Annotated in this window: 67 protein-coding genes and 2 riboswitches (2 of these 69 only partly in view); of the genes, 55 read left to right on the forward strand and 12 right to left on the reverse strand. The window is 65.7% G+C overall.

The features are described 5' to 3' along the window. The 12 genes from NL2_RS05675 to gcvPB all read left to right on the forward strand — a co-directional run. Positions 1-893, forward strand: the 3' portion of a protein-coding gene (locus tag NL2_RS05675) for an NAD(P) transhydrogenase subunit alpha (RefSeq protein WP_068073076.1). 226 nt of this gene lie to the left of the window's left edge; only the last 893 of its 1,119 coding nucleotides appear in the window; its start codon lies off the left edge, out of view; its stop codon occupies positions 891-893. A gap of 75 nt (positions 894-968) precedes the next feature. Then, positions 969-1,388 (forward strand): endonuclease domain-containing protein, encoded by a 420-nt coding sequence (locus tag NL2_RS05680; protein ID WP_068072835.1) that lies wholly within the window; start codon positions 969-971, stop codon positions 1,386-1,388. A 1-nt stretch (position 1,389) separates the two neighbouring features. Next, on the forward strand, positions 1,390-1,704 hold the full coding sequence (locus NL2_RS05685) for an NAD(P) transhydrogenase subunit alpha part 2 (RefSeq protein ID WP_068072837.1): 315 nt from the start codon (positions 1,390-1,392) through the stop codon (positions 1,702-1,704). Continuing rightward, positions 1,704-3,164, forward strand: coding sequence for an NAD(P)(+) transhydrogenase (Re/Si-specific) subunit beta (locus NL2_RS05690; RefSeq protein ID WP_068072839.1), 1,461 nt, complete (start codon positions 1,704-1,706; stop codon positions 3,162-3,164). Before NL2_RS05685 ends, NL2_RS05690 begins: the two co-directional genes overlap by 1 nt. 15 nt (positions 3,165-3,179) lie before the next feature. Next, a complete protein-coding gene (locus tag NL2_RS05695) occupies positions 3,180-3,512 on the forward strand; it encodes a hypothetical protein (RefSeq protein ID WP_068072840.1) in 333 nt (110 codons plus the stop codon). A 233-nt stretch (positions 3,513-3,745) separates the two neighbouring features. Further along, positions 3,746-4,435 carry an aspartate/glutamate racemase family protein gene (locus NL2_RS05700; protein WP_068072842.1) on the forward strand — a complete coding sequence of 230 codons (690 nt, stop codon included), beginning with the start codon at positions 3,746-3,748 and terminating at the stop codon, positions 4,433-4,435. A gap of 253 nt (positions 4,436-4,688) precedes the next feature. Continuing rightward, positions 4,689-5,855 carry a deoxyguanosinetriphosphate triphosphohydrolase gene (locus NL2_RS05705; RefSeq protein ID WP_068072844.1) on the forward strand — a complete coding sequence of 389 codons (1,167 nt, stop codon included), beginning with the start codon at positions 4,689-4,691 and terminating at the stop codon, positions 5,853-5,855. Continuing rightward, positions 5,848-6,549: an NAD(P)H-binding protein gene (locus NL2_RS05710; protein WP_068072846.1), complete on the forward strand. Its 702-nt coding sequence runs from the start codon at positions 5,848-5,850 to the stop codon at positions 6,547-6,549. Before NL2_RS05705 ends, NL2_RS05710 begins: the two co-directional genes overlap by 8 nt. A 287-nt stretch (positions 6,550-6,836) precedes the next feature. Further along, positions 6,837-6,944: riboswitch (glycine riboswitch) on the forward strand. Beyond that, positions 6,945-7,066: riboswitch (glycine riboswitch) on the forward strand. Between the two features lie 83 nt (positions 7,067-7,149). Next, on the forward strand, positions 7,150-8,316 hold the full coding sequence (gene gcvT, locus NL2_RS05715; RefSeq protein ID WP_157083062.1) for a glycine cleavage system aminomethyltransferase GcvT: 1,167 nt from the start codon (positions 7,150-7,152) through the stop codon (positions 8,314-8,316). After that, positions 8,313-8,684, forward strand: a complete 372-nt coding sequence (gene gcvH, locus NL2_RS05720; RefSeq protein ID WP_068072848.1) for a glycine cleavage system protein GcvH — start codon at positions 8,313-8,315, stop codon at positions 8,682-8,684. The genes gcvT and gcvH overlap by 4 nt, the downstream gene beginning before the upstream one ends. 4 nt (positions 8,685-8,688) lie before the next feature. Beyond that, positions 8,689-10,047 carry an aminomethyl-transferring glycine dehydrogenase subunit GcvPA gene (gene gcvPA, locus NL2_RS05725; protein WP_068072850.1) on the forward strand — a complete coding sequence of 453 codons (1,359 nt, stop codon included), beginning with the start codon at positions 8,689-8,691 and terminating at the stop codon, positions 10,045-10,047. Further along, positions 10,044-11,615 (forward strand): aminomethyl-transferring glycine dehydrogenase subunit GcvPB, encoded by a 1,572-nt coding sequence (gene gcvPB / locus NL2_RS05730; RefSeq protein ID WP_068072852.1) that lies wholly within the window; start codon positions 10,044-10,046, stop codon positions 11,613-11,615. The genes gcvPA and gcvPB overlap by 4 nt, the downstream gene beginning before the upstream one ends. Before the next feature lie 106 nt (positions 11,616-11,721). On the opposite strand, the gene NL2_RS05735 is transcribed toward gcvPB, so the two are convergent. Further along, complete coding sequence (locus NL2_RS05735) at positions 11,722-11,856, reverse strand: entericidin A/B family lipoprotein (protein WP_068072854.1); 135 nt, start codon at positions 11,854-11,856, stop codon at positions 11,722-11,724. A gap of 387 nt (positions 11,857-12,243) precedes the next feature. Next, positions 12,244-13,173 carry a DMT family transporter gene (locus NL2_RS05740; RefSeq protein ID WP_245647583.1) on the reverse strand — a complete coding sequence of 310 codons (930 nt, stop codon included), beginning with the start codon at positions 13,171-13,173 and terminating at the stop codon, positions 12,244-12,246. 103 nt (positions 13,174-13,276) lie between these two features. Here NL2_RS05740 and NL2_RS05745 point away from each other — a divergent pair, with 103 nt between their 5' ends. Beyond that, positions 13,277-13,471 (forward strand): hypothetical protein, encoded by a 195-nt coding sequence (locus tag NL2_RS05745; RefSeq protein ID WP_439646882.1) that lies wholly within the window; start codon positions 13,277-13,279, stop codon positions 13,469-13,471. A gap of 136 nt (positions 13,472-13,607) precedes the next feature. Continuing rightward, positions 13,608-14,018: a hypothetical protein gene (locus tag NL2_RS05750; RefSeq protein ID WP_157083050.1), complete on the forward strand. Its 411-nt coding sequence runs from the start codon at positions 13,608-13,610 to the stop codon at positions 14,016-14,018. Between the two features lie 125 nt (positions 14,019-14,143). On the opposite strand, the gene NL2_RS05755 is transcribed toward NL2_RS05750, so the two are convergent. After that, positions 14,144-15,667, reverse strand: coding sequence for a TadA family conjugal transfer-associated ATPase (locus tag NL2_RS05755; protein ID WP_068072857.1), 1,524 nt, complete (start codon positions 15,665-15,667; stop codon positions 14,144-14,146). Between the two features lie 302 nt (positions 15,668-15,969). Between NL2_RS05755 and NL2_RS05760 the strand changes: the two genes are divergently transcribed. Next, a complete protein-coding gene (locus NL2_RS05760; protein WP_068073082.1) occupies positions 15,970-16,998 on the forward strand; it encodes a quinone-dependent dihydroorotate dehydrogenase in 1,029 nt (342 codons plus the stop codon). A 13-nt stretch (positions 16,999-17,011) separates the two neighbouring features. Here the strand turns inward: NL2_RS05760 and NL2_RS05765 are convergent, their stop codons facing one another. The 3 genes from NL2_RS05765 to NL2_RS05775 form a co-directional block, all read right to left on the reverse strand. Then, positions 17,012-17,755, reverse strand: coding sequence for a DUF3142 domain-containing protein (locus NL2_RS05765; RefSeq protein WP_245647584.1), 744 nt, complete (start codon positions 17,753-17,755; stop codon positions 17,012-17,014). After that, complete coding sequence (locus NL2_RS05770) at positions 17,752-19,860, reverse strand: PA5441 family protein (RefSeq protein WP_068072858.1); 2,109 nt, start codon at positions 19,858-19,860, stop codon at positions 17,752-17,754. The genes NL2_RS05765 and NL2_RS05770 overlap by 4 nt, the downstream gene beginning before the upstream one ends. Positions 19,861-19,925: 65 nt before the next feature. Next, complete coding sequence (locus tag NL2_RS05775) at positions 19,926-20,384, reverse strand: hypothetical protein (RefSeq protein ID WP_068072859.1); 459 nt, start codon at positions 20,382-20,384, stop codon at positions 19,926-19,928. A 160-nt stretch (positions 20,385-20,544) separates the two neighbouring features. Here NL2_RS05775 and NL2_RS05780 point away from each other — a divergent pair, with 160 nt between their 5' ends. Both NL2_RS05780 and NL2_RS05785 read left to right on the forward strand, forming a co-directional pair. Continuing rightward, positions 20,545-22,056: a DUF4139 domain-containing protein gene (locus NL2_RS05780; RefSeq protein WP_068072861.1), complete on the forward strand. Its 1,512-nt coding sequence runs from the start codon at positions 20,545-20,547 to the stop codon at positions 22,054-22,056. A 38-nt stretch (positions 22,057-22,094) separates the two neighbouring features. Beyond that, positions 22,095-23,672, forward strand: coding sequence for a DUF4139 domain-containing protein (locus NL2_RS05785; protein WP_068072863.1), 1,578 nt, complete (start codon positions 22,095-22,097; stop codon positions 23,670-23,672). A 27-nt stretch (positions 23,673-23,699) separates the two neighbouring features. Here NL2_RS05785 and NL2_RS05790 read toward each other — a convergent pair whose 3' ends face one another. The 5 genes from NL2_RS05790 to NL2_RS05810 are packed head-to-tail and all read right to left on the reverse strand — an operon-like array spanning position 23,700 to position 27,293. Then, positions 23,700-24,197 carry a YbaK/EbsC family protein gene (locus NL2_RS05790; RefSeq protein ID WP_068072865.1) on the reverse strand — a complete coding sequence of 166 codons (498 nt, stop codon included), beginning with the start codon at positions 24,195-24,197 and terminating at the stop codon, positions 23,700-23,702. A gap of 4 nt (positions 24,198-24,201) precedes the next feature. Continuing rightward, positions 24,202-24,693, reverse strand: a complete 492-nt coding sequence (locus NL2_RS05795; protein WP_245647585.1) for a low molecular weight protein-tyrosine-phosphatase — start codon at positions 24,691-24,693, stop codon at positions 24,202-24,204. Beyond that, on the reverse strand, positions 24,686-24,949 hold the full coding sequence (locus tag NL2_RS05800; protein ID WP_068072867.1) for a hypothetical protein: 264 nt from the start codon (positions 24,947-24,949) through the stop codon (positions 24,686-24,688). The genes NL2_RS05795 and NL2_RS05800 overlap by 8 nt, the downstream gene beginning before the upstream one ends. Before the next feature lie 23 nt (positions 24,950-24,972). Next, entirely contained in the window at positions 24,973-25,599 is a 627-nt protein-coding gene (locus NL2_RS05805; RefSeq protein WP_068072869.1) for a response regulator, read from the reverse strand. Continuing rightward, positions 25,596-27,293, reverse strand: a complete 1,698-nt coding sequence (locus tag NL2_RS05810) for a sensor histidine kinase (protein WP_169799477.1) — start codon at positions 27,291-27,293, stop codon at positions 25,596-25,598. Before NL2_RS05810 ends, NL2_RS05805 begins: the two co-directional genes overlap by 4 nt. Positions 27,294-27,485: 192 nt before the next feature. Here NL2_RS05810 and NL2_RS05815 point away from each other — a divergent pair, with 192 nt between their 5' ends. From NL2_RS05815 to rimK, 35 genes are all read left to right on the forward strand, one after another. After that, complete coding sequence (locus tag NL2_RS05815) at positions 27,486-27,941, forward strand: helix-turn-helix transcriptional regulator (protein WP_245647586.1); 456 nt, start codon at positions 27,486-27,488, stop codon at positions 27,939-27,941. A gap of 79 nt (positions 27,942-28,020) precedes the next feature. After that, entirely contained in the window at positions 28,021-28,386 is a 366-nt protein-coding gene (locus tag NL2_RS05820) for a hypothetical protein (RefSeq protein WP_157083051.1), read from the forward strand. 40 nt (positions 28,387-28,426) lie between these two features. Beyond that, positions 28,427-28,900: a hypothetical protein gene (locus NL2_RS05825; RefSeq protein WP_068072875.1), complete on the forward strand. Its 474-nt coding sequence runs from the start codon at positions 28,427-28,429 to the stop codon at positions 28,898-28,900. 46 nt (positions 28,901-28,946) lie between these two features. Continuing rightward, the gene (locus tag NL2_RS05830) at positions 28,947-29,459 is read left to right on the forward strand and encodes a MarR family transcriptional regulator (protein ID WP_245647587.1); all 513 of its coding nucleotides are present in this window, start codon (positions 28,947-28,949) and stop codon (positions 29,457-29,459) included. A 237-nt stretch (positions 29,460-29,696) separates the two neighbouring features. Beyond that, positions 29,697-29,945, forward strand: a complete 249-nt coding sequence (locus NL2_RS05835; RefSeq protein WP_068072877.1) for a hypothetical protein — start codon at positions 29,697-29,699, stop codon at positions 29,943-29,945. A 456-nt stretch (positions 29,946-30,401) separates the two neighbouring features. Further along, positions 30,402-30,773 carry a 30S ribosomal protein S12 gene (gene rpsL / locus NL2_RS05840; protein ID WP_068072878.1) on the forward strand — a complete coding sequence of 124 codons (372 nt, stop codon included), beginning with the start codon at positions 30,402-30,404 and terminating at the stop codon, positions 30,771-30,773. A gap of 174 nt (positions 30,774-30,947) precedes the next feature. After that, on the forward strand, positions 30,948-31,418 hold the full coding sequence (gene rpsG / locus NL2_RS05845; protein ID WP_068072880.1) for a 30S ribosomal protein S7: 471 nt from the start codon (positions 30,948-30,950) through the stop codon (positions 31,416-31,418). A 126-nt stretch (positions 31,419-31,544) separates the two neighbouring features. Then, entirely contained in the window at positions 31,545-33,617 is a 2,073-nt protein-coding gene (gene fusA / locus NL2_RS05850) for an elongation factor G (RefSeq protein WP_068072882.1), read from the forward strand. Positions 33,618-33,735: 118 nt separating this feature from the next. Continuing rightward, a complete protein-coding gene (gene tuf / locus NL2_RS05855) occupies positions 33,736-34,926 on the forward strand; it encodes an elongation factor Tu (protein ID WP_068072884.1) in 1,191 nt (396 codons plus the stop codon). A 139-nt stretch (positions 34,927-35,065) separates the two neighbouring features. After that, positions 35,066-35,377 carry a 30S ribosomal protein S10 gene (rpsJ, locus tag NL2_RS05860; RefSeq protein WP_068072885.1) on the forward strand — a complete coding sequence of 104 codons (312 nt, stop codon included), beginning with the start codon at positions 35,066-35,068 and terminating at the stop codon, positions 35,375-35,377. Between the two features lie 271 nt (positions 35,378-35,648). Next, positions 35,649-36,527: a 50S ribosomal protein L3 gene (gene rplC, locus NL2_RS05865; protein ID WP_068073090.1), complete on the forward strand. Its 879-nt coding sequence runs from the start codon at positions 35,649-35,651 to the stop codon at positions 36,525-36,527. Positions 36,528-36,530: 3 nt separating this feature from the next. Continuing rightward, entirely contained in the window at positions 36,531-37,157 is a 627-nt protein-coding gene (gene rplD, locus NL2_RS05870) for a 50S ribosomal protein L4 (protein WP_068072887.1), read from the forward strand. Beyond that, positions 37,150-37,473 (forward strand): 50S ribosomal protein L23, encoded by a 324-nt coding sequence (locus NL2_RS05875; RefSeq protein WP_068072888.1) that lies wholly within the window; start codon positions 37,150-37,152, stop codon positions 37,471-37,473. Before rplD ends, NL2_RS05875 begins: the two co-directional genes overlap by 8 nt. Before the next feature lie 4 nt (positions 37,474-37,477). Beyond that, the gene (rplB, locus tag NL2_RS05880; protein WP_068072889.1) at positions 37,478-38,314 is read left to right on the forward strand and encodes a 50S ribosomal protein L2; all 837 of its coding nucleotides are present in this window, start codon (positions 37,478-37,480) and stop codon (positions 38,312-38,314) included. 5 nt (positions 38,315-38,319) lie between these two features. Continuing rightward, entirely contained in the window at positions 38,320-38,595 is a 276-nt protein-coding gene (gene rpsS / locus NL2_RS05885; RefSeq protein WP_068072890.1) for a 30S ribosomal protein S19, read from the forward strand. Further along, positions 38,595-38,975, forward strand: a complete 381-nt coding sequence (gene rplV / locus NL2_RS05890) for a 50S ribosomal protein L22 (protein ID WP_068072891.1) — start codon at positions 38,595-38,597, stop codon at positions 38,973-38,975. The genes rpsS and rplV overlap by 1 nt, the downstream gene beginning before the upstream one ends. Positions 38,976-38,978: 3 nt before the next feature. Continuing rightward, positions 38,979-39,674, forward strand: a complete 696-nt coding sequence (gene rpsC / locus NL2_RS05895) for a 30S ribosomal protein S3 (RefSeq protein WP_068072893.1) — start codon at positions 38,979-38,981, stop codon at positions 39,672-39,674. Positions 39,675-39,695: 21 nt separating this feature from the next. Further along, on the forward strand, positions 39,696-40,130 hold the full coding sequence (gene rplP, locus NL2_RS05900) for a 50S ribosomal protein L16 (RefSeq protein ID WP_068072895.1): 435 nt from the start codon (positions 39,696-39,698) through the stop codon (positions 40,128-40,130). Continuing rightward, a complete protein-coding gene (gene rpmC, locus NL2_RS05905; RefSeq protein ID WP_068072897.1) occupies positions 40,130-40,348 on the forward strand; it encodes a 50S ribosomal protein L29 in 219 nt (72 codons plus the stop codon). Before rplP ends, rpmC begins: the two co-directional genes overlap by 1 nt. A 10-nt stretch (positions 40,349-40,358) precedes the next feature. After that, positions 40,359-40,628: a 30S ribosomal protein S17 gene (gene rpsQ / locus NL2_RS05910; RefSeq protein ID WP_068072899.1), complete on the forward strand. Its 270-nt coding sequence runs from the start codon at positions 40,359-40,361 to the stop codon at positions 40,626-40,628. Positions 40,629-40,690: 62 nt separating this feature from the next. Continuing rightward, positions 40,691-41,059 carry a 50S ribosomal protein L14 gene (gene rplN, locus NL2_RS05915; protein ID WP_068072901.1) on the forward strand — a complete coding sequence of 123 codons (369 nt, stop codon included), beginning with the start codon at positions 40,691-40,693 and terminating at the stop codon, positions 41,057-41,059. Continuing rightward, positions 41,059-41,379 (forward strand): 50S ribosomal protein L24, encoded by a 321-nt coding sequence (rplX, locus tag NL2_RS05920; protein ID WP_068072903.1) that lies wholly within the window; start codon positions 41,059-41,061, stop codon positions 41,377-41,379. The genes rplN and rplX overlap by 1 nt, the downstream gene beginning before the upstream one ends. After that, on the forward strand, positions 41,372-41,965 hold the full coding sequence (rplE, locus tag NL2_RS05925) for a 50S ribosomal protein L5 (RefSeq protein ID WP_068072905.1): 594 nt from the start codon (positions 41,372-41,374) through the stop codon (positions 41,963-41,965). The genes rplX and rplE overlap by 8 nt, the downstream gene beginning before the upstream one ends. Positions 41,966-41,995: 30 nt before the next feature. After that, positions 41,996-42,301, forward strand: a complete 306-nt coding sequence (gene rpsN / locus NL2_RS05930) for a 30S ribosomal protein S14 (RefSeq protein WP_068072907.1) — start codon at positions 41,996-41,998, stop codon at positions 42,299-42,301. A 10-nt stretch (positions 42,302-42,311) separates the two neighbouring features. After that, positions 42,312-42,707, forward strand: a complete 396-nt coding sequence (gene rpsH / locus NL2_RS05935; RefSeq protein WP_068072909.1) for a 30S ribosomal protein S8 — start codon at positions 42,312-42,314, stop codon at positions 42,705-42,707. Then, entirely contained in the window at positions 42,707-43,240 is a 534-nt protein-coding gene (gene rplF / locus NL2_RS05940; RefSeq protein WP_068072911.1) for a 50S ribosomal protein L6, read from the forward strand. The genes rpsH and rplF overlap by 1 nt, the downstream gene beginning before the upstream one ends. A 1-nt stretch (position 43,241) precedes the next feature. Then, on the forward strand, positions 43,242-43,592 hold the full coding sequence (gene rplR, locus NL2_RS05945) for a 50S ribosomal protein L18 (RefSeq protein WP_068072913.1): 351 nt from the start codon (positions 43,242-43,244) through the stop codon (positions 43,590-43,592). A gap of 2 nt (positions 43,593-43,594) precedes the next feature. After that, positions 43,595-44,365 (forward strand): 30S ribosomal protein S5, encoded by a 771-nt coding sequence (gene rpsE / locus NL2_RS05950; protein ID WP_068073091.1) that lies wholly within the window; start codon positions 43,595-43,597, stop codon positions 44,363-44,365. A gap of 5 nt (positions 44,366-44,370) precedes the next feature. Continuing rightward, a complete protein-coding gene (rpmD, locus tag NL2_RS05955) occupies positions 44,371-44,562 on the forward strand; it encodes a 50S ribosomal protein L30 (RefSeq protein ID WP_068073093.1) in 192 nt (63 codons plus the stop codon). 199 nt (positions 44,563-44,761) lie between these two features. Then, on the forward strand, positions 44,762-45,298 hold the full coding sequence (rplO, locus tag NL2_RS05960; RefSeq protein ID WP_068072915.1) for a 50S ribosomal protein L15: 537 nt from the start codon (positions 44,762-44,764) through the stop codon (positions 45,296-45,298). 147 nt (positions 45,299-45,445) lie between these two features. Beyond that, a complete protein-coding gene (secY, locus tag NL2_RS05965; protein ID WP_068072917.1) occupies positions 45,446-46,813 on the forward strand; it encodes a preprotein translocase subunit SecY in 1,368 nt (455 codons plus the stop codon). A 29-nt stretch (positions 46,814-46,842) separates the two neighbouring features. Beyond that, positions 46,843-47,490 carry an adenylate kinase gene (locus tag NL2_RS05970; protein WP_068072918.1) on the forward strand — a complete coding sequence of 216 codons (648 nt, stop codon included), beginning with the start codon at positions 46,843-46,845 and terminating at the stop codon, positions 47,488-47,490. A gap of 89 nt (positions 47,491-47,579) precedes the next feature. Beyond that, entirely contained in the window at positions 47,580-48,389 is an 810-nt protein-coding gene (locus tag NL2_RS05975) for an SRPBCC family protein (protein WP_157083052.1), read from the forward strand. Between the two features lie 149 nt (positions 48,390-48,538). Beyond that, complete coding sequence (gdhA, locus tag NL2_RS05980) at positions 48,539-49,894, forward strand: NADP-specific glutamate dehydrogenase (protein ID WP_068073095.1); 1,356 nt, start codon at positions 48,539-48,541, stop codon at positions 49,892-49,894. A gap of 194 nt (positions 49,895-50,088) precedes the next feature. Continuing rightward, positions 50,089-50,985: a 30S ribosomal protein S6--L-glutamate ligase gene (gene rimK, locus NL2_RS05985; RefSeq protein ID WP_068072919.1), complete on the forward strand. Its 897-nt coding sequence runs from the start codon at positions 50,089-50,091 to the stop codon at positions 50,983-50,985. Between the two features lies 1 nt (position 50,986). On the opposite strand, the gene NL2_RS05990 is transcribed toward rimK, so the two are convergent. Next, a complete protein-coding gene (locus NL2_RS05990) occupies positions 50,987-52,135 on the reverse strand; it encodes a succinylglutamate desuccinylase/aspartoacylase family protein (RefSeq protein WP_084355917.1) in 1,149 nt (382 codons plus the stop codon). A gap of 302 nt (positions 52,136-52,437) precedes the next feature. On the opposite strand from NL2_RS05990, the gene rpsM reads away from it, so the two are divergent. From rpsM to NL2_RS06005, 3 genes are all read left to right on the forward strand, one after another. Beyond that, complete coding sequence (gene rpsM / locus NL2_RS05995) at positions 52,438-52,806, forward strand: 30S ribosomal protein S13 (RefSeq protein ID WP_068073097.1); 369 nt, start codon at positions 52,438-52,440, stop codon at positions 52,804-52,806. Between the two features lie 69 nt (positions 52,807-52,875). After that, positions 52,876-53,265, forward strand: coding sequence for a 30S ribosomal protein S11 (gene rpsK, locus NL2_RS06000; RefSeq protein WP_068072921.1), 390 nt, complete (start codon positions 52,876-52,878; stop codon positions 53,263-53,265). A 113-nt stretch (positions 53,266-53,378) separates the two neighbouring features. Next, a protein-coding gene (locus NL2_RS06005; RefSeq protein ID WP_068072923.1) for a DNA-directed RNA polymerase subunit alpha crosses the window boundary here: on the forward strand, positions 53,379-54,386 show its 5' portion. 54 nt of this gene lie beyond the right edge of the window; only the first 1,008 of its 1,062 coding nucleotides appear in the window; its start codon is at positions 53,379-53,381; the stop codon falls past the right edge of the window.

The raw sequence follows: 54,386 nt of genomic DNA on the forward strand, positions 1-54,386 counted from the left end.
ACGTGGCCACGCTGGCGGGTGCGAAACCCGGCGCGTGGATCGTCGCCGGGCTCGATCCGTTCGGCCAGCGCCCCCGGATCGACGGCTACGCGGCCGCCGGGTTCGAGGCGCTGGCGATGGAGTTCATGCCGCGCATCACCCGCGCGCAGTCGATGGACATCCTCTCGTCGCAATCGAACCTGGCCGGCTACAAGGCGGTGATCTCCGCCGCTGAAGCCTATGGCCGCGCCTTCCCGATGATGATGACCGCCGCCGGTACGATCACCGCAGCGCGCGCGTTCATCATGGGCGTGGGCGTGGCAGGGCTGCAGGCGATCGCCACCGCGCGTCGGCTGGGGGCGCAGGTTTCCGCCACCGACGTGCGTTCGGCCACCAAGGAACAGATCCAGTCGCTGGGCGCCAAGCCGATCTTCGTCGACAGCGTTGCGGGTATCGAGGGCGAGGGCGCGGGCGGCTATGCCACCGAAATGTCCGAGGAATACCAGAAGGCCCAGGCCGAGCTGGTGTCGGCGCACATCGCCAAGCAGGACATCGTCATCACGACGGCCTTGATCCCGGGCCGCGCTGCTCCCCGGCTGGTCACCGACGCGCAGATCGCCACGATGAAGCCGGGCAGCGTGATCTTCGATCTCGCGGTGGCGCAAGGCGGCAATGTCGAAGGCTCGGTCGCGGACGAGACGGTGGTGCGCCACGGCGTGAAGATCATCGGCTATGCCAACACGCCGACGCACCTCGCGGCGGATGCCTCGGCGCTGTTTTCGCGGAATTTGTACAACTTCCTGTCCGCGTTCTGGGACAAGGAACAGGGCCGCCCTGTGCTGGACGAGGAAATCGGCAACGCCGTGCGGCTGACGCTGGGCGGCAAAGTGGTCAGCGAGAGGCTGCTGGCGTGAGCGACCATGTCCTGACTGTGAGTCTCCCCCTGTGGGGGAGGTGGCAGCCCGAAGGGCTGTCGGAGGGGGTCTGTCATGCAAACCCACTCGCCTGAAGCCCTCACGGCTGCCCGAAAATTGCGACGCCAGATGTCATTGCCGGAAGGGCTGTTGTGGCAGCAGTTGCGCATGCGGCCGGCGGGATTGAAGTTCCGCAATCAGCACCCGGTCGCCGGGATGGTTGTGGATTTCTATTGCGCAAGCAGACAACTCGTCGTCGAAATCGATGGTATCTCGCACGACATGGGCGATAATCCAGTGCGCGATTTGCGACGGGACGCTTTCCTGCAATCGCTCGGATACCGTGTAGTTCGTATCTTGGCTGCCGATGTGTTGCGCGACCCGGCTGACGTTGCCGCGTCGATAGTTTCGCTCTGCAGCGACATTCCCCCTCCGTCAGCGCTTCGCGCTGCCACCTCCCCCAAGGGGGGAGACTCTTCTGGAGTCGCTTGCTGATATGGACTTCATCTCAATTCTCTCGATCTTCGTGATGGCCTGCTTTGTCGGCTATTACGTGGTGTGGTCGGTGACCCCGGCGCTGCACACGCCGCTGATGGCGGTGACCAACGCGATCTCCTCGGTGATCATCGTCGGGGCGCTGGTGGCGAGCGCGGCGACCGGGTCGATCGGGTCGAGCTGGCTTGGCCTTGGCGCGGTGGTGCTGGCCAGCGTCAACATTTTCGGCGGGTTCGCCGTCACCGCGCGGATGCTGGCGATGTACAAGAAGAAGGACAAGCCGGCCGTGAAGGCTGCTGTTGAGGGGGCCAAGTAATGGAGCATGCCACCGCTCCCGCCGCCTGGATCATGCTGGCCTACCTGATCGCGGGCGTGTGCTTCATCCTCGCGCTGCGCGGGCTGTCATCGCCCGCCACCTCGCAGAAGGGCAACCGCTATGGCATGGCCGGGATGGCCATCGCGGTCGGCACCACCATGCTGATCGAGGCGCCGGTGCCGCCGGGCGCGTTCCTGCCGCAGCCGACGCCGGCGGATCTCGCCACGCTGATCCGCATCCTGATCGCCATCGCGATCGGCGGCGGGATCGGCTTCGTCATCGCGCGGCGGATCAAGATGACCGACATGCCGCAGCTGGTCGCCGCGTTCCACAGCCTGGTCGGGCTGGCGGCAGTGATGGTCGGCTGGGCCGCCTACCTCAACCCGATCGCCTTCGGCATCGCCGGGGCCGACGGGATCATCGAGGCGCAAAGCCGCATCGAGATGGGCCTGGGCATCGCCATCGGCGCGATCACGTTCTCGGGATCGGTGATCGCATTCCTCAAGCTGGCGGGCAAGATGAGCGGTTCGCCGATCATGCTGCCGGGCCGCCATGTGATCAACCTGGGCACGCTGGCGGCGATCATCGGACTGGTCGGCTGGTTCACGCAGGACCAGTCGGTGTGGGTGATCGGCGTGGTTACCGCGCTGTCGTTCGCGATCGGCTTCCTGCTGATCATCCCGATCGGCGGGGCGGACATGCCGGTGGTCGTGTCGATGCTCAACTCGTATTCGGGCTGGGCGGCCGCCGCGATGGGCTTCACGCTGCACAACACCGCGATGATCATCACCGGCGCGCTGGTGGGATCGTCGGGCGCGATCCTGAGCTACATCATGTGCAAGGCGATGAACCGCAGCTTCATTTCGGTGATCGCGGGCGGGTTCGGTGCCGCGCCGGAAGCGGGCGGGGGCGAGGCCAAGGCCCAGCGCCCGTGGAAGCGCGGCAGCGCCGAGGACGCGGCGTTCCTGCTGGGCGAGGCCGAGCAGGTCATCATCGTCCCCGGATACGGCATGGCGGTGGCGCAGGCGCAGCACGTGCTGCGCGAGATGGGCGATCAGTTGCGGGCCAAGGGCGTGCGCGTGAAGTACGCGATCCACCCCGTTGCCGGGCGCATGCCGGGGCACATGAACGTGCTGCTGGCCGAAGCCAACGTGCCCTATGACGAAGTGTTCGAACTGGAAGACATCAACGGCGAATTCGCGCAGACCGACGTCGCGTTCATCATCGGCGCCAACGACGTGGTCAACCCGGCCGCCAAGACCGACAAGTCCTCGCCCATCTACGGGATGCCGGTGTTCGACGTCGAGAAAGCCAAGACGGTGATGTTCATCAAGCGCAGCATGGGCGGCGTGGGCTATGCCGGGGTGGACAACGACGTGTTCTACATGGACCAGACGATGATGCTGCTCGCCGACGCCAAGAAGATGGTCGAGGATATCGTCAAGGCGCTGCAGCATTAAGGCGGGGCAGGCCTGATGATCGTGCGGCTGCTGCTGGGGGTGGCGTTGCTGGGCGGCGCGGCGTTCGCGGGGCCGGTGGTGGTCCACAAGGTGGCCGAATACCGCGTGCGCAGCGGGCTGGTCGAGGCCGGCGTCGCGCCGCGCGTGGCAAGTTGCATGGCCAGGCGGATGGTCGATCGCCTGACCATCACGCAGTTGCGCAAGCTCGAAGCGCTGCAGGGCGAAGATGGCAAGGCGCCCGGACTGATCTCGGGCATCCGCAAGGTGGGTGACGCGGAAGTCGTCTCGGTCACCGGGACATCCTCGTTCCTGTGCCGGATCGGCCTTGCCAAAGAGAGCAAGGGCTGAGGGCGATGTCTCGACCTGTTCTCTCCCCTTTGGGGGAGAGATACGCAGGCTTGGCGCAGAGCGCCTAGCCGAAGTCGAGAGGGGGCCGGATTCGCGCAATCCCCTCTTCCGACCCTTTCCCCTGACGGGGAGAGGGCTTTATGCTCGCCGCATGTGTCTGGACGCTGCCGGGCAGCTTGCGTAAGGCGCAATGCCGGGCAGGGGGCACAACCTGCAACTTCGGAGAATCCACCTTGCGCAAACTCGGCCTGATCGGCGGCATGAGCTGGGTTTCGACCCGCACGTATTACGAACACATCAACCGGCTGGTGCAGGCGCGCACCACCAAGCTGGCCAGCGCGCCGCTGCTGATCGAAAGCCTGGATTTCACCGACCTTGCGCGGATTTCCACGCCCGAGCAGTGGAACGCGGCCACCGATGTGCTGATCGCCTCGGCGCGGCGGCTCGAGGCGGCGGGCGCCACCGCGCTGATCATCGGCGCCAATTCGATGCACAAGATCTATGACAAGGTCGCGGCCAGCGTGGCGGTGCCGGTGATCCACATCGCCGATTGCGTGGGCACGCGGATGGAACGCGACGGCATCACGTCCGCCGCGCTGATCGGCACGCGCAACGTCATGCTGGAAAGCTTCTACCGCCAGCGCCTGATCGCGCACGGGGTCACGCTGCTCGCCCCGGTGATGGACAATGTCGCGGAAATCGACCGCATCATCTACGACGAACTGATGCAGGGCAGCGCGACCCGCGCCGCCGAACGCACCTTCAAGACGCTGATCACGGTGATGGGCCAGGCCGGCGCACAGGCCGTGGTGCTCGGCTGTACCGAGCTGGAGATGGTGATCGACGTCGATGCCAACGTGCTGCCGATCTACGACGGCACGGAGATTCACGCCCAGGCCGCCGTCGACTGGATTTTGTCCTGAATAGCCTTCTCCTGACAGGCTGCGCCATCGCATATGGACAAGCCTGCCCTTCTTTCGTCATCCTGAACTCGTTTCAGGATCCATCGGGCAGCACAGTCGGCATCGGAGGAATTAGCGAAAACCGCGCCGACAAGTTTGACCAGCCAGCGGCAGTGCGGGTGGAGGAATGGATCCTGAAACAAGTTCAGGATGACGAAACGGGGGTTGGCCCGGCCCGCTGCGATACCCATCCCCCGGCGGGGGAGGGTCGGGCGTGACGCTGGCCCCTCACGCCAGCGACCCGGCGCATTCACGCGGCCGCGAATTCGCGCTGGAGCAAAGCGCCGCGCGCGGCCCGCGCAGCGCGTTCCAGCGCGACCGCGACCGCATTGTTCATTCGATCGCGTTCCGGCGGCTGCGGCACAAGACGCAAGTGTTCATCGCGCCCGATGGCGATCACTACCGCGTCCGCCTGACCCACAGCCTCGAAGTGGCGCAGATCGGCCGCGTGATCGCGCGCGCGCTGGGGCTGGACGAGGATCTGACCGAGGCGCTGTGCCTGGCGCACGACATCGGCCATCCGCCGTTCGGCCATGCGGGAGAGGATGCGCTGCAGGCCGCGCTGGCCGACCACGGCGGGTTCGATCACAACGCCAACACCTTGCGCGTGCTGATGCGGATGGAATCGCCGTATTGCGGCCACGAAGGGCTGAACCTGTCGTGGGAACTGCTCGAAGGGCTGGCCAAGCACAACGGACCGATCCGCGCGCCGACGTGGGCGCTGGCCGAACTCGATGCCGCGTTCCCGCTCGACCTGCCGCGGCGTGCCAGCCTGGAAGCACAAGTGGCGGCGGTGGCCGACGACATCGCGTACGACAACCACGACATCGACGACGGCCTGCGCGCCGGGTTCCTTCAGCTGGACGATCTGCTGGTGCTCGATGCCGTGGCCGACCAGTGGCGCGAGATTGAGCGGCGCTTCCCGTCCGGCCCGCGCGACCGGTTGCTGCGCGAACTGGTACGCGGCCAGATCGGGCGGATGGTCAACGACGTGATCGATGAAACGCGGCAGCGCATCGCCGGGCAGGGCATCGCGTCGGCCGAGGATGTGCGCGCGGCGCCGCTCGCGCTCGCCGGGTTCTCGCCCGCGATGGTGGCCGAGGAGCGCGCGCTGAAGCGGTTCATGTACGATCGGCTGTACTACCACCCCGAACAGATCGCGACGGCGGAACGTGCGCGCGAAGTGGTCGCCCGCCTGTTCGCCGCTTACGCCGCCGATCCTGCGCAACTGCCGCCCGGCTGGCGCGACAGCCTGCCCGCGACCAACCCCGCGCGGCTGCGCCACATCGCCGATTTCATCGCCGGGATGACCGATCGCTATGCCATCGATGCCTATGCCCGGTTGTTCGGCGAACCCCCTGAAGGCCTGCGCAATGTCTGACAGTCTTCCCGCCGGTTCCGCCAACGCCTTGCGCGTGGTGCTCATCGGCGCGACCGGCATGGTCGGGCGGCAGGTGATGGCGCGCGCGGTGGGGCGCGACGACATCCGGCTGACGGCCGTGGCGCGCCGCGAAGTGCCGTTGCCGCCGGGCTCGCGGATGGAGATGCTGCTGTCCGATCCGGCGCACTGGCCCGATGCGATCGCGGCGGCGCGGGCCTCGGTGGCGGTGATCGCGCTGGGCACCACCATCCGCGCGGTTGGCGGCGATCAGGCGGCGTTCCGCGCGGTCGACCACGATCTGGTGGTGGCCGCAGCGCGTGCGGCCAAGGACGCCGGGGTGCGCCAGCTGATCGTGGTGACGTCGGTGGGTGCCGATGCGGGCAGCCGCAACTTCTACCTCTCGGTCAAGGGCGAGACCGAGGATGCGCTGGCCCGGCTGCGGTTCGACCGGCTCGACATCCTGCACCCCGGCCTGCTGCTGGGCTACCGCGAGGGACCGCTGCGGCTGGCGGAACGCGTCGCGATGCTGGGCAGCCCGGTGCTCGACCTGCTACTGCACGGTAAATTCCGCAAGTACCGCTCGTTCAAGGCCGCCACCCTGGCCGACGTGATCCTCGCACTAGCCGGAGCGAAAGCGGGCGGGCGGTTCGTGCACGAGTATGATGCGCTGCGCCGGGTGCTGCGGCGTTCCTGATCGCAAGCGCGCCGCGTCCTGCGGCGCTCCTGACTTCGCAATATCCGGACAATCCGCTCATGGTGAGGAGGGACTGAGCTTGTCGAAGGCCCGTCTCGAACCATCGCGCGCGGTCCTTCGAGACGCCGCTTCGACAAGCTCAGCGGCTCCTCAGGATGAGCGGTCAGGCTAATCGCGCGATTGGCCGTGCGTCCTGCCTCATGAGGCGCAATTGATCCACAACTTCACCCGGAGCGGACGACGGCTCGATTGACAGCGCTATGCTGCGCTGCGACATGGGTTGCGTCGCTGATCGCGCGGGAGAGTTCCGGCGAGTCGTCTCTTGAGACGGATCGCCGGGCGCCGAAGGAGCAACCGCCCCGGAATCTCTCAGGCCAATGGACCGCGTGGGTCGATAGCGACGCTCTGGAAAGTGCCACTGCCCGCAAGGGTGGGGCCGCCGAAGGTGTAACCTTGTTGGCTTCGCTGCGAAGCCGTCGGGGGAAAGCTCTCAGGCTTCCGTGACAGAGGGGGCGCCGATAGGTGCCTGGCTGTGCGGAGCGTATATTTGTGAGCGACACATACAATAATTCCGACAACAATTCCGACGCCGAGCACGCGATCGACGTGGCCGACGACTTTGTCGAGATCGCCACCGACGTGTTGCCGCTCGACGCCTGGCATCGCGCGCGCGGCGGCCGCATGGTCGAATTCGCCGGCTACTGGATGCCCGTGCAGTACAACGGCGAGGGTGGGGGCATCATCGCCGAACACGGCTGGACGCGCAGCCACGCGGGCCTGTTCGACGTCAGCCACATGGGCCAGCTCGAAGTGTCGGGTGACGGGTCTGCCGCCGCGCTCGAAGCGCTGCTGCCGATCGACCTGTCCACGCTCAAGCCCGGCCGCCAGCGCTATTCGCTGCTGCTGGACGAGGACGGCGGCGTGCTCGACGACCTGATGCTGACCAATGCCGCGCACCACTGGTATCTGGTGGTCAACGGCGCGACCAAGTGGGACGACATCGCCCACATGCGCGAGCATCTGCCCGACGCAATCACGCTGACCCACCTCGACGACGATGCGCTGCTGGCGCTTCAGGGGCCTGAGGCCGCACAGGCGCTGGCGCGGATCGGCCTCGTCCCGATGAACGATGGCTGGCCCGCGATCGAGGCCATGACCTTCATGCAGGCCGGGCCGTTCCTGTGGGGCGACGTGCCGCTGCGGGTCAGCCGCTCGGGCTATACCGGCGAGGACGGTTACGAAATCTCGGTGCCCGCCGACCATGCCGTGGCGCTCGCCGATGCGCTGTGCGCGCAGCCCGAGGTGAAACCGATCGGGCTGGGCGCGCGCGATTCGCTGCGACTGGAGGCAGGCCTGCCGCTGTACGGGCATGACCTGTCGCCCGAAACCGATCCGGTCGGCGCCGACCTGGCGTTCGCGATCAACAAGCGCCGCCGGACCAGCGGAGGATTTCCCGGCGCGGACCGCGTCCTGAAACTGCTGGCCGCAGGCGCGCCGCGCCAGCGGGTCGGCTTGCTGCTCGAAGGCCGGCAGGCCGCGCGCGAGGGTGCGCTGGTGTTCGCGGGCCAGACCGAAATCGGCACGCTCACCTCGGGCGGGTTCTCGCCCACGCTGGAACGCCCGATCGCGATGGCCTTCGTCGACGCCGCGCACACCGCGCCCGGCACATCGCTGGACATCGAAGTGCGCGGCAAGCGCCTGCCCGCCACCGTCACCCCGCTTCCGTTCGTACCCCATCGCTACCATCGCAAAGGAGCCGCCGCATGACCCGTTATTTCACCAAGGACCACGAATGGATCGCGGTCGAGGGCGACACGGCCACCGTCGGGATCACCGATTATGCGCAAGGCCAGCTGGGCGACATCACATTCGTCGAACTGCCCGCCGATGGCGCGGCGCTGACCAAGGGCGCCAGCGCGTCGGTGGTGGACTCGGTCAAGGCGGCGTCTGACGTCTATGCGCCCGTCTCGGGCACGGTCGGTGCCGCCAACGCCGCGTTGGCTGACGCCCCGGAACTGGTCAACACCGACCCCGAGGGCGAAGGCTGGCTGTGGACGATGACGCTGGCCGACGCCGGCGAACTTGCTGGCCTGATGGATGAGGCCAGTTACCAAGACTATATCGCAGGGCTCTGAAAATATGCGCTATCTTCCCCTGAGCGACGCCGATCGCAGCGCCATGCTGGCCGTGGTCGGCAGCGCGTCGATCGATGACCTGTTCGTCGACGTTCCCGCCGAAGCGCGGCTGACCGCGCCGATCGCCGGCCTGCCGAACCACGCCAGCGAAATGGCGGTCGAACGCCATATGGCCGCGCTTTCGGCGCAAAGCATGTCGGCGGGCAGCGTGCCGTTCTTCCTCGGCGCGGGCGCCTATCGCCACCACGTTCCGGCCAGCGTCGATCACCTGATCCAGCGCGGCGAATTCCTCACCGCCTACACCCCCTACCAGCCCGAAATCGCGCAAGGCACGTTGCAGGTGCTGTTCGAATTCCAGAGCCAGGTGGCGACGCTGTTCGGCACCGATGTGGCCAACGCCTCGCTCTACGACGGATCGACCGCGTGCTGGGAAGCGATCGTGATGGCGGGCCGGATCACCCGGCGCAAGCGCGCGGTGCTGTCCGCCGGGCTGCACCCGCACTACGTCGAGACCGCGCGCAGCATGGCGCGCTTCACCGGCGATGAGCTGCTCACCTCGGCGCCCGCGCTGGTGCCCGCGCCCGACGATGACGCGGTGATCGCGGCGATCGACGACGCCACCTCGTGCGTGGTGGTGCAGTACCCCGACGTGCTCGGCCGTATCCCCGATCTCGCCAAGATCGCCGCCGCCGCGCAGGCGAAGGGCGCGCTGCTGGTCGCGGTGGTGACCGAACCGGTCGCGCTCGGCCTGCTGGAAAGCCCCGGCGCGCTGGGCGCCGATATCGTGGTGGGCGAGGGTCAGTCGATCGGCGTCGGCCTGCAGTTCGGCGGGCCGTATCTGGGCCTGTTCGGTTGCCGCGAGAAGTTCCTGCGCCAGATGCCCGGGCGGCTGTGCGGCGAAACGGTCGATGCCGAAGGACGGCGCGGTTTCGTGCTGACGCTGTCCACGCGCGAACAGCATATCCGGCGCGAGAAGGCGACGAGCAACATCTGCACCAATTCAGGACTTTGCGCGCTGGCGTTCAGCATCCACATGACTTTGCTGGGTGGAGCCGGGCTCGATGCGATGGCGCGGCTCAGCCACGCCCGTGCGCAGCAGGCGGTGGCGCGGTTGTCCAAAATCGCCGGCGTTTCGATCGTCAACTCAGCCTATTTCAACGAGTTCACGGTCGTTCTTCCCGGCGATGCGCGCGAAGCGGTGCGCGCCATGGCCGATCGCAAGGTGCTGGGCGGCGTGTCGCTCGGCCGGCTTTATCCGGGCGAGGCGCAACTGGCGGGCGGCCTGCTGATCGCCACCAGCGAATGCACGACGGACGAGGATATCGCGGCGCTGGCCACCGCGCTCGAGGAGGTATTGGCATGAACGACCTGAACCCCGCCGGCTGGCGCCCCGAGATGGGTCCGCGCCAGCATCCCGCGCACGAAACCGCCGCCGTCCACACCGCCACCGGCAACCGCGGGTTGCAGCTGGAAGAGCCACTGATCTTCGAGATCGGCGCGCCCGGCGGCTGCGGCGTCGATTTCGACGCGGTGGAAGGCGGCCCGGCCGACGCGCTCGCGCCGTTCGTGCGCAAGGCGCCGCTCGCGCTGCCGGGCCTGTCCGAGCCCGAGACCGTGCGCCATTACACCCGCCTGTCGCGCCAGAACTATGCGATCGATCTGGGGCCGTTCCCGCTTGGCAGCTGCACGATGAAGCACAACCCCCGGCTCGACGAGAAAGTCGCGCGGATGGCGGGCTTTGCCGATGTGCACCCGCTGCAGCCGGTCCACACCGTGCAGGGCGCGCTGAAGGTCATCCACGAGCTGGCGCAATGGCTGTGCACGCTCACGGGCATGCCCGGCGTGGCGATGACACCCAAGGCCGGCGCGCATGGCGAGCTGTGCGGGCTGCTGTGCATCCGCGCCGCGCTGGAGGCGCGCGGCGATGCGCGCGAGGTGGTGCTGGTGCCCGAAAGCGCCCACGGCACCAATCCGGCGACGGCGGCGTTTGCCGGCTATCGCGTGGAAAGCATCCCCGCCACCGCCGATGGCCGCGTCGATCGCGCCGCGCTGGAGGCCCGGCTCGGATCCGATGTCGCGGCGGTGATGATCACCAACCCCAACACTTGCGGGCTGTTCGAGCGCGAGCTGAAGGCGATCGCCGATGCGGTCCACGCGGTCGGCGCGTTCGTCTATTGCGACGGCGCCAACTTCAACGCCATCGTCGGGCGGGTTCGTCCGGGCGATCTCGGCGTCGATGCGATGCACATCAACCTGCACAAGACGTTCTCCACCCCGCACGGCGGCGGCGGGCCGGGTTCGGGCCCGGTGGTGCTGTCGGAGGCGCTGGTCCCCTATGGTCCGCTGCCGTTCATCGCGGTCGAGGCGGATGGTGAACTCCGGCTGATCGAGGAAGAGGATGCGCCGCGCGATCACCCCGGCGCGTTCGGGCGGATGAGCGCGTTCCACGGGCAGATGGGCATGTTCACCCGCGCGCTGGCCTATATCCTGAGCCACGGCGCCGACGGCTTGCGGCAGGTTTCGGGCGATGCGGTGCTCAACGCCAACTACCTGTTGCGCAGCCTGGAGGACGTGCTCGACGCCCCGTTCGGCGCATCGGGGCCATGCATGCACGAGGCGCTGTTCAGCGACGATGGCTTTGCGGCTGGCTTTTCTACCATCGACCTGGCCAAGGGGCTGATCGACGAAGGGTTCCACCCGATGACGGTCTACTTCCCGCTGGTGGTCCACGGCGCGATGCTGGTCGAGCCGACCGAGACCGAAAGCAAGGCCGGGCTGGACCAGCTGGGGATGGCGATCCGATCATTGGCGGAACGCGCGCGCGCGGGCGACGAAGCGCTCAAGCACGCGCCGATGCTGGCCCCGCGCCGCCGGCTGGACGAAACGCTGGCGGCACGCAAGCCCGTGCTGCGCTGGCGCGAACCGGCCTGAGGGCGCTGGCCGGTACTTGGTGGCCAGACAAAAGGAAACCGCTCCAAGGGGGGACCCTGGAGCGGTTTCCTGCATCTCCGGATTTTGCGACCCGAAGCGTGCCCGTTCAACCCTTGATGGCGTCCGATCCGGCCTGACCGACCGACTGGATGTCCTTGCCCGCACCCTTCACGGTGTTGCAGGCGGTGGCGCCCAGCATGAGGCCGCCCATGGCGCAGGCGATGATGAACTTGCGAATCATGGCTTCAATCCTTGTTGACCGCCCTGCGGTGCGCAGGGTCCGATCTGTGTTGGTCTGAGTGATTATCGCGGTTGCAACGGACCGGTGTGGCAATGGTTCCGGCGTTCGTCGCAAACGGCCAGCTCATACCAACCTGCAGTGATCCTGACCTATGAGGATTGCCAGTCCCGCTTGCTGGCGAGAAGGAGCGGAAGCGGCGATGTGGTTCATCGTTGCGACGCTCCGACGAAGTCCAGCGAGCGGGACTGGCAACCCGAGGGGCGGTTTCTGATGGCCCTCGGACTGCGTCACGCCATTGTGACGATGAACCACATCGCCACTTCGGCCGCTCCTTGCCGAGAACCACCAGAAACCGTCCTCATAGGTCAGGATCACTGCAGGTTGGTATCACCCCGGCAGCGCGGCGACCGGCTTGGCCAGCGACAGGCGGTGTTCGCGAAACACGATGACCAGCCCGGCGGCGATGATCGTGGGCGCGCCGATCCAGGTGGCGGCGGGCGGCAGCCGGTCAAACACCAGCCAGCCCCACAGCGTGGCCCAACCGAACGCGCTGTAATCCATCACGATCACGCTCGATACGTTGCCGTAACGCAAGGCGGCGGTCAGGCAGACCTGGCCCAGCGCCCCGGTCACGCCGATCCCGCCGAGCATCAGCCAGCCGGTGAGATCGTGGTGCACCCCGGTCCACAGCAGCGTCAACGCCAGCGGCGGCGCGCTCAACGCGGAAAACCAGAACACGATGGTCAGCGGTTCCTCGGTCCGGCCGAGATCGCGCAGCTGGATCGCGATCAGCGCCACCATGAACGCCGCGCCGATGCCCACCGCCAGCCCGCCCAGCGGCATGTTGGCGCGATCGGGTCCGGCGATCACGATCACGCCCGCCAGCCCCAGCACCACCGCCAACCAGCGGATCGGGCCGACGCGCTCGCGCAGCAGGATCGCGGCCAGGATCACCGCGAAGATCGGGGAGGTGAAGCCCAGCACGGTCGCCTCGGCCAGCGGCAACATCATCACCGCGCCAAGATTGAGGTACATCCCGATCACGCCCATCGTCGCGCGCCGCGCATGGACGGGCAGGCGCTGCGTGCGCAGGCTGGCCAGCCTGCCGGTCATCGCCAGCCAGCCCAGCACCAGCAGTGCGGGCAGCAACTGGCGCCAGAAGATCACCTCGGCCAGCGTCGTCCCGCGCAGGCCCGACAGCTTGACCAGCACCAGCATGACCGAAAGCGCCGCCATCGCCAGCAGCCGCAGTCCCAGCGCGAGCATCGGCCGTTGCGGCGGCGGCGTGGCTGGTCGGTGTGCGGTATCGGCTGTCATCGCTGCGCCATAGCCACGCAGTTCGGGCAATCAAGACGGCGTCATCCGCTGCGACGGCTTGCATGGGCGAAATCCGTGCCCATCTCCGCCGGCGATGGAAAACGTGACGACGATAGCCTCGCTGGGCGTGGTGGCGGCGCTGCTCGCGGTCTGGTCGATGTGGGCCGACCGCCGCCGGATGCGCCGCAGCAATCCCGACGCGGTCGGCTTCATGCCGTGGACCGCGGTGTTCTTCGTGTCGATGTTCGTCGCCTGCGTCGCGCTCGGGCTGGCGGCACGGGCGTGGGCAACGGGTTGAGGTTGCTCGTGCGCCGGGGGCCGTATGCCCGCGTTCGGAACACTTTCCTACAGGCGCCAAATCTGGCTTAAGCTCGCGGATGGAGAACCCTTCCGCCCCCTTGTCCGCCAACCGCTCCGCTGTCAGGCCACGGCGCGTGCCCGCCTTTGTCCCCGTGCCCGTGCGCGGTCGGCGTGACGGGTGGACGCCCGAGCGGCAAGGCGCGTTCCTGGTCGCGCTGGCGCGGACGCGCTCGGTTCGCGCGGCGGCGCAATGCGTGGGCATGACGCGCGAAACCGCCTACCGCCTGCGGCGCCATGCCGACGCGGCCAGTTTTGCCGGGGCATGGGATATCGTGCTGGGCCGTGCCGCGCCCGGTCGGCGAAAGGTCACACCCGATGAGCTGGCGACGCGTGCGCTGGTCGGGCTGGTGCGGCCGGTCGTTCATGCCGGACGGTTCGTGGCTCTGGTGAAAAAGGCCGACAATTCAGCGCTTTTGCGCCTGTTTGCGCAGCTTGACCGCGCGTGTCGTGGCACCGGAGCGCGTCTCCCGGATCGGCAGCGATGATGCGTCATGCACCGCTGTTCTGCGTCAACTTCGCGGCTCTCGCCTGGCGCGGCCCTCACCTGCGCGGCCCTTGCCTGCGCGACCCACGCCCTGCACGGGCATCGTGCAGGGCAAGTGCGGCTGCGTCAGAGGCAGGCTTCCAGATAGGCCTGGTCGAACCCAAACTGGCGGGCTTTTTCCAGCGTGTAGGGGCGCAGGCCCGATGGGCGGAACTCGCCGATGATCTTGCCGTCCTCGGTTTCGTCCAGGTACTCGAACTTGAACAGTTCCTGCGTGACGATCACGTCGCCCTCCATCCCGATGACTTCGGTGATGTTGGTCGTGCGGCGCGAACCGTCGCGCAGGCGCTTGACCTGCACGATCAGATCGACCGATTCGGCGATCTGGCGGCTGATGGCTTCCTTGGGGATCTTGATGTCGCCCATCAGGATCATGTTTTCCATACGGCCCAGGCATTCGCGCGGGCTGTTGGCGTGAAGCGTGCACATCGATCCATCGTGGCCGGTGTTCATGGCGGCGAGAAGGTCGAAACATTCCGCGCCACGAATTTCGCCCAGGATGATCCGGTCAGGCCGCATACGCAGGGCGTTCTTCACAAGATCGCCGATGGTGATCGCGCCCTGGCCTTCAAGGTTCGGCGGGCGCGTTTCCAGCGGCAGCCAGTGCGGCTGCTGCAGGCGAAGTTCGGCGGCGTCCTCGATCGTCAGCACGCGCTCGCCCGGGTCGATCATCTTCGACAGCGCGTTGAGCATGGTCGTTTTGCCCGAACCCGTACCGCCCGAGATCACCACGTTCATGCGGCAGGCCCCGGCGATCTTCAGCGCGGTCGCCATCTTGTCGCTCATCGACCCGAAGTCGCGCAGCATGTCGATGGTGATCGGCTTTTCGGAAAACTTACGAATCGAGATCGCGGTGCCGCGCAAGCTGAGCGGCGGCACGATCACGTTGACGCGGCTGCCGTCCTTGAGGCGGGCGTCGGCCAGCGGCGTGGTCTGGTCGACCCGGCGGCCGACCTGGTTGACGATGCGCTGGGCGATCTGGAACAAATGCGATTCGTCGCGGAAGCGGATCGGCGCGATCTGCAGCCGGCCCTTCTTTTCGATGTAGGTCTGTTCCGGCCCGTTGACCATGATGTCCGAGATGTCCGGATCGGACAGCAGTTCCTCCAGCGGGCCGAAGCCGAGCAGTTCGTCGATCAGCACCTTTTCCAGCGCGAACTGTTCGCGGCGGTTGAGCGTGACTTTCAGTTCGGCGAGCACTTCGAGGATGATCGGGCGGAATTCTTCGGACAGTTCGTCCTTGGTCAGCGTTGCCGCCGCTTCGGGATCGACGCGTTCGAGCAGGCGCGGCAGCACCTGTTCCTTGATCTTGTGGACCGACGCCTCGAAACCTTCGGCCTGGTAGCCGCCATCGTGGACGCCGTTGGCCCGATCGGCGAGGCGGGTGAGCGCATCGGCCTTCGTATCGCCGGGTGCGGCAACGGTTTCCGGTTGCGGCAGCGGGGGAAACTGTTCGCCGCCCAAGGGGACTGTCTGCGGAGTCGCGGCTGCCGATTCGCCGCTGCGCATTGGCCGCGCAACCCCGAACGAAGGTCGGGCACCACCGCCGCTACCGCCGCTTACTCCGGTCTTTCGCCCAAATGCACTCATTGCAATCTTGTCCCGTCTGGTGGAGCTCGCGGTGTAGAACCGTCAGCCGAACTCCACGGCTCGCTCGTGGTGAATAAGCCCCAAACTTTGAGGATTTCCTAAAGAGTGGGGCGGCAATGCGGAAAACCACGTGAATCCCGCAGCGCGTTGATTTTTCTGCCACGGCGATGGTCGCGGCAGGCCAGCAATTTTCTCGGCGCGGTTAACCACGCCAAGGATTTGGCCCGAGATTTGGCGATGCCGGCCGGTGCACCATGGTCGCGCGTCGACAGCGCCACGCCGCGCCGCTAAAGGCCCCGATCATGCTCTACCGGCTCGTTCGCCCCGCCCTGTTCCTGCTCGATCCCGAACGGGCGCACCACCTTTCGCTCAGCGCGCTGGCGATGATGCCGACGCGGAGCGTTGCGGAAGACGGGCCGCTGGGCGTGACGGTGGCCGGGCTGCGCTTTCCCAATCCGCTGGGCATGGCGGCAGGCTATGACAAGGAAGGGCAGGTCTGCGACGCGCTGCTGGCGCTCGGCTTCGGTTTCAGCGAAGTCGGCACGGTCACGCCGCTGCCGCAGCCGGGCAACCCGCTGCCGCGCCTGTTCCGGCTGGCCGAGGACGAAGCGATCATCAACCGCATGGGCTTCAACAGCGGCGGCGGCACGGCGGCGGCGGCGCGGCTGGCGTCGCGGGCCGGCCGGCCCGGGATCGTCGGGATCAACATCGGCGCCAACAAGGAATCGGTGGATCGCATCGCCGATTATGCGGCGATGACGCGGCTGATGGCGCCGCTGGCGAGCTACCTCGTGCTCAACATCAGCAGCCCCAACACCCCGGGACTGCGCGCCTTGCAGGACGAGAATGCGCTGGCGGACCTGCTCGACAGCGTGCTGGCGGCGCGCGGCGAACAGGGCCCGCCGGTGTTCCTGAAAGTGGCGCCCGATCTGGAGCCGGCCGACATCGATGCGATCTGCCGGCTGGCGATCGATCGCCAGCTGGACGCGCTGATGGTGAGCAACACCACCGTTTCTCGGCCCGCGCTGACATCGCGCTTTGCCGGTGAGACCGGCGGCCTGTCGGGCGCGCCGCTGCGCTCGCTGGCGCTGCAACGGCTGCGCGATTTCCGCGCTGCCAGCGGCGGGGCGATCCCGCTGGTCGGCATCGGCGGCATCGCCAGCGCGGATGACGCCTGGGCACGGATCCGGGCCGGGGCAACGCTGGTGCAACTATACAGCGCGCTGATTTTCGAGGGCCCCGGCATCGCCCGACGGATCGTGCGCGGGCTGGAGACGCTGATGCGCCGCGACGGTTTTGCCAGCATTGCCGAGGCAGTCGGCACCGAATAACGGTCCGGGCGCGTCATTGTCGGGGCGGGTCGCGCAGCAGGAACACCACCAGTCCGCGATAATGCGGGTCTGCCGCCAGATCGGGCGCCAGATCGGCGGGTGCAAGCCATTCGCCACCTTCGACCACGGCAATGCGATAGGCCAGCGGCAGGCGGTGGAGCGTCGCAAGATACCGCTCGTACCCCGGAATCGTGCGGCGGCCCTGGTAGGTCTGGATCACCACTTCATCGACCGTTCCCGCCAGTTTTGCCAAGGCTGTCGCATCGGCTTGCGCGCTCCAGTCCATCAGCCCGGTCACCGACAGGCGATAGCGGGCGGGCAGGCGGCGGCGCAAGTCGGTGAGGAACGCCGCATATTGATCGAGGCCACGGGTGCTGGCATCGAAATCGATCTGCAACCCGGCCAGCCGGTTGCCGCCAGCCTGCCACCGCGCCAGGTCGGCCATGATGCGGCGGTGGACGTCCTCGGACCAGTCGAGCCGCTCGACCCGCACGGTCATCCACACGTCGGCGCGGGGAACGTGCGGCGTGGCGGGGCGGAGCGCGACGAAGCGGTCGTTGCGGCCTGCCCGCACCTCGCCGTCGAGCAGGTAAAGCACTTTCGCCTGCGCCAGTTCCGGGCGTGCCGGAACGCCCGCCCAGACGAAGAACGCGTCGTGCTCCGCCGCGACGACGTGGGATGACGGCGGTTGCGTCCGGTGACAGCCGGTCAGCGCCAGCAGTGCCGTAAGCGTCGCCAGCAGCTGGCCCTGCCTCACCAGTAGAACTGGAGTTCTCGTGCCCAGCGGCTGGCGGGATATTCGCGCTTCAGCGCATCGTGCCAGGCGCGGCGGGTGGCGATTGGCACGTCGGTTCCGCCGCAATCGTTGTTGCCGCTGGGGGCATAGCAATGAACCGCGCGATACAGCGCATAGGCGCGCGCTTCCGCTGGTGCGCTGCGCTGCGCGATGATGCCGTCGTACAGGCTGGCGCGGGTGATGGCGTGGCCGGGGAACAGGCTGGGGCTGGTGCCCAGCGCGCCGTCGGGGCGTTCCTCGCCGCGTTCGGCAATCGCCAGCGCATCGAACGCGTTGAGCCGCCAGAATTCGCCCAGGCACAGCCGCGCCGAGAGGTCGGCCGGGTTGGTGGCAAGGCTGGCGGCGGTGGCCGCGATCGGCGGGCAGCGGAACCCTTGCGACCACTTGCCCGCCACAAACAGCCCGACCGGGATCGTCTCGTCGAACGGGAAGTTCCACAACGTCGCGCTGGAATCGGCATCGGCGGCGACCAGTTTCCGGTCGTCCGCGAAATCGGCAAAGCGTTCGTTGGCAAGGTCACGGCGCAGCAGCGTGAACGCTGCGACATCGCGCTGGTGCCGGTCGAGCGCGCAATCGCGGGCGACTTGCCGCAGCAGGTCGGGCCCCGCGACATGGTAGAGCAGGATCTCGCGGATGGTGGGATCGGTCACCAGTGATCCGGCGGCAAACACCTCGGCCACGCGCCCGTCGCGTTCCAGTCGCCGGGCCAGCGCGAGTTCGACCAGCGGGCGCTGGTAGAGCGCGTGGGGCGATGCGAGCATCGCCTGCCACTGCGCGATTTCGCCGGCGTCGTGCAGCGCCGCCAGCGCCATGCCGCGCAGCATCGCCATGCCGAAGGTGACGGGGCTGGTGCCGGCTGCCGTACTCGCAGGCGATGTCAGCGCCAGCACCGCCGCCATATCCTTGCGCACGTAGAACGCCTGCGCCGCGCCGAGATAGGTGAACAGGTCCGGGCGCGTGGCGAACAGCGGCTTCTGGGCGGCGAGCGTCGCGGCGTCGAGCGCGGGCGTGGCGTCCTCGTCGATCCGGCGCATCTCCAGCAGATCGTGCACCGCCAGCAGCAGCGGCGAGGTGATCGGCTGCTTCGCGTCGGCGCCGAACAGCAGCTTGTTGTCGATTTCCTGTACGAGCGCGAACGCCTCGGCGCTGTCCACCGGCAGCACGCCGAGCGCGCGTTCATAGGCGGCAGAGAGCGCGGCGCGGTCACCCGCCAGCCACAACGCGCGCCGCTCCAACCCGCGGGCGGAGGTGACGTAGCGGCCCTTGGGGTAGCGTTTGAGGTAGGCGGCGATGGCGGCCTGCGCCCGTGCGACCGCCGCTTTGTCAGTCTTGGCTGCGCCCAGGAAGGTGCCGTATTCGTCGAAACTGTCCTGCTGTGCCGCGTTCAGCTCGATCCGGATCGCCATGTAGGCGGCGGTTTCGGCCACCCACGGATCGGCCGCCTGGATTTGCGCGGCAAACAGCGTCCGCGCGCCGGCCCAGTCGCCGCCGTAAAACGCGTCGGCGCCGCGCAAATATCCCAGGAACGCGCGGCCCGGCGCGCTCGCCATGTCGGGCCACGTTGCCCGCAAGGCGCGGGTGTCGCCGGTGCAGGTTTCGGCCAGCGACGCGCGCGCTTCGGTCAGCAGCGTCCGTTCGGCCGCGGGCAACCGCGCGTTGGCGGCCATTGCGGCGGCAAATGCCGCGCTGCCCGATGCCAGGCTGCTGCAGCGCGAATCGTACGGCGGATCGGCTTGCGTGGTGTCGTCGACCTTCAGTCCCGATGCTTCGCGCAGTTGCGGCCACGAAAAGAAGCTGTGGCCGAACCCGCGCTCCTCCCACCCGGCCTTGGGATATGGCTGCGCAGCCGAACCGCTTTTGGATGGACGCGCGAACAGCAGCACCACGTTGACGCGCGAATCGTTGCCGGGCGAGGGCATCGCGCGGTTGCCGCAGCCCATCGCATAGTCGGCGAGCCGCCAGCTGGGGCTGCAGGTGTAGTCGCTGCTGGCACGGGCAGGCCCGCCCAGCAGCACCGCCACCAGGGCCACGATCGACGCAAGAACGGTGCGCCTCAAATCCGTCATCGCCTGCGCCGCTCCTCAAATCCTGTGTTGCACATGCCTGCACCGGCGCCGGGTTGGCAAGGCGATCATCGCGCCGGCACAACGCCAACCCGCCGCTCGTAGGCCAGCACCATCGCCCGTAACGCGACGGCGTCGTGAAAGGCGTTGTGCGGCACCGCGCCCGGCACGCCCGGCCCCATGATCCCCGGATCGACCAGTTCGAAGCGGATCGAACGGATCGGCACCATCTGCCCGGGACCGGTGATCAGCAGTCGCAGGGCATGGGCGATGTCTTCGGGCCAGTCGGCCACGAGCAGCGGACGTTCATCGTCGATCAGGTAGTGCGCGAACCGGTCCGCCAGTTCACCGCGCGTCAGTGAGCGCGTTGCCAGCACCGGCAGCACATGCTCGGCCACCCAGGGCGTGGGATCGGAACAGGCGACCGCCTCGTAGAACGGTTCGACCGCCTCATCCTCGGGCACCAGCGCGATCGAGATGAGATCGCCGCCAAATCCGTTGAACTCGGTGTCGAGGAAATAGCGCATGGGCTGCCGGGCTCCGCAAGATCGAGGGCGTCGGGCGCTCGCGCCGTTCGATTCTGTCCCTAGCACATTCAGCTGCCGTTTCTGTGACGTGACGCAATCATCCTGCCGCTGGTCAACGTGGCGCGCTTGCGGCATCGTGGCACGAACAGGGAGGGTTGCGATGCGATTGACGAAGCTGCTGGTGGCAGAAGGCCTGCTGGCGTGCGGACTTCTCGGCGCGCCCGGCGCGGGCGAGGCCCAATCGGCGCCCGCGCCCAACGCGCAGGGCGATCTGGCGGTGACGATCTACAGCAGCATGGCGCTGGTGCAGGACGTGCGGCAGGTGTCGCTGCCGCAAGGCCGCTCGCGCCAGGAATTCGCCGACGTCTCCGCGCAGATCCGGCCCGAGACGGTGACGCTGTCGGGCGACGGGTTCGGCGTGGTCGAACAGAACTTCGACTACGACCTGCTCTCGCCCTCCGCGCTGATGGAAAAGGCGGTGGGCCAGCAGGTGACGCTGCTGCGCACCAACCCCGCGACCGGCGCCGAAACGCGCGAACGTGCCACGGTGCTGGCGGCCAACGGCGGCGTCGTGCTCAAGATCGGCGACCGGATCGAGGTGCTGCGCGACGATGGCCTGCCGGTGCGGGTGATCTTCGACGCGATCCCGCCCAACTTGCGCGCGCGCCCCACGTTGAGCGTCACGATGGACGCATCGCGCGGCGGATCGCGCCCGCTGACGCTGAGCTACCTCACCCCCGGCATGGGCTGGAAATCGGACTACGTCGCGCTGTTCGACGAAAAGGCCGGCAAGATCGACGTCCAGGGCTGGATCACCCTGACCAACAACACCGGCACCACGTTCAACAACGCCCGCGCGCTGCTGGTGGCGGGCGATGTCGGGCAGGTGCAGCAGGGCTATAATCCGGGCTACGGACCGCGCCGCTCCATGCCGCGCGGCAATCAGCCGGGCACGGAGAGCGGCGGCGGCGAGCAGCTGGGCGATTTCCACGTCTATCCGATCGAGGGCCGTACCACGATCGCCAACGCGCAGACCAAGCAGGTCAGCTTCCTCAACGCGGCGGGCGTCCCGGCACGCAAGGGCTATGAATTCCGCAACGGCTGGCTGGGCAGCCAGGGCGAGGCGCAAAGCGCGTCCTCGATCCTCAAGTTCTCCAACGCCAAGGCCGAAGGGATCGGCGCCGCGCTGCCCGCCGGCACGGTGCGTGTCTACATGCGCGATGCGCGCGGGCAGGCGCAGTTCATCGGCGAAAGCCAGATCCCGCACACGCCCGGCGGATCGTCGCTGGCGCTGCGCACCGGCGATGCGTTCGACGTCAAAGTCCAGCCGGTGCTCGAAAAGCGCGAGGCGATCACCACCGACGAGTGGGAGAAATATGCGCGCTGGAAAATCACCTACCCGGACGGCAAGGTCAGCGAAGGCTACAGCGAGGCACCCAAGACGTTCTACCGCACCCAGATGCGCTATATCGTCACCAACGCGCGGCCGGTGCCGGTGACGGTGGACGTGGTGCAGGACGGGCTGGCCAGCTGGTGGTGGTGGCGCGATGTGCGCGTGCCGGTGGAGAGTTTGCCGGGCGTGCAGGACAATGCCGACAGTCGGCACTGGGAGGTTCCGGTGCCGGCCAACGGCAGGACCGAGCTGACCGTCACGTTCCTGACCCCCTGGTAAGCGCCATGCGGCGCCTGCCGGTCCTTCCCATATGGCTCATGTCACTCCTGGTGTCGTTCGGCCTGGTGTCGTTCGGCCTAGTGTCGTTCGGATCGCCTGCGCGCGCCGCGCCTCCAGTGGTGTTGTCGGCGGCCCCCGATGCGGTTTCGGTGACGCTGTACCGCGATCCCGACCGGGGTGAGGGGGCGATCGACCGCGCCAATCCGAGCGCGTTTGCGCTCATCGCCGAGACGCGCACGGTTACGCTGCCGCCGGGGGTGGCGACAGTGCGGTTCGAAGGCGTTGCGGGCGGAATCGTGCCGCAATCGGCGATCCTGTTCGGCACCGATCCGCGCGAACGCAACCGCGACGCCGCGCTGCTTTCGCAGAAAGGGCTGGTCGATGCGTTTACCGGCCAGCAGGTGATCCTGCGCCGCACCGATCCCGCCACGGGCAAGACGGTGGAGGAGCGCGCAACGATCCGGTCCGCCGCCAACCGGCTGGTGATCGACACCCCGCGCGGGGCCGAGGCGGTCTATTGCTCGGGGCTGGCGCAGACGCTGCTCTACCCCGAAGCGCCCGCGACGCTGTCGGCCAAGCCGGTGCTGACGATGACCACCAAGGACCAGCCGGGCGGCACGGTGTCGATCACGCTGGCGTACATCGCGACCGGGTTCGACTGGGACGCGACGTATGTCGGCACGCTGGCGACCGACGGCAAGTCGCTGAATTTGTTCGCGTGGTTGACGATGGCCAGCGGCGACGAGACCAGCTTCGTCGATGCCACCACCTCGGCCGTGGCGGGCCGGGTCAACCGCTCGGACCAGACGCGCGACGACACCGGCCGACAGGCGCTGCAGGATGCACGATGGCTGGCCAAGTCGTCGCAATGCTGGCCCGCCGGCACGACCAGCGACATTGCCATGCTGCCGCCCCCCGCGCCCCCACCGCCGCCCGCGCCGATGATGATGGGGATGGTCGCGGACGAGATCATGGTCACCGCCCGGCGTAGCGACAACAAGGTTATGGCCCCTGCGGCAGTCATGGCGAAGGCCGAAAACCTGGGCGATCTCAAGCTTTACCGCATCCCGGTGCCGGTTACCGTCGCCGCGCGATCGCAGAAGCAGGTGGCGTTCCTCAACAAGCCGCGCGTGACCGGCGCGCTGGTCTATCGCAGCCAGGTGAACTGGGATTCGCCGAGCGATCCGCAGATGCTGTTCCGGTTTCGCAACAGCAAGCCGCAGGGGCTGGGCGATCCGCTGCCGGCGGGCAAGGCGGTGCTGTATCAGGACAGCGCTTACGGACGCCAACTCGTGGGCGAAAGCACCGTCGCAGACAAGACGCTGGACGAGGATGTCGAGCTGGTGTTCGGCCATGCCACCAACCTCACGGTGGACAGCACCGATGCGGAGGCTGCCGACAAGGGCCGACGCTATACGCTGACCGTACGCAACGCCAATCCGTTCCCCGCGCGGTTCGAGCTGGAATTCATCCAGCAGGGCAGCCGCGTGTTCGGGAACCTGCCGGGGCACTTGCTGGCAAAACCCGGCAAGAAAGTCTGGGCCATCACCTTGCCCGCCAACGGCCAGCAGCGGGTGTCCTATGACGTGCGCGACGTCGAGGATGCTGCCGAGTGACACCGGTCCCGACGCGGCGACCGGCTATCAGGCCGGTCGCAGTGCTTCCGGCCCAGGTTCTTCCGGCAATCGGCAGATATCGACCCAGCCTTTGGCGACAAGTTCCGCCAGCCGATCCGGGGCGACGCGGACCGAGGTGTTGAGCGATCCGGCGGCGGGATAGACTTCGTCGAACGCTTCGAGCGAGCGATCGCACCACACGTCCATCGGCGTGGCAAGGCCGAACGGGCAGACCCCGCCCACGGCATGACCGGTCAGCGCCAGCGTTTCTGCCGGATCGAGCATCCGCGGGCGCCCGCCGAACGCGGCCTTGGTCTTCTGGTTGTCGAGCCGGGCATCGCCGCGCGCCACCACCAGCATGGCGCGATCGCCGACCCGGAAAGCTATCGTCTTGGCAATCCGGCCCGGTTCTACACCGAGTGCCGCCGCCGCTTCGGCGACCGTGGCGGTGCTCTGCTCGACCGTGATCAGCGGCAGGTCGGGCGCATGATCGGCCAGCCACGCCAGCACGCTTTCATGGCTCATGGTATCATGCCCCGGTCAGGCTCGCGGCGATGAATCGCGCGGCCTCGGCCACGTCGGTCCAGGTCTGCTCGAAGCCCGCGTCATCGCCGAAATAGGGATCGGCCACCGGCTCGCCGTGCCGGCCCGGCACCATGTCCATCAGCAACGCCAGCCGCGCGGTGTGCCGCGTCGGCGCGATCCGCGCGAGCGTGGCCAGATTGTCGCGATCGAGCGCCAGAACATACGTGAAGCGGTCGAAATCCGCCGACGTCACCTGCCGCGCGCGAAGGCCCGATATGTCCGCACCGTGCGCCTTGGCGGTGGCCTGCGCACGCGGATCGGGTGGCTCGCCCGCGTGCCAGTTCCCGGTCCCGGCGGAGTCCACGCGAACCGCCAGGCCGATCCGCTCGGCCTCGAGCCGCAATGCCGCTTCGGCAAGGGGAGAGCGGCAGATGTTGCCCAGGCACACGAACAGGACTGCTGGCAGGACTGCTGGAACATCGTGGTCGTCAGTCACGCGTCAGGCGCCATGATGCGGTGAGGTACGCATCGGCGGCGCGGCGCAGGTCGGGGTGCTTGGCGAACGCTTCGGCGGGCAGGGGGGCCATGCCCAATCCCTCCATCAGCGCCCACAGCGCAAAGCGGCGACCGGGTTCGCGCTCGGTGCCGAAGGCGATCGACAGCGCTTCCTTGCCGCGCTCGAACGCCTCGGCCGCCATCGTCTCGGGCTGCTCGGTCCCGAAGTAGTGCAGCATCAATCCGTCGAGATCCATCGCCGCCTCCAGCCCACCGCCGTTCAGGAGTCTTCGTCGCTCACCGCAAGCAGCGCCAGTTCGGTCCGGTTGTCGATCCCCAGTTTCTGGTACATCGCATGGAGATAGACCTTCACCGTGCCTTCGCCGATGCTCATTTCGGTGCCGATGTCGCGGTTGCGCATGCCGCGCGCGACCAGCCGGGCGATCTTGACCTCGCGCGGCGAGAGGCGCGCCAGCGGGCTTTCGCGCGGGGGCTGCAACGACAGATCAAGCGCGCGCTGAACGAATTCGGGTGGCACCGCCTTGCCGCCACCATGCACCGTTTCCAGTGCCGCCGTCAGCATATCGTCCGCCCCGTCCTTGAGCACGATGCCCTGGACACCGGCGCGCATCACTGCGAGCAGATGCTCGTCGCCGATCGCCGCAGTCAACAGCACCACCGGCCGGTTGTCGCCACTGGCGCGCAGCTTGGTCAGCGTCTTTGCGCCGTCGAGGCCGGGCATCGACAGGTCGAGGATGACGATCGCCGGATCGTGCGCGGCGATGGCCACCAACGCTTCCTCTCCGCTTGAAGCACCGGCGACCACATGGAACCGCGTATTGCGCAACACGGCTTCCACGCCCGCGCGGATGAAGCCGTGATCGTCGACCACCAGGACCGGGATCATGTCGAGACCGTCCACGGCAGCTGGATACGCAGCCCTGTGCCAGGCGCATGCGCGATCACGTCGAGGTTTCCGCCCAACGCGGCGACCCGCTCGCTGATCGAGCGGGGCCGGGTTACGGCGGCATCGCTGGCGAAGCCGACACCATCGTCGTCGATGTCGACCATCAGCAGGCCCGCGTCGCTGGCGCCCAGCGTCACCTCGACGCGCGCGCAGCGACCGTGCCGCGCTGCATTGGCCACGGCTTCCCGCAACATCTGCCGCAATTCGTGGGAGAGTGGGGCTGGCACGGTAAAACGTCCTCGTTCGGCGGAAAGCCCGGTGCTCACCTGCCAGTGTCTGCCGACTTCTTCAAGCAACGGCGGCAATTCATCCGCCAGATCGATCCGGCGGTTTCCCTCTTCGCCTTTGCGCAACCGGTCGATCAGCAGGCGCACCTGCAACTGTTCGTTGTGCAGCGCTTCCTTCACCGCCGCGATTTCGGGTTCCGGGTCGTTGCCGTTGAGGATCCAGCGCCGCAAGGCTTCGATGCGGAACGCCGTCCCGGCAAGCGATTGGGCGACGCTGTCATGCAGGTCGCGCGCCAGCGAGGTGCGAACGCCGGTCACCGCATCCTCATGCGCCATCTGCGCCATCTGCGCGCGATCCATTGCCAGTGCGATCTCGCGCGCCACCGAATCGGCCAGTTGCAGATCGTCGATACAGGCGCCCGGCACGCCCCACAGCAGCAGTTCGCCGCTACCCAGGGTCGCGTGGATGGGTACGACCAGTCCTTCATCGATGCCGAGCCGCGCGGGCAAGGTGCTTTGCGGCGTTCCCCTGATCGCGCTGGGCCAGGATGCAAGGTTGTCGCGCAGGATCCGGTGACGGCGGCGGTCGAACATCTCGGCGCCACGCGCCGGTGCCCCCCCTTCGTCATCGACCGGAGCCCAGCGCTCGGTGCGCAGCCCGTCCTCATCCACCACGCGCAGTTCGGTCCATGGTTCCTCGCCACCCGACCATGCGATCGCGGCACCGCGAGCGCGCATTTCCTCGCGGGCCCAGCTCAGCGCGGCCACGATCACCGAAACGTCGACCGAGCCGTGCAGGCCTTCGGTCTGGGCAAAGCGCGACGCCGGCGCGCTGCGACGTTCGAGCACCAGCCATGTGAGCACGAGCGCGAGAATGCTCATGTAGCTGATCCGCCGCGCATAACGGTAGAGATCGAACGCCACGCCCAATTGATCGATCACGGCGCCGGTAGCGAAATAGGACATCACCACGACCACCGCCGTCCATGCCGTTGCCCGCCAGTCCCAGCGAATCGCCGCCTTGACCAGTAACAGCACGAAAAAAGCCATGAACGGGCTGCTGAAATCGCCATGCGGGGCTTCGGTGAAGTAGACCGAAGCGTTGAACGCCATGATGTCGATCACGTGGGCGGGTAGCGCCAGCCTGCTGTCGAACCACCAGCTGCGCCAGGCGATGATGACCATCATCGTCGACCAGGCGATGAATGTCAGCAGCACCACGGTCCCGACGATCCAACCGCGCGCCGGCTGAACCGGATCGAGCCACAAGGCGAGCAGGAAGACATAAGCCAGCAGCAGGCGGCATAGCGCCATCACGCGGCTGGACCGGCCCGCCAGAATTTTTCCGGTCAGAACTTTTCCTCTTGGCACAGCCACGCTGTAACTATGTTCAGTACCCATGTTCATGGCTGAACTGTACCACATTCAAACAAATTCTCGCGGGGACTGGAATTTTTTCGAATTTTGTTCAAAATGGACGGACGTGCGGCACGAGATAGAGCTGTCTCGTTGCGATCGGAGGGCATTCGTTCAATTTCGATGGTTGGGGCAGTTTCATCGGAGAACCCGCTTGACGAACTCACCGTCAAGCAGCGGGACGTGCTCGACTTGCTGATCGAGCACAAGACGTCAAAGGAGATTTCGCGGCTCCTTGGCATATCACCCCACACAGTCGATCAGCGGATCATGCTGGCCCGCGCCAAGCTGGGCGTGGCCAGCCGCAACGAGATCGCCCAGGCTTACCGCCGCCTTAAAGGCATATACGAACAATCCGTATATCAAGAATCCCCCGTCGCCAACCTTCCGGCCAGAGTCGATGAACTGCGCCGGGAAGACGAGGAAGCAGGTTTCCAGTTGGTCACCACGCTAGGGATCACACCCGGCGGGCAACCTAAACCGGATGTCTACTTCCACGTTCTCCCGGAGATATTCGACGGGCCCTACGGTACGCTGATGCGGCTGGGCTACATCGCGGCGATCACGATCTTCCTGATCCTGATCATCCTGGGCGGACTTGCCATGTTCGCTCAGGTTTCCACGATGTTCCAGCGCTGAGGTAATCGCCACACGGTTCGTCAAATGTCTCCTTCTGCAACGGGGGCCGGCCACAGAGCCGGCAGATGGAGACCGACCAATGACCATGACAACCAGCGTGGCCCAGCTGCGCATTACCCGCGACCTTCACCACGCCGAAGCGGCACTGGACGAGGCGCTGCTGCGCCAGTCCTCGCTGCTGACCACGATGGTCTCGGCCCGCCGCGCCACAGCCAGTGCTCCGTCCCTCGGACAGGAAGCCCTCCTGCGGCTGAACAAGAGCCAGCATTCGCTGCTGCTCGCCGCGTCGGACTTGTCCCGCGTTCATGGCAAGCTGCTCGACATCGCGCGCGAAACCGGCAGCGGCAACGACAACTGCCCGCAGAACGGCAGTCTCGAAAATATCGATCTGGACGATGCCGCCGATGATCGCGCAGGCCTGACGGCGGTGACAAATGTCGCCTGACCGCTTGACCTTGTCGCCCGTCGGATGTTCGTGATGCGTCATGCAGGCATGGACCATCCAGATGTTGCTGGTCGTCGTGGGGATCTTTGCGATCCATCGCGGCGATCAGCCCGAACGCCTCGTCGCGGCCATCCTAGTTGCCAGCTTCGTTCTCGATATTCCCAACCACATCCTGTTCGGCCAGCCGACCTTCTATGTGGTCAACCCCGGGCATTTCGTGATCGACCTGTGGACCTTCATCGGTCTGATGTGGATCGCGCTGTCGGCCAATCGCGCCTGGCCGCTGTGGGTCTGCGCGGCACAGAACATCGTGATGCTGGGGCACATCGGCAAGTTGGTGGATCTCGACAACTTCCGTCGCGGTTACTGGGTGATGACCCAGTTGCCCGTGCTGCTGCAACTTGCGGTGCTGTTCCTCGGGACTTGGGCGCACGTCCGGCGTCAGCGCAGGCTGGGGGGCTACCACGCGTGGCGCCTTCGGCTGCAATCTTCAACATCAGCCAGGATCGCCTGACCGCGGGGCCGTGCCCCGTCGCGTCGAGCGGAGGGGAGTATTCATGATGAGCGGCAGGATGCAGCGGCTTTCCGCGCGACCGGTGCTTATGCCGGGCAAGGCACAGCCCATCAATGCGCAGTCCGAGGTCGAGGCACGGCTGATCGACAAGCACGGCGGCGCTCACAACGGTCGGCACGCGTCGCTGATCCTGGCGCGCGAACTTTATGCCGAGCGCCGGCGCCGACACAGGTTCTTTGCGCCCGACCTGTTCGGCGAGCCCACCTGGGACTTGTTGCTCGACCTGTTCATCGCCACCAGCGAAGAACGCAGGGTGCCCACCACCAGCGCCTGCATCGGCGCGAATGTGCCGCCGACCACGGCGCTGCGCTGGTTGCGGATCCTCGAATCGCGCGGGCTGATCGAACGCGAGGACGACGGGCGCGATGGCCGGCGCACCTTTGTCCGCCTGTCGGCCAAGGGCATGGCGGCGATGGATGCCTTCCTGGGCAGCACCCGCTCGGATCTGCTGGTGCAGCTGATGGCCTGCGAAGATCAGGGGCCCCGCCTGGAAAGCTGATCGTACCGCCGGCGGATGCAAGTGCGGCGACGGTGGCGGTGTGCTCCCGCACGTTCCTTGCATTTCGCGGGCGAGGGTCCATATGCGATATATCGCGGGCAAGACTCTTTGGGCGCCTGCGGCTGAGAGACACGCGTGCTCCCGCTTTTCAAACGGGAGACTCGCCTTGCAACTCCGTCAAGTTTCGGACCACCAGCAAATTCCCGGCCACCAGGCCATCCTGCAGGATGACCGCGCATGACCGCCGAAGCACCATTGTCGCGGGCCATCAACCTCGACGCGACGGAAAAGGGCATCCGCGATGCCTGCACCAAACACGGGGTCAAGATCAGCACGTTCGAAAGCCTGCCCGAAGGCGGCACCCGGGTGGTGTTGCTGACGGGTGAGGGTGCGGCGGTGATCCGTGGCCTGTTTGCCAACAAGATCCTGTCGGACCGGGTGCGGCGCATTCCCTACTGGGGCAAGCACCACATCGCGCGGCGCTGAGGTTGCCGGTTGGCGGCCGGGCGGCGTCGTTGCCGGCGACCAAGCCTTGACCGCCGGACCGAATCCCCCTAGGGGCAGCGCCATCCGAATGCGGTTTGTCCGCTGACGGGCAAATAGAGCTGAACATTGCCGGTGCGCGTGTGGGGCCTTGGTGAAGCGTTAAATCGCTTTCCCCAGGGTCTTTTTCTATTGGACGGTTCCACAAACGGAACTGCCCGCGCCATTCGTCAAAGTAACCCGGCAGCGTGTCGGGTGGAGTGTTTTCGGCTCACCGATCCCGGCTTACGGCCGGCCGCCGCTTCGTTCGCGGAGTGTGCCGGCCCGCCCGCCGCGTGACGTGGGACGTTTCTTCTCCATCCGGTGATGTTGCAGCTTGCGGCAGGGCATTGCGCCATGTCGCAGGACGGAAGATCGTCCCGGCGGGCGATCGCCCAAACGACAAGGTGAAGAGACTTCATGCCTACTATCAACCAGCTGGTCCGCAAGGGGCGCGTGCCCCAGAAGGTCAAGTCCAAGGTTCCCGCGATGGAACAGAACCCGCAGAAGCGCGGCGTCTGCACCCGCGTGTACACGACCACCCCGAAGAAGCCGAACTCGGCGCTGCGCAAGGTCGCCAAGATCCGCCTGACCAATCAGCGCGAGGTCATTTCCTACATCCCCGGCGAGGGCCACAACCTGCAGGAGCACTCGGTCGTGCTGATCCGCGGCGGCCGCGTTCGCGATCTTCCCGGCGTGCGTTACCATGTGCTGCGCGGCGTTCTCGATACGCAGGGCGTGAAGGACCGCAAGCAGTCGCGCTCGAAGTACGGCGCCAAGCGTCCGAAGTGACCTGACGTCCGCAGGCGTCAGGTTATCCTGAACTCGTTTCAGGATCCATGGCGCTGAAAGCCCAGGTCTAGGAATTCACACGGCTGAGCCAACCGCTTGATGGACTCTGAAACAAGTTCAGGGTGACGAAAGTGGGAAGAGCAGAAGCCGGGTTGATGAGAAGGAATACATCCGATGTCACGTCGTCGCAGGCCCGAAAAGCGGGTCATCCTGCCCGATCCCAAGTTCGGTGATCAGACCCTTTCGAAGTTCATGAACAACCTGATGCTCGACGGCAAGAAGTCCGTCGCCGAAAGCATTGTGTACGGTGCCATGGACTCCATGCTGGCCCGCGCCAAGGCGGATCCGCTGCAGCTGTTCCACGATGCGCTCACCAACGTGAAGCCGCAAATCGAAGTGCGCAGCCGCCGCGTCGGTGGTGCCACCTATCAGGTCCCAGTCGAAGTTCGCCCCGAACGTGCCCAGGCACTGGCGATCCGCTGGCTGATCACCGCCGCGCGCAACCGTTCGGAAACGACGATGGCGGCGCGTCTGTCGGGCGAACTGCTCGATGCGGCGAACAACCGCGGCAACGCGGTCAAGAAGCGCGAAGATACCCACCGCATGGCCGACGCCAACCGCGCGTTCAGCCACTACCGCTGGTAAATTCGGCCCGGATTGGACCGGCGCTGGCAAAACCGGCGCCGGACTGTCTTCAAACGGTCGCAATCGTAACTACATGGGTGCATGGCCGGATTGCCCGGCCTTCTCCCATCACCAAGGACTAGACCCATGGCCCGCAGCCATCCGCTCTCGATGTATCGCAACATCGGCATCATGGCGCATATCGACGCCGGCAAGACGACGACGACCGAGCGCATTCTGTTCTACACCGGCAAGTCCTACAAGATCGGCGAAGTCCACGACGGCGCCGCGACGATGGACTGGATGGAGCAGGAGCAGGAGCGCGGGATCACGATCACGTCGGCCGCGACGACCTGCTTCTGGAAAGACCACCGCATCAACATCATCGACACCCCCGGGCACGTCGACTTCACCATCGAAGTCGAACGTTCGCTGCGCGTGCTCGATGGCGCGGTTGCGTGCTTCGATGGCGTTGCCGGCGTTGAGCCGCAGTCCGAGACGGTGTGGCGCCAGGCCGACAAGTACGGCGTTCCGCGCATGTGCTTCATCAACAAGCTCGACCGCACCGGCGCGAACTTCAAGTACTGCGTGCAGTCGATCATCGACCGTCTCGGTGCCAAGCCCGCCGTGCTGTACATCCCGATCGGCATCGAAGCCGAGCTCAAGGGCCTGGTCGATCTGGTCGAGAACCGCGCGATCATCTGGAAGGACGAAGCGCTCGGCGCCGAATTCTTCTATGAGGAAATCCCCGCCGATCTCGTCGACGAAGCCGCCGAGTATCGCAACCAGCTGATCGAACTGGTCATCGACCAGGACGACGATGCGATGGAAGCGTACCTCGAAGGCAACGAGCCCGACGTGGCGACGCTGAAGGCGTGCATCCGCAAGGGCACGCTCAACCAGTCGTTCGTGCCCGTCTGCTGCGGCTCGGCGTTCAAGAACAAGGGCGTGCAGCCCTTGCTCGACGCGGTGGTCGACTACCTGCCTTCGCCGCTCGACATCCCTGACGTGCAGGGTCTCAAGATGGACAGCGACGAGAAGGACAGCCGTCCGCCGACCGACGATGCGCCGTTCAGCGCGCTGGCGTTCAAGGTCATGAACGATCCGTTCGTGGGCAGCCTCACCTTCATCCGCATCTATTCGGGCACGCTCAACAAGGGCACGTACCTGAACTCGGTGAAGGACAAGAAGGAAAAGGTCGGGCGCATGCTCGAAATGCACGCCAACGAGCGCAAGGACGTCGATGAGGCATTTGCCGGCGACATCATCGCACTGGCGGGCATGAAGGAAACCACCACCGGCGACACGCTGTGTTCCGAGCGGTTTCCGATCGTGCTCGAGCGGATGGAATTCCCCGAGCCGGTGATCGAGCTGTCGGTGGAACCCAAGACCAAGGCCGACCAGGAAAAGATGGGCATCGCGCTCAATCGCCTGTCAGCCGAGGATCCTTCGTTCCGCGTGTCGACCGACCACGAATCGGGCCAGACGATCATCAAGGGGATGGGCGAGCTTCACCTCGACATCATCGTCGATCGCATGCGCCGCGAGTTCAAGGTCGAAGCCAACGTCGGCGCGCCGCAGGTGGCCTATCGCGAGTACCTCGCAAAGCCGGTGGACGTCGATTACACCCACAAGAAGCAGTCGGGCGGCACGGGCCAGTTCGGTCGCGTGAAGGTCAAGGTCACGCCGGGCGAGCGCGGTTCGGGCATCATCTTCAAGGACGAGATCAAGGGCGGCAATATTCCCAAGGAATATATCCCCGCGATCGAAAAGGGCATGCGCGAGACGGCAGCCTCGGGTTCGCTGGTCGGGTTCCCGATCATCGACTTCGAAATCCTGCTGTATGACGGTGCCTACCACGACGTCGACTCGTCGGCGCTGGCCTTCGAAATCGCCGGTCGTGCAGCGATGCGCGAAGTGGCGCAGAAGGCGGGCATCAAGCTGCTCGAGCCGATCATGAAGGTCGAAGTCGTTTCGCCGGAAGAATACCTCGGTGACGTCATCGGCGACATGAACAGCCGTCGTGGCCAGATCCAGGGCACCGACAGCCGGGGCAATGCCCAGGTGGTCGAGGCGATGGTGCCGCTGGCGAACATGTTCGGCTATGTGAACCAGCTGCGCTCGTTCACGCAGGGCCGCGCAAACTACTCGATGTTTTTCTCGCATTACGACGAGGTCCCGGCGAACGTCGCGGCCGAGGTCAAGGAAAAGCTCGCCTAAGGCGATCGGGCTCAAGGAGAAGCTTGCCTGATCGGCAAGATCATACTAGGGGCGGCGCTCGATTCAGCGGGCGCCGTCCCCGCAGCAATCAAATTCAAGCGAACAGAAGGTTTGGACAATGGCGAAGGCTAAATTCGAGCGGACGAAGCCGCACTGCAACATCGGCACTATCGGTCACGTCGACCATGGCAAGACCACGCTGACGGCAGCGATCACCAAGGTGCTCGCCGAAACCGGTGGCGCGATCTTCACCGACTATGCCAACATCGACAAGGCGCCCGAAGAGCGTGAGCGCGGCATCACCATCTCGACCGCACACGTCGAGTACGAGACCGCCAACCGCCACTACGCGCACGTCGATTGCCCGGGCCACGCCGATTATGTGAAGAACATGATCACCGGCGCCGCGCAGATGGACGGCGGCATCCTCGTGGTGAACGCTGCCGACGGCCCGATGCCGCAGACCCGCGAGCACATCCTGCTCGCCCGTCAGGTCGGCGTGCCGGCACTTGTCGTGTACATGAACAAGGTCGATCAGGTCGACGACGACGAGATTCTCGAACTGGTCGAGCTCGAAGTGCGCGAACTGCTCAGCTATTACGGCTTCCCGGGCGATGACATTCCGATCATCAAGGGTTCGGCTCTGGCCGCGCTCGAAGGTCGCGACGATACCATCGGCAAGAACTCGATCAACGAGCTGATGGCCGCTGTCGACAGCTACATCCCGCAGCCGCCCCGCCCGACCGACAAGCCCTTCCTGATGCCCGTCGAGGACGTGTTCTCGATTTCGGGTCGTGGTACGGTCGTGACCGGCCGCGTCGAGACCGGCATCGTCAAGGTTGGCGAGGAAGTCGAGATCGTCGGCCTCAAGGACACCCGCAAGACCGTCGTCACCGGCGTCGAAATGTTCCGCAAGCTGCTCGATCAGGGTGAAGCCGGCGACAACATCGGCGCGCTGGTTCGCGGCGTTGCCCGTGAAGACGTGGAACGCGGCCAGGTGCTCTGCAAGCCCGGTTCGGTTACGCCGCACACCGAGTTCAACGCAGAAGTCTACGTGCTGTCGAAGGATGAAGGTGGCCGTCACACGCCGTTCTTCGCCAACTACCGCCCGCAGTTCTACTTCCGCACCACCGACGTCACCGGTGAAGTCGTGCTGCCCGAGGGCACCGAGATGGTGATGCCGGGCGACAACGTCTCGATCGGCGTCAAGCTGATCGCGCCGATCGCGATGGATCCGGGCCTGCGCTTCGCCATCCGTGAAGGTGGCCGGACCGTCGGTTCTGGGGTTGTCAGCACGATCTCGAAGTAATATAGGCCGCGCTCCGCCGGGGATTGCCAGATTCGTTCTGGCCTCCGGCGGCCGGTTTTTCGGTCATCCCGCTTCGCTCCAGAAGGGCTGAAGTCGGGATGATCGGTTTTTGTTTTTGCTCTTTCTCATCGGTAGGGTCATGGAAGCTCAGAATATCCGCATTCGCCTCAAGGCGTTCGACCATCGCGTGCTCGATCAGGCCACCGGTGAAATTGCGGACACGGCACGCCGCACCGGCGCGCTGATCCGGGGGCCCATCCCACTGCCGACGAGAATTGAGAAGTTCACCGTGAACCGCGGCCCGCACATCGACAAGAAGTCGCGCGAGCAGTTTGAGGTGCGCACCTACAAGCGGTTGCTCGATATCGTGCAGCCCAACGCCGCCACTGTCGATGCGCTGATGAAGCTCGATCTGGCAGCCGGCGTCAACGTCGAGATCAAGCTGGCGTAAGCCGGCTCGACCGCCAAAGAATTTTTGGACTTCCGGGTCCACTTCCTTCCGGCTTCGGCCGGTTTCGCAGGACACTTCCTGCGCGGACATAGGGATACCTCCGGCGCCGCTTTCTTCGGGAAGCACAGTCGGGACAGCGTCCCCCGTCTCGCCGCCCAGGCCTTCGCATGAAGGTCGGGATGGCACTCAGCCCGGACGGGGCTCGCTTCACATTTTCGGGCTGAACACGCCTGTGGGGATGGTCCCTGCAGGCCTCTGTAGGAGAATGGTCATGCGTACCGGCGTGATCGCGAAGAAGATGGGGATGACCCGCCTTTTCCAGGACGACGGACGGCACGTGCCGGTTACCGTTCTGGCGCTTGAAGATTGCCAGGTGGTTTCGGTCCGTACCGAGGAGGTCGACGGTTACGTCGCGCTCCAGCTCGGATCGGGTGTCGCCAAGCAGAAGAACGTTGCCAAGCCGCAGCGTGAGCATTTCGCCAAGGCGGAAGTGCCGCTGAAGATGCGCGTGGCCGAATTCCGCGTTTCCGATGATGCCGTGCTGCCGGTTGGCGCCACCATCACCGCAGACCACTTCATCGCTGGCCAGTACGTCGATGTTTCCGGGCATACGCAGGGCAAGGGTTTTGCCGGCGGCATGAAGCGCTGGGGCTTCGGCGGCATGCGCGCCACCCACGGTGTGTCGATCAGCCACCGTGCGCTCGGTTCGACCGGTCAGCGCCAGGATCCGGGTCGCGTCTTCAAGAACAAGAAGATGGCCGGCCACATGGGTGACAAGCAGCGCACCCAGCAGAACCTCGAAATCGTCCGCACCGACGTTCCGCGCGGCCTGATCTTCGTCAAGGGCTCGGTCCCTGGCGCGAAGAACGGCTGGTTGCTGGTCCGCGACGCGGTCAAGCTGCCGATGCCGGAAGGCGCGCCGTTCCCCGGTGCGATCGCCGAGAAGAAGAGCTCGCACCCCGAGCACGAGATCGCGCCTGCGGGCATGATCGAGGCAGCCGCCGAGCACGAAATCGATACCGGCCCGACCGCCGAGGAAGCCGCCGCACTGCTCGCCGAGCAGCATGCCGGTGCCCCGACCGACGCCGAGATCGAACAGGAACAGACCACGGGCGGCGATACGCCTGCCGGTGAAGGCCAGGAGGGCTAAGTCGTGAAGGTCAAGGTCCTCAATCTCGATGGTTCGGCGGCAAAGGCCGACATCGAGTTGTCGGATGCGGTGTTCGGTATCGAACCGCGCGCCGACATCCTCCACCGCGTTGTCACTTGGCAGCTCGAGAACCGTCGCGGCACTGCCCGCGCCGCGCGCGAGCGGTCGGATGTTGCCCGCACCGGCAAGAAGCTGGGCAACCAGAAGGGCGGCGGTACGGCTCGTCACGGCGATCGTGCAGCCCCGATCTTCATCGGCGGCGGCAAGGCTCACGGTCCGCGCAAGCGCGACTTCGACGTCTCGCTGAACAAGAAGGTTCGCGCCCTCGGCCTGCGCATGGCGCTTTCGGCCAAGGCCAAGAGCGGTCTTGTGGTGATCGACACCCTGGAACTGGCGGATGCCAAGACCAAGGCGCTGAGCCTGCAGCTGGCCAAGCAGGGCTGGGGCAAGAAGGTCCTGGTGATCGACGGCGAGATGGTGAACGAAGGTTTCGCCCGCGCTGCCGGCAACATCATCGGCATCAACGTCCTCCCCGCTGTCGGCGCCAACGTCTACGACATCCTGAAGCATGATACGCTGGTGCTGACGCGCGCCGCGGTCGAGAAGCTGGAGGCGCGTTTCCATGGCTAAGGCATCCAAGGCGGACGGCATCGACACGCGTCACTACGACGTGATCGTTGCGCCGCACATCACCGAAAAGGCGACCCTGCTCAGCGAGCACAACGCCGTGGTCTTCAAGGTGGCCGAAAAGGCCACCAAGCCGGAGATCAAGGCTGCTGTGGAAGCGCTGTTCAACGTCAAGGTGACGGGCGTGAACACGCTGACCCAGAAGGGCAAGACCAAGCGCTGGAAGGGCAAGCCCTACAAGCGTTCCGATGTGAAAAAGGCGATTGTCACGCTGGCCGCCGGCCAGTCGATCGACATCACCGAAGGCGTCCGGGGCTAAACCGATGGCACTGAAGAACTATAACCCGACCAGCCCCGCACGGCGCGGCCTGATCCTCGTCGACAAGTCGTCGCTGTGGAAGGGCAAGCCCGTCAAGGCGCTGACCGAAGGCAAGAGCAAGACCGGCGGCCGCAACAACAAGGGTCACGTGACCTCGCGCGGCATCGCAGGCGGCCACAAGCAGAAGTACCGCTTCATCGACTTCAAGCGTCGCAAGTGGGACATGCCGGCCACCGTCGAACGGCTTGAGTACGATCCCAACCGCACCGCGTTCATCGCGCTGGTGAAGTACGAGGACGGCGAACAGACGTATGTCATCGCGCCGCAGCGTCTTGCGGTTGGTGACACGATCGTCGCCGGAGAGAAGACCGACGTGAAGCCGGGCAACGCGATGTTGCTCAGCCAGATGCCGGTCGGCACGATCATCCACAACGTGGAGATGAAGCCGGGCAAGGGCGGGCAGATCGCCCGTTCCGCCGGGACGTATGTCCAGCTGGTCGGTCGCGATCGCGGCATGGTCATCGTGCGCCTGAACTCGGGCGAGCAGCGCTACTTGCGCGGCGATTGCATGGGTACGGTCGGTGCGGTGTCCAACCCGGACAACCAGAACCAGAACCTGGGCAAGGCCGGTCGCAGCCGCTGGATGGGCAAGCGCCCGCTGACCCGCGGCGTCGCCAAGAACCCGGTCGATCACCCGCATGGCGGTGGCGAAGGCCGCACCTCGGGTGGCCGTCATCCGGTCACGCCATGGGGCAAGCCGACCAAGGGCGCCCGCACCCGCAACAACAAGCAGACGGACAAGATGATTATCCGTTCGCGTCACGCGAAGAAGAAGAGGTAACCGCCATGGCACGTTCCGTCTGGAAAGGCCCCTTCGTCGACCTGCACCTGCTCAAGAAGGCGGAAGCCGCGCAGGATGCAAGCCGCGCCGCTCCGATCAAGACCTGGTCGCGTCGTTCGACGATCCTGCCGCAGTTCGTCGGCCTGACGTTCAGCGTCTACAACGGCCACAAGTTCATCCCCGTCTCGGTCAACGAGGAAATGGTCGGTCACAAGCTTGGTGAATTCGCGCCCACGCGCACGTTCCCCGGCCACGCTGCCGACAAGAAGGGCAAGCGCTAATGGGCAAGGAAAAGTCCCCCCGTCGCGTTGCCGATAACGAGGCACTCTCGGTCGGCACGCAGATCCGCGGTTCGGCCCAGAAGCTGAACCTCGTTGCGGCCCTGATCCGCGGCCGCAAGGTCGAGGACGCGATGAACATCCTGTCATTCTCTCGCAAGGCGATGGCTGTCGATGCGCGCAAGGTGCTCGCCTCGGCGATCGCCAACGCCGAAAACAACCACAACCTGGATGTCGATGCGCTCGTCGTTGCGGAAGCAAGCGTCGGCAAGTCGATCACCATGAAGCGCTTCCACACCCGTGGTCGCGGCAAGTCGACCCGCATTCTCAAGCCGTTCAGCCGCTTGCGCATCGTGGTCCGCGAAGAAGCTGGGGAGGCCTGAGCCATGGGTCACAAGAGCAATCCGATCGGCCTGCGTCTGCAGATCAACCGCACCTGGGACAGCCGCTGGTACGCCGAAGGGCACAACTACCAGCAGATGCTCAAGGAAGACCTGATCATCCGCAAGTACATCGTCGAGAACCTGCCGCAGGCAGCGATCTCGAAAGTGGTGATCGAGCGTCCGGCCAAGCTGTGCCGCGTGTCCATCTATGCTGCACGCCCCGGCGTGATCATCGGCAAGAAGGGCGCAGACATCGAGAAGCTGCGTTCGAAGCTGGCCACGATGACCAAAAGCGACGTCAAGCTGAACATCGTCGAAATCCGCAAGCCCGAGATCGACGCCAAGCTCGTCGCGCAGGGCATTGCCGACCAGCTCATTCGTCGCGTGGCGTTCCGCCGGGCGATGAAGCGTGCGATGCAGTCGGCTATGCGTCTGGGTGCCGAAGGCATCAAGATCACCTGCGGGGGCCGTCTTGGCGGCGCGGAAATCGCACGGGTCGAATCGTATCGCGAAGGTCGCGTGCCGGCCCACACGCTGCGCGCACACATCGACTATGCCGATGCCGAGGCGCTGACCGCTTACGGGATCATCGGCATCAAGTGCTGGATCTTCAAGGGCGAGATTCTCGGCCATGACCCGATGGCACAGGACCGGTTGATGATGGAGGCTCAAACCTCCGGCGTCCGGCCTGCACGTTGAGCATAGGATAGAGTAAGAACCATGCTGCAACCGAAAAAAACCAAGTTCCGCAAGACCTTCAAGGGTCGGATCAAGGGCGATGCCAAAGGCGGCACCGACCTGAACTTCGGCTCGTACGGCCTGAAGGCGATGGAGCCCGAGCGGATCACCGCCCGGCAGATCGAAGCGGCTCGCCGCGCGATCACGCGCCACATCAAGCGTCAGGGTCGCCTGTGGATCCGCATCTTCCCGGACGTGCCGGTGACCAAGAAGCCGGCCGAAGTCCGTCAGGGCAAGGGCAAGGGCGCGATCGAATACTGGGCTGCACGGGTCAAGCCGGGCCGCATCCTGTTCGAACTCGATGGCGTTCCCGGTCCGCTGGCCGCTGTTGCTTTCGAACGTGCGGCGATGAAGCTGCCGATCAAGACCAAGGTCGTGGCCCGCCTGGGCGACACCTCTCACCTGGGAGCCGAATGATGGCCAAGATCGAGGACCTGCGCACCAAGTCCGACGACCAGCTGTCGGGTGATCTGCACGACCTGAAGCGCGAGGCGTTCAACCTGCGTTTCCAGGCTGCCACCAACCAGCTCGAGCGTCCGGCGCGGATCAAGGAAGTGCGCCGCGACATCGCCCGTATCAAGACGCTGCAGACCGAGCGCACCAGCTCGACCGCCTCGAAAACGCCCGGGGCGTAAGGAGAACACGATGCCCAAGCGTATCCTGGTCGGCACCGTGGTGTCCGACAAGACCGACAAGACCGTCGTGGTCAAGGTCGAGCGCAAGGTGAAGCACCCGCTATACGGGAAGATCATCCGCCGCTCGAAGAAGTATCACGCGCATGACGAAGACAACGCGTTCAAGGCCGGTGAGACCGTGCGGATCGAAGAGACCGCGCCGATTTCCAAGCTGAAGAGCTGGAAAGTTGTCGAACGCGTCGTCGCCGGCAAGACCGCCGCCGTCGAAGCCGACGTCTGAGCCATTTGAATTTGGAACTGCCGGACTTGTTCCGGCAAGCCGTCTGAGAAGGAACCGGATCGATGATCCAGATGCAATCCAATCTCGACGTCGCGGACAACAGCGGCGCAAAGCGCGTCCAGTGCATCAAGGTGCTGGGTGGCTCTAAGCGTCGTACCGCGGGCGTCGGCGACATCATCGTGGTGTCGATCAAGGAAGCGCAGCCGCGGGCTCGCGTCAAAAAGGGCGACGTGCACCGCGCGGTGATCGTGCGCACCCGCAAGGACGTGCGCCGGGCCGATGGCTCGGTGATCCGTTTCGACGGCAACGCCGCCGTGCTGGTCAACAAGAACGAGGAGCCGATCGGCACCCGCATTTTCGGCCCGGTGGTTCGTGAACTGCGTGCGCGCGGCTTCATGAAGATCATCAGCCTTGCGCCGGAGGTGCTGTAATGGCTTCCGCCAAGATCAAGAAGGGTGACAGCGTCGTCGTCCGCTCGGGCAAGGACAAGGGCCGCACCGGCACTGTCCTGCAAGTCATGCCCAAGGACGGCAAGGTCGTCGTTTCGGGCGTGAACGTGGCCGCGCGCCACCGCAAGCCCACCCAGGAAAACCCGCAGGGCGGCATCGATCGCCGTGAAGCGCCGATGCACATCGCCAAGGTCGGCCTCGCCGATCCCAAGGATGGCAAGGCCACCCGCGTTCGGTTTGAAACCAAGGACGGAAAGAAGGTCCGCGTGGCCGTCAAGTCCGGGGAGACCATTGATGGCTAAGGAAGACACCAGCCGCTACGTCCCGCGGATGAAGCTGCGGTACGATGCGGAAATCGCCAAGGCGATGACCGAGCGTTTCGGTTACACCAACGCGATGGAAGTGCCCAAGATCGAGAAGATCACGCTCAACATGGGCGTGGGCGAAGCGAGCCAGGACAAGAAGAAGGTCACGGTTGCGGCTTCCGAAATGGAACGCATTGCCGGTCAGAAGCCGGTGATCACCAAGGCGAAGAAGTCGATCGCACAGTTCAAGCTGCGCGAAGGAATGCCGATCGGTTGCAAGGTCACCTTGCGCCGCGAACGCATGTACGAATTCCTCGACCGCCTGATCACCATTGCCATGCCCCGCATCCGCGATTTTCGCGGCCTTAACCCGAAGAGCTTCGACGGGCGCGGCAACTACGCAATGGGTCTCAAGGAGCAGATCATCTTTCCGGAGATCAGCTACGACCAGATCGAAAAGGTGAGGGGCATGGACATCATCGTGACCACCACCGCCAAGACCGACGACGAAGCGCGCGAGCTGCTCCGTTTGTTCGGGTTCCCGTTCCCGCAGGAAGTTTCTGAAGAGAAGCAGGCCGCGTGATCCAGGTTAAGAAGAAGAGAGCTTAAGTCCATGGCGAAACTGAGTTCCATCAACAAGAACGAGCGGCGCAAGAAGCTGGTCGTCAAGTACGCTGCGAAGTATGCGGCGCTCAAGGCAACGGCGGGCGACACGTCGCTCGACGAAACCGAGCGTCTGATCGCGCGCCTCAAGATGGCCGAGATTCCGCGCAACGCGAATCCGACCCGCGTGCGCAACCGCTGCAACACCACCGGCCGCCCGCGCGGCTATTACCGGAAGTTCGGGCTTTGCCGCATCGAGCTGCGGGACAAGGGCAACAAGGGCCTTATCCCCGGCCTGACGAAGTCGAGCTGGTAAGGATCACCCTATGGCATTGACCGATCCCCTGGGTGATATGCTCACCCGCATCCGCAACGGCCAGCAGGCGAAGAAGGACACCGTCCTGTCGCCCGCGTCGAAGCTGCGTGCACACGTTCTCGAAGTCCTCCAGCGCGAGGGCTACATCCGCGGTTTCACGGAGGACGCCACCGGCGCCCACCCGCAGCTGCGCATCGAGCTGAAGTATTTCGAGGGCCAGCCGGCGATCAAGCACGTGGCCCGCGTCTCGAAGCCGGGCCGCCGCGTGTATTCGGGAAGCAAGGAGCTTCCCGTGACGCGCAACGGCCTTGGCATCACCATCGTCTCGACGCCCAAGGGCGTGCTTTCCGATGCGGAAGCACGCGCCAGCAACGTCGGTGGCGAAGTGCTGGCGGAGGTGTTCTGATGAGCCGCATCGGCAAACGGCCGGTGACGATCCCCAGCGGCGTCACCGCAGCGATCGCGGACGGCAAGCTGACCGTGAAGGGCCCCAAGGGTTCGCTTACGCTCAACATGCGCGACGAGATCAGCTACACCCTCGAAGGCGACACCGTGCTGGTGAAGCCGGCGAACGACAGCAAACAGGCGCGCGCCTTCTGGGGCATGCAGCGCACGCTCGTGGAAAACCTCGTGACCGGCGTGACGCAGGGCTACACCAAGGTGCTTGAAATCACCGGCGTGGGCTATCGTGCCAACGCGCAGGGCAAGAACCTGAAGCTGCAGCTCGGCTACAGCCACGACGTCGATTTCGCGGTTCCCGAGGACATCGAGGTCAAGACCCCGGATAACACCACGGTCGAGATCAGCGGTATCGACAAGCAGAAGGTCGGCCAGGTCGCCGCCGAGATCCGTCGCTGGCGCAAGCCCGAACCCTACAAGGGCAAGGGCATCAAGTACCGCGGCGAGTACATCTTCCGCAAGGAAGGGAAGAAGAAGTAAGATGGCAAAGCTCTCCCTCTTCGACAAACGTCGCCGTCGTGTTCGCACGGCCCTCAAGGCCCAGCGCAATGGTCGTCCCCGCCTTTCGGTGCACCGGTCCGGCCGGCACATCTACGCCCAGATCATCGACGATGCACAAGGCCGCACCGTGGTGGCCGCGTCGACGCTGGTCAAAGGCGCCAAGGCGATCGGCGCCACTGCCGATGCTGCCGCCAATGTCGGCAAGGAACTCGCCGAGAAGGCGAAGGCTGCCGGCATCACGTCCGTCGTGTTCGATCGCGGCGGCTTCCTGTTCCATGGCCGCGTCAAGGCGCTGGCCGACGCCGCGCGTGAAGGCGGTCTGGAGTTCTGATGATGGCAGATGAGAACAACACGGCTGCAGTGTCGGCCGAGCCGACTGCCGGTGCTGAAGCAACCCCGGGCAGCGATACTGGAGCCCCGCGCGAAAACCGCGGTCCGCGCGGCGGCCGTGGCGGCCGTGGCGGTGGACCCGGCGGCGGCGGTGGCGGTGGTGACCGCGGTCGCGGTGGCGGTGGTGGTGGTCGTCGTGACGATCGCCGTGGCGGTCGCGGCGGTGACGACGATGGCGGTGAGGAACTGATTGAAAAGCTGGTCCACATCAACCGCGTGTCGAAGACGGTGAAGGGCGGCAAGCGCTTCGGTTTCGCCGCGCTGGTCGTGGTGGGTGACGGCAAGGGTCGCGTCGGCTTCGGCCACGGCAAGGCCCGCGAAGTTCCGGAAGCCATCACCAAGGCAACCGCTTCGGCCAAGAAGACGATGGTCCGCGTTCCGCTCAAGGAAGGGCGCACGCTGCACCACGACGGCAAGGGCCGTTTCGGGGCGGGCAAGGTCAACGTACGGTCGGCGCCTGCCGGTACCGGCATCATCGCCGGTGGCCCGATGCGCGCCGTGTTCGAAAGCCTGGGTGTGGCCGACGTGGTGACCAAGTCGGTCGGCTCGTCCAATCCCTACAACATGATCCGCGCAACGTTCGATGCGCTGACCGACCAGACGTCGCCCAAGTCGGTGGCGCAGCGTCGCGGCAAGAAGGTCGCCGACCTGCTCGGCCGCGGCGGCGCCAACGTGGTGGAGGCTGAAGCCGCCGCCGACGCGATTGTGGAGTGAGCCAGATGGCCAAGACCGAAACCAAGACGATCAAGCTCAAGCAGATCGGTTCACCGATCCGCCGCCCCGAATCGCAGAAGAAGATTCTGATCGGCCTCGGGCTGGGCAAGATGCATCGCGAAGTCGTGCTTCAGGATACCGCCGAAGTGCGCGGTGCCATTGCGAAGCTGCCGCACATGGTTGCGGTGATCGACTGACATTTGCCGCGCGGCGTCCTGCGCGACGCGGCAACGGTGTGACACGCGCCCCGGCAGGGATGCCGGGGCGTTCGTGCGTCCGGGGCAGTTTGGCATCACCTCCCGAAATCCTCTGGCGCAAAGTGGTTGTGTTTTGCCTGATGCCTCGCTAAGGGCGCGCACTTCCATCAGCGCGACCAAAGCGAAAGCGAGTGCAGACATGAAACTTAATGAACTCCGCGACAATGACGGTGCCCGCAAGGGCCGGATGCGCGTCGGACGCGGCATCGGCTCGGGCAAGGGCAAGACCGCCGGGCGCGGCCAGAAGGGCGCCAAGGCGCGTTCGGGCGTCAGCATCAACGGCTTCGAAGGTGGCCAGATGCCGCTCCACATGCGGATCCCGAAGCGCGGCTTCAACAACATCTTCGCCAAGGACTTCGCCGAAGTGAACCTGGGTCTCGTCCAGAAGGCGATCGACGCGGGCCGGCTCGACATCACCAAGCCGATCGATCACGCCGCGCTCAAGGCCGTCGGCCTGGGCCGTGGGGGCAAGGACGGCGTGCGCCTGCTGGGCAAGGGTGACTTCACCGCCAAGGCTTCGTTCGCCGTCGATGGCGTGTCCAAGGGTGCGCGCGAAGCGGTCGAAAAGGCCGGCGGATCGGTCGAACTGCCCGCCGCACAGCCGAGCGAGCACGAGAAGAAGACCGCGCGCCGCGAGGTCAACAAGGCCGAGCTGAAAGCCCTGAAGGCCAAGTAAGCCCCAACGCAAACCGGAAGCATCATCCCTGCGGCGTAAAAATGTCGCGGGGATGATCCGTTCCGGGGGTTCGACAACGCGGCTGCGTCCCTATATGGGCGTTCGCAAAGGCCGTTGGCCGCTCCCCATTCGAGGCTCATCGATTCCATGGCATCCCGCGCCGACAATATTGCCAGCAACCTCAGTCTGGCCAATTTCTCCAAGGCGACCGAGCTGAAGAACCGCATCTGGTTCACGATCGGCGCGCTGATCGTGTTCCGGTTCCTGAGCTTCGTGCCGCTGCCCGGCGTGAACCCGCTGATCCTGGAAACGCTGTACAGCAAGACGCAGGGCGGCATCCTCGACATCTTCAACGCCTTTTCGGGCGGTTCGCTGCAGCGCATGAGCCTGATCGCGCTGGGCGTGATGCCGTACATTACCGCATCCATCGTGGTGCAGCTGGCCGCATCGCTCCATCCCGCGCTCACCGCGCTGAAGAAGGAAGGCGAAAGCGGCCGCAAGAAGCTCAACCAGTACACCCGCTATGGCGCGGTGTTCCTGACCGCGCTGCAGGGCTGGTTCCTCGCGTCGGGCCTCGAGGCTTATGGCGCGTCGAGCGGGCTGCAGGCCGTGGTCAATCCCGGTTACCTGTTCCGCGTCGGCGCGGTCGTCAGCCTCGTTGGCGGCACGATGTTCCTGCTGTGGATCGGTGAACAGATCACCAGCCGCGGCATCGGCAACGGCACCTCGTTGATCATCATGGCGGGCATCGTCGCCCAGATGCCGACGTTCATCGCCAACTTGTTCGAAGGCGGGGCCACCGGCTCCGTCTCGATGTTCACGATCGTGTTCATGATCGGGATGGTGGTCGGCCTTGTGCTGTTCATCTGCTTCATGGAGCGCGCGACCAGACGGTTGCTGATCCAGTATCCCAAGCGCGCGAGCCAGCGCGGGATGATGAACGCCGATCGCAGCCACCTGCCGCTCAAGATCAACACGGCGGGCGTCATTCCGCCGATTTTCGCCAGCTCGCTGCTGTTGCTGCCGCTGACGATCACGCAGTTCGCGGGCAAGTCGGTGTCGCAGGATTCCGCCGCCGGTGCCGCCATCGTCACGCTCAACCAGTACCTGGGGCATGGCAAGCCGCTGTACATGCTGCTGTATGCGCTGGGGATCATCTTCTTTTGCTTCTTCTACACCGCCGTGGTGTTCAATCCCGAGGAAACGGCAGAGAACCTGAAGCGCAACGGCGGGTTCATCCCGGGCATCCGCCCCGGCAAGAACACTGCGACCTATCTCGATTACGTGCTGACCCGCATCACCGTGATCGGGGCTGCGTACATCACCGTGGTCTGCGTGATCCCCGAATACGTGATCGCGCAAACCGGCATGCGGCTGTTCTTTGCGGGTGGCACCAGCCTGCTGATCGTGGTCAACGTGACGGTCGATACCATTACCCAGATCCAGTCACACCTGCTGGCGCACCAGTATGGCGATCTGATCAAGAAGGCCAAGCTCAAGGGGCGGCTGCGCTAACAGGCGCGGGCGAAAAGGGGACGTCAGACGTGAATATCATCCTGTTGGGACCGCCGGGCGCGGGCAAGGGCACGCAAGCGCAGCGCCTGGTCGAGAAGTATGGCATGCGCCAGCTTTCGACCGGCGACATGCTGCGCGCCGCTGTGAAGGCGGGCACGCCGGTCGGGCTCAAGGCCAAGGCCGTGATGGAAGCGGGCGAACTGGTCTCGGACGAGATCGTCTCCGCGCTGATCGGCGACGAGCTCGATGCGATGGGGCCTGCGGTTGGCGCCATTTTCGATGGCTACCCGCGCACCGCGCCGCAAGCCGTCTCGCTCGATGAGATCCTGACCAGCCGCAACCGCAGCCTCGACCATGTGATCGAGCTCGACGTCAACGAGGATGCGCTGGTCGAGCGCATCACCGGTCGATACACCTGCGCGACGTGCGGCAAGGGCTATCACGACACGTTCGAGCAGCCCAAAGTCGCGGGCACCTGCGACAAGTGCGGCGGCCACGAATTCAAGCGCCGGCCCGACGACAACGAGCAGACCGTGCGCACGCGCATGGCCGAATATCGCGCCAAGACCGCGCCGATCCTGCCGATCTACGATGCGCGCGGCATCGTCACGCGGGTCGATGGCATGGCCGACATGGACGACGTGACCGCCGCGATCGAGGCCGTCCTCGAAAGCTGATCCCCGCACGGCCTGTCCACTGACATCATCAGACTTCAGGGGCGGCTGAACCGCTTGCGCCGGGCGGTGGGAAGTGGAAGGATCACGCGATGATCCGTTCACGCCTGTTCGCCCTCGCCGCCGCTACCGCCACGCTGGCTTGCGGCGCATCGTCTGCATGGGCCGATGTCGTTTCAAAGGCCGAGAACGGCTTTGTGCTGCGCGGGTCGAGCGAGGTTCCCGCCAGCCCATCCGACGTGTGGAAAGTGCTGGTCGTGCCATCGTCGTGGTGGTCGAAGGAGCACACCTTTTCGGGCGACGCCGCCAACCTGACGATTGATCCCGTGCCCGGCGGGTGCTTCTGCGAAAGGCTGCCCGTGCCCAAGGGCGCCCCTGCCGGCCAGAAGCCGGGCGGGGTGCAGCATATGCGCGTGATCTATGTCGATCCGGGCCACGCCTTGCGCCTGTCGGGCGCACTGGGGCCGTTGCAGTCAGAAGCGCTGGTGGGCACGCTGACGATCCTGGTGAAACCTGCGGGCGAGCGCACGCGGATCCAGTGGGATTACGTGGTGGGCGGCTACATACGGTTCAAGGTTGATGAGCTGGCGCCGGGTGTCGATCGCGTGCTGACCGAGCAAATGGGGACACTGGCCGAAAAGCTGGGGGGCGCGAAGCTGAGTGCGGCCCCGGCCGCAGCGCCAGTTCCCGCGTCCGCTGGCCGCGCAGCGGCTGCGGAAAAGCCGGGGCCGCCGGCCGGGCCGGGCGAGGGCGAGGCCGCAGCACGGGAATCGTCGAAGGCGGCGTTCGATGCAGCAATCGGCACCGGGACAAAGGCACGGCCGCAGCTCCAGCCCAGGCCCGCGCCCAAGCCCAAACCCCGGATCGCGCCCAAGCCGGTGCCCACGGTCGAGCCGCGCTGAATCTTGGACCTGAACAGGCTTTTGCCGCGCGAAAAAGTGGCTAAAGTCCCCGCACAAACAAGCGCGAGTCGGACGATTCCGGGATACGCGCCAACGGGTTGCACCGCAGCATTCTTGGGCCAATGGGCCCGCGCAAGGGGGAAAACACCGTGGCCGTATCCGATCATGTAGACCTGCCGACGTTCATGGAAGGCGTGAAGAAGCGCAACCAGGGCCAGCCGGAATTCTGCCAGGCCGTGCAGGAAGTCGCCGAAGACATCTACGATTTCATCCAGGACAAGGAAGACTACCACTCGCAGCAAATCCTGCGCCGCATTGCCGAACCCGATCGCGTGGTCTCGTTCCGCGTGTGCTGGGAAGACGACAACGGCAACATCCGCGTCCAGCGTGGCTGGCGCGTGCAGAACAACAACGCGATCGGTCCGTACAAGGGCGGCATCCGCTTTCACCCCTCGGTCACTGAATCCGTGCTGAAGTTCCTGGCGTTCGAACAGACGTTCAAGAACGCGTTGACCGGGCTGCCGATGGGCGGCGGCAAGGGTGGATCCAACTTCAACCCCAAGGGCAAGAGCGTGCGCGAGATCATGCGCTTCTGCCAGTCGTTCATGACCGAACTGTACCGCCACATCGGTGCCGATATCGACGTTCCGGCGGGCGACATTGGCGTGGGCGGGCGCGAGATCGGCTTCATGTTCGGCCAGTACAAGCGCATCACCAACGAATTCACCGGCGTGCTGACCGGCAAGGGCCTGGAATGGGGCGGCTCGCTGATCCGCACCGAGGCGACCGGTTACGGCGCGGTCTATTTCCTCGCCAACATGCTGGCGACCAAGGGCATGGACCTGCAGGGCAAGACGGCGGTGATCTCGGGTTCGGGCAACGTCGCCACGCACGCTGCGGAAAAGATCGTGCAGCTGGGCGGCAAAGTGCTGACGCTGTCGGACTCGGGCGGATTCATCCATGATCCCGCCGGCATCACCCAGGAAAAGATCGACTGGGTGAAAACGCACAAGACTCACCGTCGCGGCCGCATCCAGGACTATTGTGACGAGTTCGAAGGTTCGACCTTCCACGCGGGCAAGACCCCGTGGGGCGTCAAGTGCGACGTCGCGCTGCCTTGCGCCACGCAGAACGAACTGCTCGGCGATGACGCCAAAACGCTCGTCGCCAACGGGGTCATCGCGGTGTCGGAAGGCGCCAACATGCCGACCAACCTCGAAGGCGTGCACGTGTTCAAGCACGCCAAGATCCTGTTCGCGCCGGGCAAGGCGGCCAACGCCGGCGGCGTGGCAGTGTCGGGTCTGGAAATGAGCCAGAACTCCGAACGCCGCTCGTGGAAGGTCGAGGAACTGCAGCAGATGCTGAAGGACATCATGGACGGCATCCACAACAGCTGCCTGACCTATGGCGACCAGGGCGGCGGCTACATCGACTATGTGAAGGGCGCGAACATCGCGGGCTTCAAGAAAGTCGCCGACGCGATGCTGGCTTTCGGCGTGGTGTGATCTGCTGGTATCCCGCCCATTGCTGTGTGCGATGGGCGGGACATGCCACCGGACGACCGATCTGACCCGTCCGTCCTGAGCTTGTCGCAGGACTGTCCTGTCTTGCGCTGTTGCTGAAGCTTAGTGCAGTCCTTCGACAGGCTCGGGACGGTCGGATATAAGCGCGGCGATCTGCATTCAGCGAAAGCCTGTCCGTGCCGCTCAATCTTGCGATCCTGTCGCGCAGCGTCGAAGTCCATTCGACCGAACGCCTGCGCGATGCCGCCCATGCGCGCGGCCACCATGTCGATGTGCTCAATCCGCTCAGCCTGACGCTGGAGATCGATGCGCGCCAGTCGCGGCTGTATCTCGGCGGTGCGGAACTGCCGCATTACGACGCGGTGATCCCGCGCATCGGCACCTCGATCAATTTCTATGGGCTGGCGGTGCTGCGCCAGCTGCAGTCTGCGGGCAGCGTTTCGCTCAACGATGCCGCTGCCGTGGCACTGGCGCAGGACAAGCTGGCCTCGATGCAGCGCCTGGCCGCCGCCGGGGTGCCGATGCCCGCCACCGCGTTCGCCCACAGCCCGCGCGAGACCGATCACCTGCTGCGGCTCGTCGGCGGGGCGCCGGCGATCATCAAGCTGGTCGAAGGCACCCAAGGCGTCGGCGTGGTGCTGGGCGAGACCGAGAAATCGGCGCGCTCGGTGGTCGAGGCGTTTCGCAAGGCGCGGATCGACCTGATGATCCAGCACTATGTCGGCGAGGCGCAAGGGCGCGACTTGCGCGTGTTCATCGTCGGCGGCGAAATCGTCGCGGCCATGGAGCGGCAGGGCGCGGACGACGATTTCCGTTCCAACCTCCATCGCGGTGGCACCGCCGTTCCTGCCGTGCTGAGCGAGGCCGAAGCCCGCGAGGCGTTGCGCGCGGTGGCGGCAATCGGGCTGGAACTGGCGGGTGTCGATATCCTGCGCTCGGACCGTGGGCCTTTGGTGATCGAGGTCAATGCCTCGCCGGGCCTGGAAGGGATCGAGGCGACCACGGGCATGGACCTGGCCAGCCGGATCATCGTCAAGTGCGAGCAATTGGCGGCGGCGGCGGGCGGGCGCTAGACTAAACCACCTCGTCCTCGTCCAGCAGGTCGCTCGACAGCAGCGCGCCGGTGATGCTGTCCATGCGCTGTTCGGCGCTGTCGATCTGCAGCACTTCGGCGATGTGCAGCAGCGCGTCGCCCTGGTTGACCACGGGCAGGTTGGTGTGGCCGATGACGATGCCATCGATCGGCGAGAGTAGCGCGTGCGCGTGTTCGCCCAGGATATCGCCCACCGTGCCCAGCCTGTCGCCCTTGCGGATCAGTGCGCCCGACAGGCGGGTCAGCCGCGCGATGCCGCCCACCGGCGCGCGCAGCCACAGCGAACGCGTGGTATGTGCGGGCACGGCGGCGGTGCCGGGGATGTCCGCATCCTCGATCATGCCCAGCTTCGCCATCACGCGCATGATCCCGGCGAGCCCGACACGGATCGAGAACTCGTCGAAGCGCAAGGCCTCGCCCGCTTCGAGCAGCAGCATGTCAACGCCCTGCTGCTGCGCTATCGCGCGCATCGATCCGGGGCGCAGCGACGCCTCGACCACCGCCGGCGCGCCGAACGCCATGGCCAGCTCGAGCAGGTGCGGATCGCCCGCCGCGACGCGGATCTGCGGCAGGTTGTAGCGGTGCGCGGCGGCCGAATGGATGTCGATGCCGAAGCTGCAGCGCTTGATGATCTTGCGGTAGAACGTGTTGGCCACTTGCGTCGCCAGGCTGCCGCGCCCCGATCCCGGAAACGAGCGGTTGAGGTCGCGGCGGTCGGGCATGGTACGTTCGTGGTTGAGGAAGCCGAACACGTTGACTACCGGCACCAGCAGCACGGTGCCGGCAATTGCGCGCCGGTTCAGGCGACGGCGCAGGCGGCGGATGATCTCGGCGCCGATGATCTCGTCGCCATGGATCGCCGCCGACACGAACATCGTCGGCCCCGGCCTGCTGCCGTGCAGCACGCGCAGCGGGATCGACACCGGAGTCCCGGTGGAAAGGCTGGCGACCGGCAGGTCGAGCACGCCTTCGCTTGCCGGCGTGATCCGGTGTTTGCCGAACACGAAGGCCGGGTGCCCGCTCGTACCGGCGTCTCCGGTGGCGGTCGATGGCAGGGCGGGCGCCTGGTTTTGGGGCGATGGTATCGATGGGGCTGCAGGTTGCGCGCCAGCTTCGTCCGTCGATCGCATGGCGTGCCCCTCGCGCTTTCTTTGACGCGGGGCGTTATGTGCGATATGGCGGTAAGCAGCAAGCTTCCCACCGCTCGACGCGCCCACGGCGTGATCGAAATGCGGTGTTTTGTGTTGGCTTGGCTGTTGACGCGCTGTGCGAATCCGCCTAAGCGCCGCTTTCACTCGAAACAGGCGGGATTGTCTGGCAGGCGCGACATTTGCTGTGCGTCGACCGGGCTTTTTGCCGTTTAGCCGGGTGTTAGCGATGAGATGGGGGTCGCGGCCGATGGTCGCCCGCCCCTGTGGAGCAGGAGAAACAAGTGGCTCGTATTGCCGGGGTCAACATCCCCACCAACAAGCGCGTAGTTATCGCGTTGACGTATATCCACGGTATCGGCCCCGCAAAGGCCAAGGAAATCACCACCAAGCTGGGCATCGATGCCGCTCGCCGGGTGCAGGACCTGTCCGACCAGGAAGTCCTCCACATCCGCGAGGCGATCGACGCCGGCTACACCGTGGAAGGCGATCTGCGTCGCGAAACCGCGATGAACATCAAGCGCCTGATGGATCTGGCCTGCTATCGCGGGCTGCGTCATCGCAAGGGCTTGCCCGTTCGCGGACAGCGCACGCACACCAACGCCCGTACCCGCAAGGGCAAGGCCAAGCCGATCGCCGGCAAGAAGAAGTAAGGCGCCGCCCGCGGTCTTTTTACAGACCCGGCAGGCCTTTCCTTCCAGTTTCTCGACAGGATACATACCATGGCACGCGAACCCCAACGCATCAAAAAGCGGGAGCGCAAGAACATCACCAGCGGCGTCGCGCATGTGAACGCCAGCTTCAACAACACCATGATCACCATCACCGACGCGCAGGGCAATGCCATCAGCTGGTCCAGCGCGGGCATGATGGGCTTCAAGGGCAGCCGCAAGTCGACCCCGTATGCCGCGCAGGTTGCGGCTGACGATGCCGGCAAAAAGGCTGCCGAACACGGTGTCCGCACGCTCGAGGTCGAGGTCAAGGGACCCGGTTCGGGCCGCGAAAGCGCGCTGCGCGCCCTGCAGGCGGTCGGCTTCACGATCACCTCGATCCGCGACGTGACGCCGATCCCGCACAACGGCGTTCGCCCTTCCAAGCGTCGCCGCGTCTAGCCTGCCCGGCGGCGGGGGCCACGGTACCACGGTCCCCTCCGCCTGATTTTCCGTCCGGCCGCGGCTTTTCCAGCCCGTCGGCCGGCACCTTACGATAACCCTAGGGGAATTCCATGACTGTCAACATCAAGAACTGGCAGGAACTGAAGAAGCCCAACAACCTCGAGATCAAGCCCGGCAACGATCCGAAGCGGCGTGCGACGTTTGTCGCAGAGCCGCTCGAACGCGGTTTCGGCCTGACGCTGGGCAATGCGCTGCGTCGCGTCCTGCTGTCGTCGCTGCAGGGCGCCGCCGTCACCTCGATCAAGATCGAGAACGTGCTGCACGAATTCTCGAGCCTTGCCGGCGTCCGCGAGGACGTGACCGACATCGTCCTGAACGTGAAGCAGATCGCGCTCAAGATGCAGGGCGAAGGTCCCAAGCGCCTCCAGCTTTCCGCCACCGGCCCGGCCGATGTGAAGGCCGGCGACATTGCGGTGAGCGGCGACATCGAAGTCCTCAACAAGGACCTCGTGATCTGCCATCTCGACGAAGGCGCGACGTTCAACATGGAACTGACCGCCGACAGCGGCAAGGGCTATGTCCCCGCCGTGTCGAACCGTCCGATCGATGCGCCGATCGGCCTGATCCCGATCGACTCGCTCTATTCGCCGGTCCGTCAGGTCAGCTACAAGGTCGACAACGCCCGCATCGGGCAGGAACTCGACTTCGACAAGCTGAACCTCACGGTCGAAACCGACGGCACGATCACCCCGGAAGATGCAGTGGCTTATGCCGCGCGCATCCTGCAGGACCAGCTGGCGCTGTTCGTCCACTTCGACGAGGCACTGCCGACCGGACACGCTCCCGCGATGGCCGGCATGGCGTCGCATGCGCCCGAGGAAAGCGACACCAACCAGCTCAACCGTTACCTGCTCAAGAAGGTCGACGAGCTGGAACTGTCGGTGCGTTCGGCCAACTGCCTCAAGAACGACAACATCATCTACATCGGCGATCTGGTCCAGAAGACCGAAGCCGAGATGCTGCGCACGCCGAACTTCGGCCGCAAGTCGCTCAACGAGATCAAGGAAGTCCTGTCGTCGATGGGCTTGCGCCTGGGCATGGACATCCCCGGCTGGCCG

The organism is Novosphingobium lentum NBRC 107847 (assembly GCF_001590965.1).
In the GTDB taxonomy this organism is placed as follows: Bacteria; Pseudomonadota; Alphaproteobacteria; order Sphingomonadales; family Sphingomonadaceae; genus Novosphingobium; species Novosphingobium lentum.

Bases quoted from the DNA above. Each gene is read 5' to 3' on its own strand.
- NL2_RS05680 (WP_068072835.1), top strand. From the start codon at position 969: ATGCAAACCCACTCGCCTGAAGCCCTCACGGCTGCCCGAAAATTGCGA.
- NL2_RS05685 (WP_068072837.1), top strand. From the start codon at position 1,390: ATGGACTTCATCTCAATTCTCTCGATCTTCGTGATGGCCTGCTTTGTC.
- NL2_RS05690 (WP_068072839.1), top strand. From the start codon at position 1,704: ATGGAGCATGCCACCGCTCCCGCCGCCTGGATCATGCTGGCCTACCTG.
- NL2_RS05695 (WP_068072840.1), top strand. From the start codon at position 3,180: ATGATCGTGCGGCTGCTGCTGGGGGTGGCGTTGCTGGGCGGCGCGGCG.
- NL2_RS05710 (WP_068072846.1), top strand. From the start codon at position 5,848: ATGTCTGACAGTCTTCCCGCCGGTTCCGCCAACGCCTTGCGCGTGGTG.
- gcvH (WP_068072848.1), top strand. From the start codon at position 8,313: ATGACCCGTTATTTCACCAAGGACCACGAATGGATCGCGGTCGAGGGC.
- gcvPA (WP_068072850.1), top strand. From the start codon at position 8,689: ATGCGCTATCTTCCCCTGAGCGACGCCGATCGCAGCGCCATGCTGGCC.
- gcvPB (WP_068072852.1), top strand. From the start codon at position 10,044: ATGAACGACCTGAACCCCGCCGGCTGGCGCCCCGAGATGGGTCCGCGC.
- NL2_RS05735 (WP_068072854.1), bottom strand. From the start codon at position 11,856: ATGATTCGCAAGTTCATCATCGCCTGCGCCATGGGCGGCCTCATGCTG.
- NL2_RS05740 (WP_245647583.1), bottom strand. From the start codon at position 13,173: ATGACAGCCGATACCGCACACCGACCAGCCACGCCGCCGCCGCAACGG.
- NL2_RS05755 (WP_068072857.1), bottom strand. From the start codon at position 15,667: ATGAGTGCATTTGGGCGAAAGACCGGAGTAAGCGGCGGTAGCGGCGGT.
- NL2_RS05760 (WP_068073082.1), top strand. From the start codon at position 15,970: ATGCTCTACCGGCTCGTTCGCCCCGCCCTGTTCCTGCTCGATCCCGAA.
- NL2_RS05770 (WP_068072858.1), bottom strand. From the start codon at position 19,860: ATGACGGATTTGAGGCGCACCGTTCTTGCGTCGATCGTGGCCCTGGTG.
- NL2_RS05775 (WP_068072859.1), bottom strand. From the start codon at position 20,384: ATGCGCTATTTCCTCGACACCGAGTTCAACGGATTTGGCGGCGATCTC.
- NL2_RS05780 (WP_068072861.1), top strand. From the start codon at position 20,545: ATGCGATTGACGAAGCTGCTGGTGGCAGAAGGCCTGCTGGCGTGCGGA.
- NL2_RS05785 (WP_068072863.1), top strand. From the start codon at position 22,095: ATGTCACTCCTGGTGTCGTTCGGCCTGGTGTCGTTCGGCCTAGTGTCG.
- NL2_RS05790 (WP_068072865.1), bottom strand. From the start codon at position 24,197: ATGAGCCATGAAAGCGTGCTGGCGTGGCTGGCCGATCATGCGCCCGAC.
- NL2_RS05800 (WP_068072867.1), bottom strand. From the start codon at position 24,949: ATGGATCTCGACGGATTGATGCTGCACTACTTCGGGACCGAGCAGCCC.
- NL2_RS05805 (WP_068072869.1), bottom strand. From the start codon at position 25,599: ATGATCCCGGTCCTGGTGGTCGACGATCACGGCTTCATCCGCGCGGGC.
- NL2_RS05810 (WP_169799477.1), bottom strand. From the start codon at position 27,293: ATGAACATGGGTACTGAACATAGTTACAGCGTGGCTGTGCCAAGAGGA.
- NL2_RS05820 (WP_157083051.1), top strand. From the start codon at position 28,021: ATGACCATGACAACCAGCGTGGCCCAGCTGCGCATTACCCGCGACCTT.
- NL2_RS05825 (WP_068072875.1), top strand. From the start codon at position 28,427: ATGCAGGCATGGACCATCCAGATGTTGCTGGTCGTCGTGGGGATCTTT.
- NL2_RS05830 (WP_245647587.1), top strand. From the start codon at position 28,947: ATGAGCGGCAGGATGCAGCGGCTTTCCGCGCGACCGGTGCTTATGCCG.
- NL2_RS05835 (WP_068072877.1), top strand. From the start codon at position 29,697: ATGACCGCCGAAGCACCATTGTCGCGGGCCATCAACCTCGACGCGACG.
- rpsL (WP_068072878.1), top strand. From the start codon at position 30,402: ATGCCTACTATCAACCAGCTGGTCCGCAAGGGGCGCGTGCCCCAGAAG.
- rpsG (WP_068072880.1), top strand. From the start codon at position 30,948: ATGTCACGTCGTCGCAGGCCCGAAAAGCGGGTCATCCTGCCCGATCCC.
- fusA (WP_068072882.1), top strand. From the start codon at position 31,545: ATGGCCCGCAGCCATCCGCTCTCGATGTATCGCAACATCGGCATCATG.
- tuf (WP_068072884.1), top strand. From the start codon at position 33,736: ATGGCGAAGGCTAAATTCGAGCGGACGAAGCCGCACTGCAACATCGGC.
- rpsJ (WP_068072885.1), top strand. From the start codon at position 35,066: ATGGAAGCTCAGAATATCCGCATTCGCCTCAAGGCGTTCGACCATCGC.
- rplC (WP_068073090.1), top strand. From the start codon at position 35,649: ATGCGTACCGGCGTGATCGCGAAGAAGATGGGGATGACCCGCCTTTTC.
- NL2_RS05875 (WP_068072888.1), top strand. From the start codon at position 37,150: ATGGCTAAGGCATCCAAGGCGGACGGCATCGACACGCGTCACTACGAC.
- rplB (WP_068072889.1), top strand. From the start codon at position 37,478: ATGGCACTGAAGAACTATAACCCGACCAGCCCCGCACGGCGCGGCCTG.
- rpsS (WP_068072890.1), top strand. From the start codon at position 38,320: ATGGCACGTTCCGTCTGGAAAGGCCCCTTCGTCGACCTGCACCTGCTC.
- rplV (WP_068072891.1), top strand. From the start codon at position 38,595: ATGGGCAAGGAAAAGTCCCCCCGTCGCGTTGCCGATAACGAGGCACTC.
- rpsC (WP_068072893.1), top strand. From the start codon at position 38,979: ATGGGTCACAAGAGCAATCCGATCGGCCTGCGTCTGCAGATCAACCGC.
- rplP (WP_068072895.1), top strand. From the start codon at position 39,696: ATGCTGCAACCGAAAAAAACCAAGTTCCGCAAGACCTTCAAGGGTCGG.
- rpmC (WP_068072897.1), top strand. From the start codon at position 40,130: ATGGCCAAGATCGAGGACCTGCGCACCAAGTCCGACGACCAGCTGTCG.
- rpsQ (WP_068072899.1), top strand. From the start codon at position 40,359: ATGCCCAAGCGTATCCTGGTCGGCACCGTGGTGTCCGACAAGACCGAC.
- rplN (WP_068072901.1), top strand. From the start codon at position 40,691: ATGATCCAGATGCAATCCAATCTCGACGTCGCGGACAACAGCGGCGCA.
- rplX (WP_068072903.1), top strand. From the start codon at position 41,059: ATGGCTTCCGCCAAGATCAAGAAGGGTGACAGCGTCGTCGTCCGCTCG.
- rplE (WP_068072905.1), top strand. From the start codon at position 41,372: ATGGCTAAGGAAGACACCAGCCGCTACGTCCCGCGGATGAAGCTGCGG.
- rpsN (WP_068072907.1), top strand. From the start codon at position 41,996: ATGGCGAAACTGAGTTCCATCAACAAGAACGAGCGGCGCAAGAAGCTG.
- rpsH (WP_068072909.1), top strand. From the start codon at position 42,312: ATGGCATTGACCGATCCCCTGGGTGATATGCTCACCCGCATCCGCAAC.
- rplF (WP_068072911.1), top strand. From the start codon at position 42,707: ATGAGCCGCATCGGCAAACGGCCGGTGACGATCCCCAGCGGCGTCACC.
- rplR (WP_068072913.1), top strand. From the start codon at position 43,242: ATGGCAAAGCTCTCCCTCTTCGACAAACGTCGCCGTCGTGTTCGCACG.
- rpsE (WP_068073091.1), top strand. From the start codon at position 43,595: ATGGCAGATGAGAACAACACGGCTGCAGTGTCGGCCGAGCCGACTGCC.
- rpmD (WP_068073093.1), top strand. From the start codon at position 44,371: ATGGCCAAGACCGAAACCAAGACGATCAAGCTCAAGCAGATCGGTTCA.
- rplO (WP_068072915.1), top strand. From the start codon at position 44,762: ATGAAACTTAATGAACTCCGCGACAATGACGGTGCCCGCAAGGGCCGG.
- secY (WP_068072917.1), top strand. From the start codon at position 45,446: ATGGCATCCCGCGCCGACAATATTGCCAGCAACCTCAGTCTGGCCAAT.
- NL2_RS05975 (WP_157083052.1), top strand. From the start codon at position 47,580: ATGATCCGTTCACGCCTGTTCGCCCTCGCCGCCGCTACCGCCACGCTG.
- NL2_RS05990 (WP_084355917.1), bottom strand. From the start codon at position 52,135: ATGCGATCGACGGACGAAGCTGGCGCGCAACCTGCAGCCCCATCGATA.
- rpsK (WP_068072921.1), top strand. From the start codon at position 52,876: ATGGCACGCGAACCCCAACGCATCAAAAAGCGGGAGCGCAAGAACATC.